We start from the raw sequence: 56,585 nt of genomic DNA, 5'->3' as shown, positions 1-56,585 counted from the left end.
GAGCTGGTGGCCTTCCGTGCGCAGACCGCACCGGCCATGGCCCGCATCCAGGGCATGGAGAAGATGATCTACGCCAAGGCCAGCCCGGCCCCGAGCAGCCGCGAAGACGCCGCCCCGACCGAGGTGGCCAGCGCCAAGGCCAAGCCGGCCAACGGCCACAAGCGCGGCTGACCGGCCCTGCGTTGACGAAGAAGGACGCGGCAGCCCAAGCTTGCCGCGTCCTTTTTTTATGCCCGCCATGAACACGACTGCCGACGCCGATGCCCCGCTCTACCTTGGCCTGATGTCCGGCACCAGCGCCGACGGCATCGATGCCGCGCTGGTGCAGTTCCCCGCCAGCGGCGGCTGCCGCTTCGTGCGCGGCCTGACCGCCCGCTGGGAGCCGGTGCTGCGCGCGCGGTTGGTGGCGCTGGGCGAAGGCGGGCCGCTGGAGTCGCTGGAGGAGCTGGGCGAGCTGGATGCACGCATCGCGATCAACTTCGCGGCGGCTGCCAACCAGCTGCTGGACGAGGCCGGCGTGGACCGCCGCCAGGTGCGGGCGATCGGCTCGCACGGGCAGACCGTGCGCCACCGGCCGCTGGCCGACCCGGCCTTCACCGTGCAGCTGGGCGATGGCAACCGCATCGCCGAGCTGACCGGGATCACCACCGTGGCGGACTTCCGCCGCCGCGACGTGGCAGCGGGCGGCCATGGCGCGCCGCTGATGCCGGCCTTCCACCTGGCGATGCTGGGCACGGCCGGCGAAGACCGCGCGGTGCTCAACCTGGGCGGCATCGGCAACCTGACCCTGATCCCGCGCGACGGCATGCCGCGCGGCTTCGACACCGGCCCGGCCAACGCGCTGATGGACGCCTGGTGCCAGCGCCATACCGGCCGCACCTTCGACGCCGATGGCGCCTATGCGGCCAGTGGTGCGGTGGACACGGCGCTGCTGGCCGGCTGGCGCGCGGACCCGTGGTTCGACCTGCCGCCACCCAAGAGCACCGGCCGCGAGCAGTTCCACCTGGCCTGGGCGGAGGCGCGCATGGGCGAAGGCGAGTACGCGGCCGCCGATGTGCAGGCCACCCTGCTGGAGCTGACCGCGGTGACCGTGGCCGATGCGCTGCGGGCCCAGCAACCGGAGACCCGCCGGGTGCTGGTCTGCGGCGGCGGCGTGCACAACCGGCAGCTGATGCGCCGGCTGGCCGGGCTGCTGCCGGGCGTGGCGGTGGAATCCAGCGCCGTGCATGGGCTGGACCCGGAGTACATGGAGGCGATGGGTTTTGCCTGGCTGGCCCAGCGGACGATGGACGGGCTGGCCGGCAACCTGCCGAGCGTGACCGGGGCATCGGGGCCGCGGATTCTCGGGGCGATCCATCTGGCGTGAGGTGGCGCCATCCACGCATGGCGTGGATCTACCAGGACGCGCGGTAGCGCCGCGACGCGGTATCAGATCAATCGAACCCCTGCCCCGCCGGCATCGCCTGCAGGGCGGCGATCGCCGCTGACAGGGCGTCCACTTCGGGATCGCCGAAGCCGGAGCGGACCTCCAGCTCGCTGCTCAGCAGGCCCTGTTCAAGCAGCACCGAACAGGCCTGCTCGTGCGTCCAGCCGCGCGCCACGGCCACCCTTCGGATACGTTCAAACATCAGCGGGTCCACGTCCCGCAGCACTACATCGGCCATGCTCACTCCCCCGTTCGCAAGGCACCGCCCCCTCGGCGCGTCTGCGGCGATCATCCCGCAGGTTGCGCAGTCAGGCAATCAGGGGGCGGAGGCGCTGCGGTCGTGGATGCGCGGCCACAGCCAGGCCAGCAGCAGCAGGGTCGGCACCACGGTGACCGCGCTGAGCATGAAGAAGGTGCTGTAGGAGGTGGCCTCGACGATGTAGCCGGACACGCCGCCGACGAACTTGCCCGGCAGGTTGGCCAGCGACACCAGCAGGGCGTACTGGGTGGCGGTGAAGTTGCGGTCGGTCAGCGACGACATGAAGGCCACCAGCACGGTGCCGGCGAAGCCCTGGAACAGGTTGTCGGCACTGAGCGCGGCGTAGAACGCCCACAGCTGGCCCGGGTTGTGCGCCATCAACAGGAAGGCGAGGTTGGACAGGGCCACGCCCAGCGCCGCCACCAGTAGCATGCGGCGGAAGCCGAAGGCGGCCACGGCGATGCCGCCGAGGAAGGCGCCGCCGATGCCCATCCAGACGCCGAACAGCTTGGAGACGGTGGCGATGTCGGCCTTGTCGAAGCCCGAATCGAGGTAGAACGGGCCGGCCATCACGCCGATGACCTGGTCGGGGAACTTGAACAGGCCGACGAAGGCCAGCAGGCCCAGCGCCAAGGCGATGCCGTTGCGGGTGAAGAAGCTGGTGATCGGCTGCACGAAGGCTTCGGCCACATCGATGCGGCGCTGCACGGCCTGCGCGGGGCGGTCGGGCTCACGGCACAGCAGGGTGGTGATGATCGGCAGCAGCATCAGCCCGGCCATGGCCAGGTAGGCGATGATCCAGCCTTCGAACTGGGCCAGGTAGAGCGCGCCGGCACCGGCGAGGATCAGGCCGATGCGGTAGCCCAGGGTGTAGGTGGCGGCCAGCGCGGCCTGCGCGGTTTCCGGGGCGATTTCGATGCGGTAGGCATCGACCACCGAATCCTGGGTGGCACCGGCGAAGGACGCCACCAGCACCCAGGCCACCAGCGGCCAGACGCCCTGTTCGGGGCGGACGAAGGCCAGCGCGACCAGGCCGATCAGCACGGCCACCTGTGACAGCAGCAGCCAAGAGCGGCGGCGCCCCATGAAGGCCAGCAGCGGGAAGGCATAGCGGTCCAGCAGCGGCGCCCAGACGAACTTCAGCAGGTAGAAGAAGCTGGCCAGGCTGATCAGGCCGATGCTGCCCAGGTCCAGGCCGACATCACGCAGGCGGGTGGACAGGGTCTGCGAGGCGATCAGCAGGAACGGCAGGCCGCTGCCGAAGCCCAGCAGGGCCATGGTCAGGGCCGAGGGCGTGCCGAAGGCGCGCTTGATCCCGGCCCAGCCCTTGTAGCTGGGCTTGGCAGCGGCTTCGCTCACAGGTCGTAGTCCACGGTGAACGGGGCGTGGTCGGAGAAGCGCTCGTCGCGGTAGATCGAGCAGCTGCGCAGGCGGTCACGCAGGCCGGGGGTGATGAACTGGTAATCGATGCGCCAACCGACGTTGTTGGCGCGGGCCGCGCCGCGGTTGCTCCACCAGGTGTAGTCCTCGCCGGTGGGGTGCAGCAGGCGGTAGGCATCGGCCCAGCCGCGGCCGGTGGCCACGTCGGTGGCCTGGCCGTGGTCGGCGCACAGGCCGTTGAGCCAGTCGCGCTCCTCGGGCAGGCAGCCGGAGTTCTTCTGGTTGGACTTCCAGTTCTTGATGTCCAGCGCCGAGCGGACGATGTTCCAGTCGCCGCACAGGACATAGTCGCGGCCGCTGCGCGCCCACTCTTCCAGGATCGGCCGCAGCCATTCCATCACTTCGAACTTGAAGCCCTGGCGCAAATCGCCCGAGCTGCCGGACGGGATATAGAAGGAGACCACGCTGAGATTGCCGAAGCGGGCCTCGATGTAGCGGCCTTCGTCATCGAACGGGGCCCAGCCCAGCGAGGTGATGACCTGGTCCGGCTCGCGCTTGCTGTAGATCGCCACGCCGCTGTAGCCCTTCTTGGTGATGGCGTCGCGATAGAAGCAGTGATGGCCGTCGGGGCGGAACATCGGATCGGTGAGCTGGTCCTCCTGCGCCTTGGTTTCCTGGATGCACAGAACGTCGGCGTCCTGGGCCCGGAACCAGTCGAGGAAGCCCTTGGTGGCGGCCGAGCGGATGCCATTGGCGTTGAAACTGATGATGCGCATGCGGAAGAACCTACGGCGGGAAACCGGGCAAGCATACCGGTTGCCCGGCGGCCCGCGCAGCCCGCCAGATGGGCCCGGCCGGACCTTCACACGGGGCCGGACGAGCGCGGAAAGCCCAGCTGGATTAGGATTTGTGCTCCAAATGAAGATGAATCGAGTTTTGATGAGCGACCACCGCCACCGTTTCCTGCAGCTGGCCTTGACCGCCGACGCCCTGCGCTTCGGCCAGTTCACCCTCAAGTCCGGCCGGCTGAGCCCCTATTTCTTCAACGCCGGCCGTTTCGACTCCGGCTCGCTGCTGTCCCAGCTGGGCGCCTGCTATTCGGACGCCATCGACGCCAGCGGCATCAAGTACGACGTGGTCTTCGGCCCGGCTTACAAGGGCATCCCGCTGGCCACCGCGATGGCCTGCGAGCTGGCCCAGCGTGGCCGCGACCTGCCGCTGTCGTTCAACCGCAAGGAAGTAAAGGACCACGGTGAGGGCGGCCAGCTGATCGGCGCCGACCTGACCGGCAAGCGCGTGCTGATCGTCGACGACGTGATCACCGCCGGCACCGCCATCCGCGAAGCCCTGGCCATCATCCGCGCTGCCGGCGGCATCCCGGCCGGCATCGTGGTGGCGCTGGACCGCCAGGAGATCGCCTCGGAAGCCGACCACCGCTCGGCGGCGCAGGCCGTGGCCGAGGAAGCCGGCATCCCGGTGATCGCCGTCGCAACTCTAGCCGATCTGCTTGATTTCGCCTCCGGAAACCCGGAACTTGTGGGCTACCGGCAGCCGCTGGAGGCCTATCGCGCCCAGTACGGCGTCCGTTCCGCACGCTGACCCAGGGGAAGGTCGCATGTTCCGAGTTCCTGCCATCGTTGCCGCCAGCCTGCTGCTGGCGCTGCCAGCCAGCCTGCTGGCCAAGCCGGATACGGCCGACAAGAAGCTGTACTGCTGGAACGAGGGCAACGAGCGGATCTGCAGCGATGCGTTGCCGGCCGATGCGGTCAACAATGCCCGTGAGGAGTTCAACGCCAACAGCGGCGTGCGCAATGCGCAGGTGCAGCGCGCGTTGACCGACGAGGAACGCGCCGCCGCGGCCACCGTGGCGGCGCAGGCCAAGCTGGACCTGATGGCGGCGCAGACCAAGCAGCGCACCGAGCAGGCCATGTTGTCGACCTATGGCAGCGAGGATGCACTGCGCAAGGTGTTCAACGAGCGCCAGGAGGTGCTCGACAACAATCTGAACACCGCCCGCTACAATGTCGCCAGCCTGCGCGATTCGCTGGTGACCCTGCTGGGGACGGCCGGTGATCGCGAGCTGGCCGGCGGCAAGGTGGCCGACAAGCAGGTCGAGGCGATCCGCCAGCGCCACGCCCAGCTGCAGGCGCAGCAACGCCTGCAGGCCAGCTTCGAGCAGCAGCAGGTCACGCTGAAGGCCGAGATCGAGGCCAGCCTGCAACGCTACCGCGAGTTGAAGGGCATGGCCCCGGGCGGTTGAGGCCCCGGCAACAACGGAATTTATGCACTCTTTACGCGCCGGCCCCGTCCGGCGCGTAGTGCGTTTATGGGGGGCAGGACGACGATGGCGGCCTGAGGTGGAGGGGTTCCACCAGGACGCAATCCCATGTCCCCCTGGCTGTCGTTGTTCTGTGGCGTGCTGGTGCTGGTTGCCGCCGCCTATCTTCTTTATGTCGTGCTGCGGCCCGAGTCGTTCTGAGCGGAGCCTGCCATGACTGAGATGCTTGTGATTCTTGCCGCCAGCCTGCTGCTGGCCTGGCCGCTGGGCCTGTACGTGGCGCGCGTGATGCGTGGCACGCCGATGAAGGTCGACGTGCTGTTCCACTGGATCGAGAAACCGCTGTACCGGCTGTTCGGCGTGGATGCCGCGCGCTCGATGTCCTGGCGCGGCTACGTGCTGGCCTTCGTGCTGAGCAATGTGGTGGTGGCAGTGCTGACCCAGGCGGTGTTCATGACCCAGGCCTGGCTGCCGTTGAACCCGGACCAGATCCCGAACATGCGCTGGGACACCGCGCTGCACACGATGATCTCGTTCCTGACCAACACCAACCAGCAGCACTATTCGGGCCAGGCGCAGCTGTCCTACCTCTCGCAGATGACCGGCATCACCGGCCTGCAGGTGGTGACGCCAATGATGGGCCTGGCGCTGGCGGTGGCCACGCTGCGGGCGCTGTTCGCGCGTGCACCCCAGACCTCGGCCAGTGACGACCGCCAGGTGCCGGTGGGCAACTACTACGTGGACGTGGTGCGCCTGTGCGTGCGCTTCCTGCTGCCGCTGTGCCTGGTCTGGACCCTGCTGCTGACCAGCCAGGGCGTGCCCTCGACGATGGCCGGCGGACCGCAGGCCACGCCGATCGACGCCAGCGCCGGCATGGCCCAGCAGAAGCTGCCGCTGGGCCCGGTGGCGGCGATGGTCGCGGCCAAGCAGCTCGGCGCAAACGGTGGCGGCTGGTACGGCCCGAACAGCAGTTTCCCGCTGGAGAACCCGACCCCGGTGTCGAACATGCTGGAGGTGGTGGGCATCCTGCTGATCCCGCTGGCGGTGATCTTCATGATCGGTGCGTTCACCGGGCGACGCCGCTTCGGCGTCCTGGTGTTCAGCTGCATGCTGGGCATGTCGCTGCTCTCCACCGGCGCGATGATGTGGAGCGAGGGCCACAGCGCCAGCGCCGCCACGCCGCTGCTGATGGAAGGCAAGGAAGCGCGCTTCGGCGCGGATGGCACGGCGCTGTGGGCGGCGGTGACCACCCAGGTGTCGAACGGCTCGGTGAACGGCATGCACGACTCGCTGGCGCCGCTGAGCGGTGGCATCGCGATGGTCAACATGCTGGTCAGCGCGATCTGGGGCGGCATCGGCTGCGGCCTGCAGCAGTTCATCGTCTACCTGCTGCTGGGCGTGTTCCTGGCCGGGCTGATGACCGGGCGTACGCCTGAGCTGTTCGGCCGCAAGCTGGAAACGCCGCAGGTGCGCCTGCTGGCCCTGCTGGTGCTGCTGCAGCCGATCACCCTGCTGCTGTTCACTGCGATCACGCTGGCCGTGCCCGGCCTGGCCGGCACCTCCAACCCGGGCTTCCACGGCATCAGCCAGGTGTTCTACGAGTACGTCTCGGCCTATGCCAACAACGGCTCGGGCTTCGAGGGCCTGGGCGATGCCACCGTGTGGTGGAACCTGAGCTGTTCGCTGGTGCTGCTGCTGGGCCGCTTCCCGCTGCTGATCATTCCGCTGGTGGTGGCCGCACAGCTGGCTGCCAAGCGCCAGGCGCCGGAATCGGCCGGCAGCCTGCAGATCGAAACCCCGACCTTCGCCCTGACCCTGGTCTCGGTGATCGTCATCCTGACCGTGCTGCAGTTCATGCCGGCCCTGGTCCTCGGCCCCGTCGCCGACCACCTAAGCATGGGACTGCACTAAGGACACCCTGATGAGTACCCACGCAAGTTCTTCCCGCAGTTCCCTTGCCCCGCGCCCAGCCCTGCTTGATGCCGCCGGCCTGCGCCGTGCGCTGGTCGAGGCGGTGCGCAAGCTCTCGCCGATGCACCTGGTGCGCAGCCCGGTGATGGCGGTGGTGATGGCCGGCACGCTGGTTGCTGCCATCGTCACCCTGACCGGCAACGCGCCGCTGGGCTTCGGCCTGGCGGTGACCGCGATCCTGCTGGTGACCGTGTTGTTCGGCAACTTCGCCGAAGCGGTGGCCGAGGCCCGCGGCCGCGGCCAGGCCGCCTCGCTGCGCCGCGCCCGCCAGGACCTGGTCGCACGTCGGCTGGCCGCCCCGCAGCCGGGTGCGGCCGAAACCCAGGTGGCCGCTGCCGAGCTGCGCCCGGGCGACCATGTGATCGTCAGTGCCGGCGAGCTGGTACCGGCCGATGGCGAGATCGTGCAGGGCCTGGCCACCATCAACGAAGCGGCGGTGACCGGTGAGTCGGCGCCGGTGCTGCGCGAGGCCGGCACCGACCGCTCCGGCGTGATCGGCGGCACCAAGGTGCTGTCCGACCAGATCATCGTGCGGGTGACCGCCGAGCCGGGCCACAGCTTCCTGGACCGGATGATCGCGCTGGTGGAAGGTGCCAACCGGCAGAAGACCCCCAACGAGATCGCGCTGACCCTGCTGCTGGCGGCGATGACGCTGACCTTCCTGGTGGTGGTGGCGACCCTGCCGGCGATCGGCGCCTACGTCGGCGTCAAGGTCGATCCGCTGCTGCTGATCGCGCTGCTGGTGTGCCTGATCCCGACCACCATCGGCGGCCTGCTGCCGGCGATTGGCATTGCCGGCATGAACCGTGCGCTGGCCGCCAACGTGCTGGCCAAGTCAGGCAAAGCAGTGGAAGTGGCCGGCGACGTCGACGTGCTGCTGCTGGACAAGACCGGCACCATCACCTACGGCGACCGCCAGGCCAGCCACTTCCACCCGCTGGCCGGCATCGATGCCAGCCAGCTGCGCGAAGCGGCGCTGCTGTCCTCGCTGGCCGACCCGACCCCGGAAGGCAAATCCATCGTGCGCCTGGCGCGCGAGCAGGGCTGCAGCACCGCCGAACCGGAGCAGGCCGAGTACCTGGCCTTCAGTGCACAGACCCGCATGTCCGGCGTCGACCTCGAGCATGGCCGGCAGATCCGCAAGGGCGCGCTGGATGCGATCCGCAACCATGTGCAGGGGCTGGGCGGCACGGTGCCGGCCGAGCTGGCCGGGCGCGTTGAGCAGGTGGCGCGCAACGGTGCCACCCCGCTGGTGGTGGCCGAGGGCCGCCATGTGCTGGGCGTGATCGAGCTGTCCGACGTGGTCAAGCACGGCATGCGCGAGAAGTTCGCGCAGCTGCGGGCGATGGGCATCCGCACGGTGATGATCACCGGTGACAACCCGCTGACCGCGGCCGCGATTGCCGCCGAAGCCGGCGTCGACGACTACATCGCCGAGGCACGCCCGGAAGACAAGCTGGCGCGCATCCGCCAGGAACAGGCCGGTGGCCGCCTGGTGGCGATGGTCGGCGATGGCACCAACGATGCCCCGGCGCTGGCCCAAGCCGACATCGGCCTGGCGATGAACTCCGGCACGCAGGCGGCGAAGGAGGCCGGCAACATGGTCGACCTGGATTCGGACCCGGCCAAGCTGCTGGCGGTGGTGGAAGTGGGCAAGCAGCAGCTGATCACCCGCGGCGCGCTGACCACCTTCTCGCTGGCCAACGACGTGTCCAAGTACTTCGCGATCCTGCCGGCGCTGTTTGCCGCTGCGGTCCCGGCCATGGCCGCGTTGAACGTGATGCAGCTGTCGAGCCCGCGCAACGCGGTGCTGGCGGCGCTGATCTTCAACGCCCTGGTGATTCCCGCCCTGATCCCGCTCGCCCTGCGTGGCGTGCGCTTCCGCCCGGCCACGGCAACCGCGCTGCTGCGCCGGAACATGCTGGTGTACGGCCTCGGCGGCGTACTGCTGCCGTTCGCGGCGATCAAGCTGATCGACCTCCTTCTTGTCCTGGTATTCGGCGCATGAACCGTTCTGTCTCCACTTCTTCTTCCCTGCCCCGCGAACATCCGGCCGAAGCCCGCGTGGCGCGCCTGCAGGACGATGCCAGCTGGCGCCCGGCGATCGGCCTGGGCCTGGCCACCCTGCTGCTGGCCGGTGCGGTCTACGCCGGTATTGCCACTGGCTTTGCCGGCCTGAGCTACCCGACCCAGGCCGAAGGCAGCCTGCTGCGCGACGGCAGCGGCCAGGTGCGCGGCTCGGCGTGGCTGGCGCAGCCGTTTGCTGGCGATGGCTACTTCCAGGCGCGGCCGTCGGCGGCCAACTACGACCCGATGGCCGCGGCCGGTTCCAACCTGGCACGCAGCAACCCCGCGCTGGCCGAGCGCGTGGCCGCCAGCACCGCCGCGGTGGCCGCGCGCGAAGGCGTGAGCCCGGCGCAGGTGCCGGCCGATCTGGTCACCCAGTCCGGCGGCGGCCTGGACCCGCAGCTGTCACCGGCTGCCGCGCAGGTGCAGGTGGCACGCGTGGCGCGTGCGCGTGGCCTGCCGGTGGAACGCGTGCAGGCGCTGTTGCAGGCGCATACCGAAGGCCGCCAGTGGGGCGTGTTCGGGCAGCCGCGGGTGAACGTGGTGACCTTGAACTTCGCCCTCGACCAGGCGGCGAAGGCACCGTGATGCCGGCCTGCACCGGCGGCGCGCACAATGGCGGCCATGACAGCAGCGGCGATGAATGATGCGCGTACCCGCCAGGCCGATGCGCTGGTGGAAGGCCTGCAGCGCGAGGCCGGCGGCAAGCTGACCGTGTTCCTCGGCGCGGCGCCGGGCGTGGGCAAGACCTACACCATGCTGACCCGCGCGCAGGAACAGCTGCGCCGTGGCGTGGACCTGGTGGTGGGGCTGGTCGAGACGCACGGCCGCGTGGATACCCAGGCCCTGCTGGAAGGCCTGCCGCAGCTGCCGCTGAAGGATGTGGCCTACCACGGCCACGCCCTGCAGGAGATGGACCTGGATGCGGTGCTGGAGCGCCATCCCGCGCTGGTGCTGGTGGACGAACTGGCCCATCGCAACGCACCCGGCAGCCGCCACGAACGGCGCTGGCAGGACGTGATGGAGCTGCTGGACGCCGGCATCGACGTCTGGACCACGGTCAACATCCAGCACCTGGAAAGCCTCAACGACGTGGTGATGCGCATCACCGGCGTGCGGGTGAGCGAGACCGTGCCCGACGGCGTGCTCGACCGCCTGCACGACATCGTGCTGGTGGACCTGCCGCCACGCGAGCTGATCGCGCGCCTGCAGCAGGGCAAGGTGTACGTGCCCGAGCAGGCCACGCAGGCACTGCAGGCGTTCTTCTCGCCGGCCAACCTGACCGCGCTGCGCGAGCTGGCGATGCAGGAAGCGGCCGACCGGGTCGACAGCAGCCTGCGCGAGACCCGCGCCGCCCGCGGCGAAGGCAACCTGCCGCTGCGCCGCGGCGTGCTGGTGGCCATCGATGGCGGTGGCCAGAGCGAATATCTGGTGCGGGTGGCGCGGCGCATCGCCGAACGCCGTGATGCACCGTGGACGGTGGTGACCGTGCAGGGCCGGCGCCAGGACGAGGCCACACGGCGCGAGATCGACGCGGCCTTCGCGCTGGCCCGGCGGCTGGGCGGCGATGCCGAACTGCTGCATGGCTCGAGCATCGCCGATGCCCTGCTCGACCATGCCGCGCACAACGGTGTGTCGACCCTGGTGCTGGGCCGCACCCGCGAGCGGCCGCTGGCGCGGATGTTCAACCGCACGCTGACCCAGCAGCTGATCCAGCGCGGCGCGCACTACGAGATCACCATCATCAGCACGCCGCAGGCACGCGCACGCGCGCGCCGCGAAGGCCTGCTGCCACCGATGCGCGGGATCAGCCACGAGCCGCTGCAGGCGCTGGTCGCCACCGCACTGGCCTGCGCGGTGGCGTGGCTGGGCGAACGCTGGGTGGGCATGGCCGACCTGTCGATGGTGTTCATCGTGGCGGTGGTGCTGGTGGCGGCACGCACCCGCGCCAGTGTGGCGGTAATGGCGGCCATCCTGTGCTTCCTGGCCTACAACTTCCTGTTCATCGCGCCGCGCTTCACCTTCGCCATCGGTGCACGGCAGGGCGTGATCACCGTGTTCCTGTTCCTCGCGGCGGCGCTCGTGGCCGGGCGCCTGGCCTCGCGCCTGCGCATGCAGGTGATTGCCCTGCGCGCGGCCAACCGCCATGCGCGTGCGCGCCAGCAGCTGGGCCGGCAGCTGGCCAGCGCGGCCGGCAACGGCGAGGTCGCGCAGGCCGGCAGGCAGGCGCTGGAACAGGCGATGGACGTGCCGGCGTGGCTGCGGATCGGCGCAGACACCGCCACCGGCGGCCGCGCCCAGCCCGGCGATACCGACCTGGCCGCCGCCGACTGGGCCCTGCGCCACGGCCAGCCCAGCGGCCGCTTCACCGACACGCTGGCCGGCGCGCAGTGGTGGTTCCTGCCGCTACTGGATGGCGAGGACCGCGCCGTGGGCGTGGCCGGCCTGTACCTGCCCGGTGCGCAGGCGCGCCTGCTGCCCGAGCAGCGCCAGCTGGCCGAAGCGATGGTCGATGACATCGCCCAGGCCGCGCTGCGCACGCGGCTGGTGGCCGAGCTGGAGCAGGCGCATGTGAGCAACGAGACCGAGCGGCTGCGCTCGGCCCTGCTGTCTTCGGTATCGCACGACCTGCGTTCGCCGCTGGCGGCGATGATCGGTTCGGCCGACAGCCTGGCCAGCTACGGCAGCGCGATGGACGTGGCCGACCGGCGTGCGCTGCTGGACACCATCCTGGTCGAAGGCGAGCGCCTGGACCGCTACATCCAGAACCTGCTGGACATGACCCGGCTCGGCCACGAAGGGCTGACCATCAACCGCGACTGGATCGGCGTGGACGAGCTGATCGGCTCGGCCGCGCGCCGCCTGCAGCGCTACCAGCCCAAGGTGCGGCTGGAACTGGATATTCCTTCCACGCTGGCGCCGATCTGGGTGCACCCGGCGCTGGTGGAACAGGCGGTGTTCAACGTGATGGAGAACGCCGCCAAGTTCTCGCCGCCCGATGCACCGGTGCAGGTGCAGGCACGCGAACGGGACGGGCAGCTGCGCATCGACGTGATCGATGCCGGCCCCGGCATTCCCGATGACGAGCGCGCGCGCATCTTCGACATGTTCTACAGCGTCGAGCGTGGCGACCGCGGCCGCCACGGCACCGGCCTGGGCCTGACCATCTGCCAGGGCATGATCGGCGCCCACGGCGGCAGCGTGCAGGCGCTGCCCGGACGCGACGGTCGCGGTACCCTGATCCGCATCACCCTGCCCCTGCTCAAGCCAGCCGCCCACGATGAGCCCGACTCCGATTGATGCCAGCGTGCCGGCCGCGCGCGTGCTGGTGATCGACGATGAAACCCAGATCCGCCGGTTCCTGGACATCAGCCTGCGCGCGCAGGGCTACCAGGTGCGCCAGGCCGCCACCGGCCAGGAAGGCCTGGAAATGGCCGCCAGCGAGGACATGGACCTGGTGATCCTGGATATCGGCCTGCCGGACATGGAAGGCCATGAGGTGCTGGCGCAGCTGCGGCAGTGGAGCCAGGTGCCGGTGATCATGCTGACCGTGCGCGCTGGCGAAGACGAGAAGGTGCGGGCGCTGGATACCGGCGCCAATGACTACGTGACCAAGCCGTTCGGCACGCAGGAGCTGATGGCCCGGGTGCGGGCCCTGCTGCGCACCCGCAGCGTGCCGAGCGACGGCACCCCGCCGGTGTTCGATGATGGCCACCTGCACGTGGACCTGGTGCGCCGCGAAGTGGCGATCGATGGCGAGCCGGTGGCCCTGACCCGCAAGGAGTACGCGCTGCTGTCGCTGCTGCTGCGCAATGCCGGGCGGGTGGTGACCCAGCCGCAGATCCTGCAGGAGATCTGGGGGCCGACGCACCAGCACGACACCCACTACCTGCGCATCCTGGTCGGAAAGCTGCGGCACAAGCTGGGCGATTCGGCGCTGGATTCGCGCTATCTGTTCACCGAACCGGGCGTGGGGTTGCGGTTCAAGGGGTGAGGCGTGCCGACCAACGGTCGGCACCTACCGTAGATCCACGCCGTGCGTGGATGCCGTCGATCCGACCCCGTGCCGACCAACGGTCGGCACCCACCAGAGCGGATCGCGGTGCCGGGCGCAGCCCGGCCCCACCACGACCGATCAGAAGCCCAGCGCGGTGTCGCCCAGCAGGCCCTGCAGCTGGCTGCGGAACAGCGCCTGGATGCGCTGCAGTGCAGCCTCGTCGTTGCCTTCAAAGCGCAGCACCAGCACCGGGGTGGTGTTGGAGGCGCGCACCAGGCCCCAGCCATCGGGGTAGTCCACGCGCAGGCCATCGATGGTCGACAGGCGACCGCCCACGTAAGGGTTGTCCGGCGATTGCGCCGCCGCCACCAGCATCGCCACCAGCGCATGCGGCGTCCCGGACGCCACCGGCACCTTCAGTTCCGGCGTGGACACCATGTCCGGCAGCTCCTCCAGCACCTGGTGCGGGGTCTCTTCGCGCTGGGCGAGGATTTCCAGCAGGCGGGCGGCGGCGTACAGGCCATCATCAAAACCGAACCAGCGTTCCTTGAAGAAGAAGTGGCCGCTCATCTCGCCGGCCAGTTCGGCATCGGTCTCGCGCATCTTCGCCTTCATCAGCGAATGCCCGGTCTTCCACATCAGCGGGCTGCCACCGTTGCGCAGCACATGATCGGAGAGTTTGCCGGTGCACTTCACGTCGTAGATCACCATCGCGCCGGGGTTGCGCATCAGCACGTCGGCGGCGAACAGCATCAGCAACCGGTCGGCATAGATGATCCTGCCCTCGCCGGTGACCACGCCCAGGCGGTCGCCGTCGCCATCGAAGGCCACGCCGAGGTCGGCGCCGAAGCGCTTGACCGTCTGCACTAGGTCTTCGAGGTTGGCCGGTTCGCTGGGATCGGGGTGATGGTTGGGGAAGGTACCGTCGACATCGCAGTACAGCGGGATGACCTCGGCGCCGATGGCTTCCAGCAGCTGAGGGGCGAACGCACCGGCCACGCCGTTGCCGGCGTCGGCCACCACCTTCAGCGGGCGGTCCAGCTGCACGTCGTCGGCAATGCGCTGGATGTAATCGGCGGCGACCTCGCGCTGCTGGAAGTCGCCCGGCTCGGCGGCCTGGGCCAGGCGGCCTTCGCTGATGCGCTGGTACAGATCGGTGATTGCATCGCCGGACAGCGTTTCGCCGCCGATGACCACCTTGAAGCCGTTGTACTCGGGCGGATTGTGGCTGCCGGTCACCGCCACGCAGGTGCCCGTGCGCAGGTGGAAGGCAGCGAAATAGACCAGCGGCGTCGGCGCCAGGCCGATGTCGATGACCGAACAGCCGGCACGACGCAGGCCTTCGGCCAGGCTGGCCGACAGCTCCGGGCCGGACAGGCGGCCATCGCGGCCGATCACCACCTCGCGCAGCCCCTGCTCGAGGGCGACGGTGCCGATAGCCTGGCCGATCAGCGCGGCGTTGCGCGGGTTCAACTCGGTGCCCACCACGCCGCGGATGTCATAGGCGCGGAAGATGTCGGCCGGCAGGTCCACCGGCGGCGGCGGCGGTACCGCGGGCGGCCCTCCCGCGGTGGCGGTGGCCGCATCGGTGGCCGGCACGACCGGCGCGGCCATCTGCAGGCTTTCGCGCAGGGTCGGACCCTGGTCGGCCTCGACCGCAGCACCCCGACGGATCGGCATCGGCATCGGCAGCGACTTCGGCAGTCGGCCACGACCTACCACCAGCAGCACGGCAATGAAGGCCAGCAGCAGCGCCACGATGGCACTGGGCAGGGCGCCCAGGCCCAGCGGGCCCGGTTCGATGTTCGGTACGCTGGCGGTCAGCCGCAGCGGGGTGCCCTTGATCGGCCGCGCCATCGCTTCGGCACTGTCGGCCAGGCGGGCATCACCGTGCGCGACGATGTCGTGCGCGCCCTGACGCAGGGACAGGAAGCCACTGGACGGCGCGCGCACCTGGTCCAGCGGGCCGGTCAGGCGCAGCAGGGGCTGCCGCACATAGACGACGGCCGGGCCCAGCGCGCCCAGCTGCACCGGCGCCGCCAGGCCAAGGCGGTTGCCCCCGCCATCGCGGACCACGCGCAGCCCCGGCTTGCCGTCGGCCAGCACCGATTCCAGCAGCGCCAGGCGGCCGTAACCGAAGGTCGCGCCATCGGCGTAGGCATCTGCCAGTCCGGCCGTCAGCACGTCCACCTGCTCGACCCCGGACCAGCTCTCACGCAGGGCCTGCGCGGCCCCGGCGGCGTCGCCGGCCTGCAGCGACTGCTGCACGCGATCGCCCTTGAGGTGCTGCTGCAGCTGCTGCAGCTGGCCGGTTGCGGCCTGCTGCACGCCCTGCACCGCCTCATCGCGGGCCTGCGCCAGCGTGTCCCCGTTGGCCTGCTGCCGCCACTGCTGCACGGCGCTCCAGCCGAACCAGCCGGCCAGCAACAACAGCGCCACACCCAGCAACGGCGCATTGCGCCCCATTGACTGCTTCTGCCGTCCTTCCCCGCTGCCGCTCATCAGTCTCCCCTGTCAACGCACCCCGGTATGGCCGAATCCACCCGTTCCCCGCACGCTGTCGGTGAAAGTATCCACCACCTGCAGGCTGACACGGGCAATCGGTACGACAACCAGCTGGGCGATGCGGTCGCCCGGCTCGATGGTGAAGGCTTCGCGGCCGCGATTCCAGACGCTGATCAGCAGCGGGCCCTGGTAATCGGCATCGATCAGGCCGGTGCCGTTGCCCAGCACGATGCCATGGCGGTGGCCCAGGCCCGAGCGCGGCAGGATCACCGCGCACAGGTTCGGGTCGCCGATGTGGATGGCCAGGCCGCTGGGAACCAGCGCGGTATCGCCCGGCTGCAGGGTCAGCGCCGTTTCCAGCGCCGCGCGCAGGTCCATGCCCGCGCTGGCTTCGGTGGCATAGGCCGGCAGCGGCCAGCTGTCGCCGAAGCGCGGGTCGAGCAGCTTCACCTGCAATGCCTGCAGAGGGGCCACCGGAGTGGATGTTGCCTGGGTCATGCCTGAAGCCTCCGCGCGATCAGCGCCAGCAGTTGTTCGGCCAGCTCGCGCTTGGAAGTAGCCGGGAATACCTGTTCGCCGTCCTGCCAGAAGGCGGTGGCGGCATTGTTGTCGCTCTCGAAACCGCCGCCGCTGATGCCCACCTGGTTGGCGATCACCAGGTCCAGGCGCTTGTCGATCAGCTTGCCACGCGCGTATTTCTCCACGTCGTGGGTTTCGGCGGCGAAGCCGACCACCAGCTTCAGCGACTGGGTCTGTGCGGCGACCTCGGCCAGGATGTCCGGCGTGCGCACCAGCTCGATCACCAGCGACTGGCTGTCGGCGGTCTTCTTCAGCTTCTGCGCGGCCACCTGGCGAGGGGTGTAGTCGGACACGGCGGCGGCGCCGATATAGATGTCGGCCGGCAGCGCCTTCAGCACGGCATCGCGCATCTGCGCGGCCGAACGTACGTCCACGCGGTGCACGCCGGGCGGCGTCGGCAGCTGCACCGGGCCGCTGACCAGCACCACCTCGGCGCCGAGGGCGGCGGCGGCACCGGCCAGGGCGAAGCCCATCTTGCCGCTGCTGCGGTTGCCCACGTAGCGCACCGGGTCGATGTCTTCATAGGTCGGGCCGGCACTGATCAGCAGGCGCAGGCCCTGCAGCGCGCGGGTTTCCGGCGCGGCGGCGGCGGCCGGGACGCGGCCGCACAGGCTGGCCAGCGCGGCGACGATGTCGCCCGGCTCGGCCAGCCGGCCGGGACCGGATTCGCCCTCGGCCAGCGGCCCGTCGACCGGGCCGATGACCTGCGCGCCACGCTGGCGCAGCAGGCTGATGTTGACCTGGGTAGCCGGGTGCAGCCACATGCGGTGGTTCATCGCCGGGCACACGGTGAGCGGCGCGGTGCTGGCCAGGCACAGGGTGCTGACCAGGTCATCGGCGTGGCCCTGGGCCAGGCGCGCCAGCAGATCGGCGGTACCCGGCGCGACCACGATGCGGTCGGCCCAGCGCGCCAGTTCGATGTGGCCCATGGCCTGTTCGGCGGCGCTGTCCCACAGGGTCGTGCGGGTGGGCTGGCCGGACAGGGCCTGGAAGCTGAGGGGGGTGACGAACTGCTGGGCTCCGGCGGTCATCGCCACCTGGACCAGCGCGCCGGCATCACGCAGGCGGCGGACCAGTTCCAGTGCCTTGTAGGCCGCGATCCCGCCGCCGACGCACAACAGGAGTTTCTGGCCTTCCAGCGCGCGGGCCGGCGCGGGGAGGGCGTTGGGAGAATCAGCCACCTGGAAATCCTGTGCAAACGAGGGCGCTAGCTTACCCGATGGCCGGTAACGTCCCGGTACACAGCGCACATAGCGCGCAGCTATCAGCAGATGGAACTCCGGCTACATCGTTTTCCGGGTTGCCCCCCCCTTCGATTCGGAACTTTCCTATACCTCAGCTGGCCGCCGCTTCCTCAGAATCACAGTTGGCCCCCTCGGGTGCGCCATCTGGTTTTCCGAGGAGTGCACCGTGCATCCGCGCATCATCATCGCCGACGACCATCCGGTCGTACTGCACGGCATCCGCATCGTGCTCGAACGCCACCGCATGTGCGTGGCCGGCGCGGCTGCCGATGGCGCCGGCCTGCTGGACCTGGTCGGGCAGCAGCCCTGCCACGCAGTCCTGACCGACCTTTCCATGCCCGGCACCGGGCCCGATGGCCCCGAGCTGCTGGAGGCGCTGCGCCAGCAGCACCCCGCGTTGCCGGTGGTGGTGCTGACCGGCGCGCGCCACCCGGGGCTGCTGGATGGGCTGCTGCGCGATGGCGTGCAGGGGCTGGTGGACAAGAGCGCTGACTTCGCCGAACTGCCCCAGGCCCTGCGCGCAGTGATGGCCGGCAAGGTGTTCGTGTCCCACCAGCTGCGGCGCCTGCTGCAGTCGCGCGATCTGCTGTTCCCGAGACCGCAGGCGACGCTTTCGGCCCGGGAACAGCAGGTCGTGCAGCTGCTGGGCGAGGGCCTGAACGTCAATGCCATCGCCGAGCACGTCGGCCGCAGCGCCAAGACCATCAGCCGGCAGAAGGCCGAGGCCATGCGCAAGCTGGGCCTGGACAACAACCAGGAGTTGTACGACTACCTGCAGGCCCAGCGCGGCTGAGGGATCGACCGACCATCGCGGGCGGCAAATGCCGATGGCTGGCGGGCGCCGCGGCAGCGACCATGCAGCCATGCCCATCCACGACTGGCCACCCGAGGAACGCCCCCGCGAGAAGCTGCTGACGCGCGGGCCCACCGCCCTGTCCGATGCCGAACTGCTGGCCCTGTTCCTGGGCTCCGGCTTCGGCGGCCGCGATGCGGTGCAGACCGCGCGTGATCTGCTCGGCAGCCACGGTCCGCTGCGGGTGCTGCTGGACCGCCCAGCGGCCAAGCTGGCCCGCCTGCCCGGGTTGGGGCCGGCGCGCAGCTGCACGCTGGCGGCCGGGCTGGAGCTGGCCCACCGCTATCTGGCTGCCGAACTGACCCACGGCGAGAGCGTGGGCGACAACCCGCTGGCCGTCGGCCGCTACCTGCAGCACCGTCTGCGCGGCCAGGCGCGCGAACTGTTCCTGGTGCTGTTCCTGGACAACCGGCACCGCCTGATCGCCTGCGAGGAGCTGTTCGCCGGCACCATCAATACCGCCCCGGTCTACCCCCGCGAGGTGGTGCGGCGGGCCCTGCTGCACAACGCTGCGGCGGTGATCCTCAGCCACAACCATCCCTCGGGCGATCCCGAGCCGTCCGGGGCCGATGCGCGGATCACCGAGGAACTGCAGCAGGCCCTGGCCCTGGTCGACATCCGCCTGCTGGACCACTTCGTCATTGGCGAGGGACGGCCGGTTTCATTTGCTGAACGGGGTCTGCTGCCGCAGCACCAGCCGCGCCTGTTCGGCTGAGCCCACTGGCCCGGCATCCCCGGCCGCTGACGGGTACGGGCGTTCACATGGGCAGGCCTCGGTCAGCGTACGCGCCGGCATCTGCGCTAAAATGGGCGATTCCGCCGCTCATTCTCACAGCAGGCCTCGTGAAAAATCTCCTCCGCGCCCTGATCAGCCAAGGCATCGAAGCCTTGCGCGCCAATGGCACCCTGCCCGCCGACTCCCTGCCGCCGGACTTCGTGGTCGAGCGCCCGAAGACCCGCGACCACGGCGACTTCGCCACCAATGCCGCCATGCTGCTGGCCAAGGCCGCGCGCAGCAACCCGCGCGCACTGGCCCAGGCGCTGGTTGAAGCGCTGCCGCGCAGCGAGGACGTCAGCAAGGTCGAGATCGCCGGCCCTGGCTTCATCAACTTCCACTTGGCCCCGGCCGCGTACCAGCGCGAAGCCGCCTCGGTCATCAAGGAAGCCCACGACTACGGCCGCAACCTGTCCGGCAATGGCCGCACGGTGGGCGTGGAGTACGTGTCGGCCAACCCGACCGGTCCGCTGCATGTCGGCCATGGCCGCGCGGCGGCGATCGGCGACTGCGTGGCGCGCGTGCTCGATGCCAACGGCTGGAACGCCAAGCGCGAGTTCTACTACAACGATGCCGGCGTGCAGATCGAGAACCTGGCGCTGTCGGTGCAGGCGCGCATCAAGGGCATCGCCCCGGACCAGGACGGCTGGCCGGAAGGCGGCTACCGCGGTGAGTACATCGCCGACGTGGCCCGCGCCTACCTGGCCGGCGCCAGCGTCGACCTGGAAGGCACCATGGTGGTCGGCGCCAAGGATCCGGACGACATGACCGCGATCCGCCGCTTCGCCGTGGCCTACCTGCGCAACGAGCAGAACCTGGACCTGGCCGCGTTCGGCGTCGACTTCGACATCTACTTCCTGGAAAGCTCGCTGTATGCCGATGGCAAGGTGGCCGAAGCGGTCGCCAAGCTGCAGGCCTCGGGCCACACCTACGAGGAAGGCGGCGCACTGTGGCTGCGCAGCACCGACTTCGGTGACGACAAGGACCGCGTGATGCGCAAGTCCGACGGCACCTTCACCTACTTCGTGCCGGACGTGGCCTACCACCTGTCCAAGTGGCAGCGCGGCTACGAGCGCGCGATCACCGAGCTGGGCGCCGACCACCACGGTTCGCTGGCCCGCGTGCGCGCCGGCCTGCAGGCGATGGAAGTGGGCATCCCGCAGGGCTGGCCGGAATACGTGCTGCACCAGATGGTCACCGTCATGCGTGGCGGCGAGGAAGTGAAGCTGTCCAAGCGTGCCGGCAGCTACTTCACCCTGCGCGACCTGATCGAAGAAGCCGGCCGCGATGCCACCCGCTGGTTCCTGATCGCGCGCAAGCCCGATTCGCAGCTGACCTTCGACATCGACCTGGCCCGCCAGCAGAGCAACGACAACCCGGTGTTCTACGTGCAGTACGCGCACGCCCGCGTCTGCAGCCTGCTGCGCCAGGCGCAGGAGAAGGGCCTGGTGTACGACCAGGGCAACGGCCTGGGCAACCTCGGCCGCCTGGCCGACGACGCCTCGCTGCTGCTGATGAACGAAATCTCGCGGTACCCGGAAGTGGTCGAAGCGGCTGGCGTGGCGCTGGAACCGCACCTGGTGGCGCAGTACCTGCGTGAATTGGCGCACGCCTTCCACACGTGGTATCACGGGACGCCGGTGCTGGTGGACGACGCCACCGACCGCAATGCCAAGCTGACCCTGGCCTGCGCCGCGCGCCAGGTACTGGCCAATGGCCTCGACCTCCTGGGCGTCAGCGCCCCGGAAAAAATGTAAGTCTCAGGAGACGCAGTACACATGGCAGCACGACGCGGCAAAAGCCAGGCACGACGCAACAGCAGCAGCCAGGGCACCCCGGGATGGGTGTGGCTGGTCGCTGGTGTGGCCATTGCCGCAGTGGTGTTCCTGGCGGCGCCGAACCTGTTCAAGGGCGAAGGCGATGGCTTCCTGCGCGCCGGCCCGCAGCCGAACCCGAACGCGCAGCCGGCCCCGGTTGCCGATGCCGACAGCGATGTCGGCAGCCAGCCGACGGAAGCACCGGCCACGCCGAAGCCAGCTGAACCGGCCAAGCCGGCGGCCACCCAGTACGACTTCTACACCCTGCTGCCGGGCAAGGAAGTCGAGATGTCCGACGCCGAACTGGCCGCCAGCACGCGTGCCGAGGAACTGCGCCGGGCCAAGGCCGAGGCGCAGCGCGCGCAGGCGGCCCTGGAAGGCAAGCCGGTTCCGGCGGCTGCTGCTGCAGCACCGGCAGCGACCACCAGCGTGGCCAGCACCACCCCGGCCACCAGCACGGCACGCCCGCTGCCAGCACCGCTGAGCGAACGCCCGGCGGCAGCCACGCCGTCGGCTTCGACGGCGGCACCGGCGGCCACCAGCACGGCGGCGACCACGCCGGCCGCGCGTGCGGAGGCTGCGCAGGCGGCTGCCGCGGCACCGGCCGCAGCGCCCGACAACACCCGCTACATCCTGCAGGCCGGCGCCTTCGGTGCGTCCGGCGATGCCGAGGCGACCAAGGCCAAGCTGGCGATGATGGGCCTGGCCGCGCGGGTGGAATCGGCGCAGATCAACGGCAAGACCGTGTACCGCGTACGCATGGGGCCCTACGGCAGTGCCGGCGAATTGTCCGAAGCCAAGCAGAAGCTGGATGGCACCGGGCTGCAGGCGATGGCGATCAAGGCGCAGTAAGTTGTTGCGGATGTGAATGAAAAAAGCCGGGCATTGCCCGGCTTTTTTGTGCTTCGTAGAGTCGAGCTTGCTCGACTGCCATTCGCAAGCCAGTCGAGCAAGCTCGACTCTACAAAAGCGATGCGACCCCGGTCAGCCTTCGCGGGCGACCTGGAAACCGGCGAACGACTGGCTGACCGGCATCAATTCGAGGCGATTGATGTTCAGGTGCGGCGGCAGCGTGGCCACCCAGAAGATCTGCTCGGCGATGTCTTCGGCGGTCATCGGGTTGGCGCCGGTGTAGAGCTTGTCCGAGGCGGCCTGGTCGCCGTGGGTGCGGACCACGGTGAATTCGGTTTCGGCCATGCCCGGCTCGATCGTGGTCACGCGCACGCCGGTGCCGTGCAGGTCCGAGCGCAGGCCCAGCGAGAACTGGCTGACGAAGGCCTTGGTGCCGCCATAGGCGTTGCCGCCCGGGTACGGGTACACGCCGGCCACCGAGGAGATGTTGATGATCGCGCCCTTGCGCTCGACCAGCAGCGGCAGCAGGCGATGGGTCAGGGTCACCAGGGCGGTGATGTTGGTGTCGATCATGGTGGTCCAGTCCGACAGCTTGGCGCTCTGCGCCGGCGCGGTGCCCTGGGCCAGGCCGGCGTTGTTCACCAGCAGGTCGATGTCACCGAAGGCCGGCGGCAGCGCCAGCAGCGCGGCTTCCATCGCCACCGGGTCGCGCACGTCGAACACGGCGGCGTGCACCACGTCCTTGCCATAGCGGTCGACCAGCGGCTGCAGGCGTTCGCCACGACGGCCGGTGGCGATCACTTTCCACCCGGCCTGGGCGAAGCGATGGACGGCGGCGGCGCCGAAGCCGGAGGTGGCGCCGGTAATCAGGACGGTGCGGGTCATGCAGACAACTCCGTGGGGAACCAGACCCCCATTCTGGCACCGTCGGCCGGTGCCTGCGTTGCCCGATCAGGCCGCGATGGCCGGGCTGGGGGCCTTGCTGGGGTCAGAGCCCTTTGCCTGCGGCAAAGGGATCCGACCCCGGCGCGGGCCCCGGCAGGGTTCAGCGCAGGCGGAACACCCGTGCCTTGGGCAGGTCTTCGTCCACCTGCAGGAACCAGCGCCCGGCGATGCCCGGAATCACTTCGATCTGCGGCGCCTGCAGGGTCTTGCGCAGCTTCATCTGGCCCTTCATCACCTGCCACTGCTGGCCATTGTCGAGGGTGAAGACGGTGCCCGGCTCCCAGCCGGCGACATCGCCCACCACCCGAGCCGTGACCGGGCCTTCTTCCAGGCCCAGGTGCATGGCGGCCGGGGCCGGAACATTGGCGGGCACAGGTGCCGCCGGCTGGGCTGCCACGGCTGCCGGCGCCGGCGCCGCGCTTTCCGCCTCGCGCAGCACCCGGTTCAGTGCCTGCAGCTGTGCCGGGCTCAGCCCCACTTCGGCCAGCTGGGCCGCGTTGAGGCGCTGTTCGACCGGCACGAAGCGGTCCTGGGCGGTGGCGGCGAAGCTGCTGGCGACCAGCAGGGTGGACAGAAGGAACCGGCGCATCGGCGAAGTCTCAGCGGAAGTGCGCACACTTTGCTACGGCGGGATGACAGTCCGGTGACACGCGCTGGGCCGGTACAATGGGCCATGATCAACAACGATGTACTGCGCAGCGTGCGCTACGCGCTGGACCTGGGCGACCACCACGTGGTGACCCTGTGCCAGATGGCCGACCCCGCCTTCGTGGTCGATACCGGGCAGGTCAAGGCCTGGCTGCGGCGCGACGACGAGGCCGGCTTCGAAGCGATGAACGACGGCGCACTGGCGCACTTCCTGGATGGGCTGATCGTGCACCTGCGGGGTCGCGACGAAAGCCAGCCGCTGCGCGCGGTGGAAACCCGCATCGACAACAACCTGGTGCTGAAGAAGCTGCGCGTGGCCTTCCAGCTGCGCGACGTGGACCTGATGGAGATCTTCGCCAGCGTCGGCTTCAAGGTGTCCAAGTCCGAGCTCGGCGCGCTGTTCCGCCAGCCCGGCCACACCAATTACCGGCGCTGCCTGGACCAGATGCTGCGCAACTTCCTCAAGGGCCTGAGCCTGCGCGTGCGCGGCTGAGCACGGCCTCGACGAAGGCCCGCGCCGCCGGCGTGGGCAGGCGTTGCCAGGCCAGGTGCACGCGCCGGGTCGGGGTGGGCTGCAGCGGTATCCGCACCACCCCCTCGAAGCCCTGCGCGATCAGCACCGGCACGATGCCCACCGCCAGGCCATGGCGGACGAAGCGCTCGATCAGCTCCATCTGGTTGACCTCGAAACGCACCTGATGCGGCAGGCCCGCCGCGGCGAATGCATCGTCGGTCTGCCGGCGCGCGCCAGTGCCGCGCGCGAAATCCACCAGCGCCTCGTCCTGCAGCAGGGCCAGCGGCAACCGCGCCTGCCCGGCCAGCCGATGCGTCGGCGCCACCACCGCCACCAGATCCTCTTCCTGCAGCATCTGGTGGCAGACGCCATCCAGGCTGGCCGACGGTGCCAGCCCGACCAGGGCGACATCCAGTTCACGCGCCTGCACCTGCGCGATCAGGGTTTCACTCTTGTCCACGCGCAGCTGGAATTCCACCTGCGGGTAGGCCTGGCGGAAGGTGGCGAGGATGGCCACCACGTCGATGTCGGTGAGCGAGGAGATCTGTCCGATCGCCAGCGTGCCGCGCACCTCGCCGGTCACCGCCGCCACGTCGGCACGCAGGTGGCGCAGGCTGGCCAGTACCTGCCGTGCATGCACCAGCAGCGCCTCGCCGGCCGGCGTGATCCGCACCTGCCGCGGCAGGCGTTCGAACAGCGGCGTACCCAGTTCTGCTTCCAAGTGTGCGATCTGGTGGCTCAGCGCCGACTGCACCACATGGCAGCGTGCGGCGGCACGGGTGAAGTTGCCCTCTTCGGCCAGGGCCACGGCAAATTCGAGCTGCTTGAGGTTCATGCGGCCTGCCCTTGGCGTCCATCTGAATTTCAGATACCAAGGATGATGATGATTCATTTCCATCATCAATGCAGCAGGAGGACACTGTGCTCCCCACGTTCTGGAATGCCCCGTGAGCCCGTCCCTCCCTCCCCTGCACCGCTGGCAGGTGCTGCTGATGTCGGTTGCCACCGGCGTGGCGGTGGCCAGCAACTACTACGCGCAGCCGCTGCTACACACCATCGCCGATGCCTTCGGTGTGCCGTTCGGCCAGATCGGGATGGTGGTGACCGCTGCCCAGCTGAGCTACGCCGCCGGCCTGATCCTGCTGGTGCCGCTGGGTGACCTGTTCGAACGCCGCCGCCTGATCGTGGTGATGAGCCTGCTCTCGGCCAGCGGGCTGGTCATCAGCGCGTGTGCGCCCTCGCTGACCTGGCTGCTGGTGGGCACGGCCATCACCGGCCTGTTCTCGGTCGTGGCGCAGGTGCTGGTGCCATTCGCCGCAACCCTGGCCGCGCCGGAGCATCGCGGCCGCGTGGTCGGCACGCTGATGAGCGGGCTGCTGCTGGGCATCCTGCTGGCACGTACCGTGGCCGGCCTGCTGTCCAGCCTGGGCGACTGGCGCCTGGTCTATGCCATCGCCGCCGCCGTGCTGGTGCTGACCGCACTGGCCCTGCAGCGCGGGCTGCCGCGCTTCCACCACACCGCCGGCCTGGGCTATTTCGCCCTGCTTCGGTCGATCGGCACGCTGTTCGTGCAGGAGCCGGTGCTGCGCCAGCGCACCCTGCTGGGCGCGTGCAGCTTCGCCATGTTCGCCATCTTCTGGACCCCGCTGGCCTTCCTGCTGGCACAGCCGCCGTACGAGTACAGCGACGCCACCATCGGCCTGTTCGGCCTGGTTGGTGCCGCCGGCACCCTGGCGGCGGGGCTGGCCGGGCGCATGTCCGACCGTGGCCAGACCGGCCGCGCGACCGCCATCGCGCTGGTGATGCTGCTGCTGTCCTGGCTGCCGCTGGGCCTGTCGGCGCACTCGCTGCTGGCGCTGCTGGTGGGCGTGGTGGTGCTGGACCTGGCCGCACAGCTGCTGCACGTGAGCAACCAGAACCTGATCTATGCGCTGCAGCCGGCGGCACGCAACCGCCTCAACGCCGGCTACATGACCGGCTACTTCATCGGCGGCTCGCTGGGGTCGTTGCTGTCGGCGCAGGTCTACCAGCACTTCGGCTGGACCGGGGTGTGCGTGGCCGGCGCCGCGGTGGGCGTGTTGGCCCTGCTGCTGTGGCTGCCCGGCGCGTGGCGTGCGCGCCAGGCGGCCATCGCCCGCTAGAAGCTGCCCTGCAGGGCCAGCTCCCAGCGCCCGCCGGCATTGCCGGGGAATAACCGGCGTGCGGCATTGTCGGTGTCGTGCACGGTCGCACGCAGTTCCCACGCCGGTGCCAGGGTGGCGATGGCGCTGAGCTGGCCATGCAGGTAGTCCGGGCCCTGGGCGTCGGCCAGCCAGTAGTGGCCGACCGCCGCTTCCAGGCGGAAACGCTCGTTCAAGGGCAGGCGGCCGCCCAGCTGCGCGTAGGTGCCGCGATGGCCACCGGCCAGGGCATCGCTGGAATGGGCCAGCTGCAGCCACGCCCGCTGCTTCCAGCTGAGGGTGGCACCCAGTTCGGTCCAGTCCAGCGCGCGGCCGGTGCCCGGGTACAGGTAGCGGGTGACGTTGGCGTCCAGGCTCCAGTCCTGCGCCACGGCACCGGACCAGCCGGCCACCAGATCGAATTCACTGCGCGCACCGATGTCCGGGGTGAACGATACGTTCGACCCCCACACGCTGGCATACAGGCCCGATGGCAGCGCCAGCTTCGCCCCGGCCTGCACCGCCGGGTCGCCACCGGTCTGCGAGCTGCCGCGCCACACGTAATCGCTGGTCACCGCCATGTTGCCGCTGGCCTGCACCTGCGCCTGCGCGCTGCCGATGCCGAGCAGGCCGGCCACCAGTGCGGCCACGGCCGCGCTCATCCCCTTGCTGTCCACTGCGTGGTATTCCTCGTCGAAGGCGGTCGTGCCGCCGGGACGGCAGTGTCGGCGCCGGGACCGTAACGGATCGATGGCGCAGCGCCAGGGTTCGCGCAAATTCGACGTAAAGCGCACGGGCTCGACGAAAGCGAAGGGGCTCGACGGTTGCCGGGGTATCATGGCGCCCTGTTAAAAGGAGCCCTGCGTGGACGCCATCCTGACCCCGGTATCGATCGGCGAGCTGATCGACAAGATCACCATCCTCGAGATCAAGGCCGAGCGCATCGACGATGCCGCCAAGCTGGCCAACGTACGCACCGAACTGGACGGCCTGCTGCCGTTGCTGCAGCAGCAGCTGCAGGCGCAGCCGGCGCTTGGCGCGCTGCGCACCCAGCTCAAGGCCATCAACGAACGCATGTGGGACATCCAGGACCAGCTGCGCGACAAGGAAGCAGCCCAGGTCTTCGATGATGCGTTCATCCAGCTGGCGCGCGGCGTCTACGGCACCAATGGCGAGCGCATCGTGGTGAAGAACGAGATCAACCGCGTGGCCGGCTCGGCGCTGGTGGAAGAGAAGCAGTACCAGGGCGAGTAAACCCCTGCGTCACCCGCACTCAAGCAGATGGCGGATGCGGAACAGCTCGCCATCGCTGTGGATGCCCAGCTTCTGGTAGGCGGCTTTCTTCTGCGTGCTGATGGTGCTCGCCGAGCGCTGGAAGCGGCGCGCCACTTCACCGGTGCTGCAGCCCTGCAGCACCAGCCGCAGGACTTCGCGTTCACGCCGGCTGAGCGGCGTCAGCGCCAGCGCCGGGGTGCGCCGCGTGCGCGAACGGTTGAGCTGCGTGCGCAGTTCCGGCGGCACGAAGCGGCCACCGCGGGACACCGTATCCAGCGCGCGCAGCAGCATGTCCGGCGACGTCGCCTTGGACAGGAAGCCGCGCGCACCGGCCTGCATCGCTGTGGCTACCGTACTGGCATTGCAGTGGGCCGACAGCACCAGCACCGGCAGGCGCGGCCAGCGCTGCGTCAGTTCGCGCAGCAGGGCCAGGCCGTCGCCAAGATCACCCAGCGGCAACGCATCGATCACCAGCAGATCCACCGCGTGCGGGTCTTGCTGCAGCAGCACGAGCAGGGGCGCTTCGTCGGCGAAGCTGGCACAGACCTGCACGCCGCTGTGCTGGTTCAAGAGCACTTCCAGGCCCAACCGCAGGACCGGATGCGGATCCAGCAACGCCAGCCGGCGCGGCCGATCGGGAAGCAGGGGAGAAAGCGCAGGTGGCATCTCGACAAGCCCTGTTGGACAGGACTGTCATCCTGGGACTGCTCTGGCAGCAGCGGAATCCAATTTATTGCAATGCAGCAAACGACATCCTGCGCAGTCACCCTGCGTTCCGGTTTGTCAGAACGCAACAGGCCCGGCAATGCCGGGCCTGTCGATGCACATGCAGCGCGCGGACGCGCTGCGCTGTGGTTTACCAGCTGAAGCGCGGGCCGACGGTGTATTCCTTGTCGCCGTGGCGGTTCATCTTCAGCTCGCCGTTCAGGCCCCAGTTCTGGTTGAGCTTGACCTGGCCACCCAGGCGGCCGTACCACTGGCCGTCCAGATCCACGCCGTGCTTCTTCGAATAATCTTCGTAACCGACCAGGCCGTAGACTTCGGCGTGCGGACCGAAGGCGGTGCGGATACCGGCTTCAGCGCTGTAGCCGTTGAGATCCAGGCCGTGCTTCTGGTCGAACTTCTGGTAAGCGACGCGGGCAACGAAGTCGCTCGACGGTGCGATTTCGACGTTGTAGCCGGCACCGACCTTCCACTGGTCGACCTTGATGTTGGTGTGGTCGACTTCCTGGCGGCTGTACTCACCGAAGGCATGGAAGTTCGGCAGGAAGCCGTAGGAACCCTTGACGCCCCAACCGTCGGCCTTGACGCCATCAACGTCGGTCTTGGCGTAGTCGGCTTCAGCGTAGTTGTAGGACAGGTTCTCGGCGGCCGAGGCAGTGAACGGCAGGGCAGCGGCCAGCGCCAGGGCAATCAGCGAATTCTTCATGGGGGTACACCTTTACTTTCTTATGTTGTGCAGCAGCGCCAGGGCGCCATCGCATCGGGAATGTAAATTCTCCGTTATTCGCCACAACCTTCCCTGAAAACAGCGACCTTCGCATTGCTGAATTTTTTGGCTTGATTCAGGCACTTTCAGGCATACGCGCGCGGTGCGCGTGCCTATGGATACCGACACCATCTGCAACAGGAGGTTGCCTTGCACATCACCCGTACCCTGGCTTCGGGCATGCATGCCGCTGTGCTCGCATGCGCAGCATGCTTCCCGCCCGCATCGGCACAGTCGTTGGAGGCCGCTGACTATCAGCGCGCCGAACGCGTGCATGACAGCCATCTGCGCAAGGCACTGCGCAACGCCACGATCGTGCCGAACTGGCTGGCCGATGGCCGCCTCTGGTACGAACGCGAGGATGCACACGGCCGGCGTCAGGTGGTACTGGTCGACCCGGAACGGGGTACGCGGGACATCATGTTCGAACCGGCCACGCTGGATCGTGCACTGGAACCCCTGGGTACCAGCGGCCCGCAGCTGCGCGTGGTTGGCATACAGGCGGAGGCGGAAGGGCTGCGCCTGCAACTACGCAGCAACGATGCGGCCATCACCTGCCAGTGGCCACGGTGGCAGTGCGCGCGAATGGAAGAAGCAGGGGCACCGCCTGATGCCCTCCCCTCGCCGGCAGGCGATGCCTGGCTGCAGGTGCGCGACAACAACCTGTGGCTGCAGCGTCGTGGTTCGGCTGCACGCGCATTGACCCAGGGGGGAGTGGCCAGTCATGGCTACGGTGTGCTGCCCGATTTCAGCCTGCGTGGCATTCCACGCCGGCACGGTTCGCTTCCTGCGCGACCGTTCGCCACCAGCTGGTCAGCGGATGGGCGATACATCGCCGGTATCCGCTACGACGAACGCGCGCTGCTGGATTACCCGTATCTGGAAAGCACGCCGGTCGACAGCGCGCGGCCACGCGTGCACACAGTGAAGCTGGGCCTGCTGGCGGATGCGCAGCAGGTGCGCGACAGCCTGTACGTGGTCGATACCCACCGCGGGACGCAGCATGACATCGCGCTGCCCGACGGCTGGAATACTTTGGGCGAAGCCGGCGTGCTTGGCTGGGACGGCGACCGGCTGTATGCCGCGATCGTGCACGCCGGTGTGCCACGCAGGCTGCGGCTGGTGGAAATCAATGCCGCAACTGGCGCGCTGCGTACGGTGCTCGAGGAAGCCAGCGATACCCGCTTGCAGCTCAATGTGTACGCGTACAACCGGGCCGCCGTAGCAATCCTGCCCGGCCAGGACGCCGCGGTATGGTTCTCACAGCGCGATGGCCAGGGCCACCTGTACCGGGTACGGCTCTCCGATGGCAAAGTGATGCGCCAGCTGACGCGCGGCCCTTGGGTCGTGCGTGATCTGCTGGGCGTGGACACCCGCGGTGGATGGGCCTACTTCAGCGCGGGAGGCGTCGAATCCGGCGATCCCTACGTTCGTAGCCTCTACCGCGCATCACTGCGGGACGGTGTGATCCAGCCCGTGGCCGCCGATGGGATGGACCATCAAGCCGACGCCGGAACCGGCGCACTGTTTGGGGGGCGCCCTCCACAGGCACTGTCACCACGCGGCGACTATCTGGTCGATACCGTTTCCAGCCTTGGACAACCGCCACGCACGGTGCTGCGCGCCAGTGATGGCGGCCGCGAAGTGATGGTGCTGGAAGAAGCCGATACCCGGGCCGTCGTCGCAGCGGGCTGGCGCCCGCCCCGCCGCGAACGGCTGCTGGCCGCCGATGGCCGCACGCCGGTATTCGCCACGGTTTACCTGCCGCCTGGCTACCGCGATGACGGACGTTTCCCGGTGATCGATGCGATGTACGGCGGCTCCTTCATCAGCAATGCACCTGTGACCTACGCCGAGGCAGTATCGGCAGCGAATCCGGTCTCCCGCGCAAGCCTGGCCGAGCTCGGGTTTGTTGTAGTCAGCATCGATGCCCGCGGCACGGGAGGCCGTGACAAGGCCTTCCATGACAGCAGCTTCCTGAATGGCGCCGACGTGCAGCTGGACGACCACGTGGCCGCACTTCAGCAACTGGGCCAACGTTACCGGGGCATGGACTTGCAGCGGGTGGGCATCTACGGGCATTCATTCGGGGGTTACAGCGCGGCGCGCGCCCTGCTGCGCTACCCCGCGTTCTACAAGGTAGGCGTGGCTTCGGCAGGCAGCCACCGTTTCCAGGGCATGTATGGCGGCGCCATTCATGGCATGGACCGGTTGTTCGGTGGCGTGCTGCCGCCTGCCACCCTCGACGATGGGCTGCCGGCCCCCTTTGCCGGGCTCGACAATGCAGCGCTGGCCGGCAACCTGCGCGGCCACCTGCTGCTGGTGTATGGCGAGCTGGACGAGAACGCGCCACCCGCGCTGACCCTGCAGCTGGCAGCGGCATTGAACCAGGCCCAGCGGGACTACGACCTGCTGTACCTGGCGCGCCAGGACCACGAACTGTTCCGCAATGACGCCACGTACACGCACCGCATGTGGGACTACTTCGTGCGCCACCTGATGGGTCAGCAGCCGCCGGACACAATGCTGAGCCCACTGCCCGGTGGCCCACGCTGAACGGGTACGGTCCCGTTGTCGATTTCCCCCACGCCGGTTCGTCGGGTCATTGAAGGCCGTGCATGTGGCACGGCCCACTTCGGAGGCAAGCGATGAGTTACATCGATGGTTTCGTCCTGGCGGTGCCCACTGCCAACAAGGAAAAATTCCTCGCCCACGCGCGCAGCGGCGACGTGGTGTTCATCGAATACGGCGCCCTGCGCGTGGTCGAGTGCTGGGGTGATGACGTGCCGCACGGCAAGACCACCGACTTCTTCGGTGCGGTGAAGGCCACGCCGGATGAAACGGTTGTGTTCTCGTGGATCGAGTGGCCGGACAAGGCCACCCGCGATGCCGGCATGAAGAAGATGATGGAAGACCCGCGGCTGGACCCGGCGCAGAATCCGATGCCGTTCGACGGTGCGCGGATGATCTACGGCGGCTTCGTTCCGATCTACGAACTGACCGCCTGAGTACCGATGGCCCGGGCCGGGCGCGCGCGCTCAGCGCGCGTCCGTGTCCTCACTGCCCACTGCATGGCCGGCGCCCAGCGCGGCGCCGGCACCCAGGCCCAGGCCGCCCATGCCGCCGCCCATGCCCCCTCCACCACCGCCGCCGCGGCCGCCCTTGGCATCGCCGTCGTTGCGTGCCTTGCCGCTGCCACCACCGCTGCCACCGGGCCGGGTCGGCCCCTGCGGCGGAATGCGCAGATCGCTTGGGATGGGTGCGAGGTCGAGGGCTTCGCGCACGAAGTCACGCAGCGACACCACCAGTTCGTGGGTGTGCACCGGTCGGCCCTGTGCCAGTTCTTCGGCCGCGCGCGCCGCCAGGCGCACCTGTTGGTCGGTGCCCAGCAGGAGGATGTCCGACAGGGCCGCTTCCACGGCATCGCGGATGCGCCGGGCGCGGTCCGAGCCGGGCTCGACGATGCCGTGTTCGGCTTCGCGCTGGCGCAGGTCACGGCGATGGGTGGGGTCCACGCCCAGCTCACCGGTGAACGAACCGCCCAGGGTCTTGTAGGCCGCCATCAGCGTGCGCAGGCGTTCGTTGATCTGCCGGTTCTCGCGCTCGCGGCGCTGCTGCAGGGTCTGCATCACCAGCAGGCGGATGCCCACGCCCAGCAGGGTGATGAGGACCAGGCCGGCCAGGGTGGAGAGCACGCCCTGCCAGGAACTGAAATCGATACCGCGCATGCCCGGGGCTCCAGCGGGAGGAACCTGCATCTTGCCGCAAAGCGTGCCCCTGAAATGCGAAAGGCCCTCCCGCCCGGGGGGCGGAAGGGCCTTCTGTCACCGCGCGATTACTTGCGCTTGGCGACCTTGCGCACGGCCTTGGCCGGAGCCTTCTTGGCAGCGGCCTTCTTGGCGACGACCTTCTTGGCCGGGGCCTTCTTGGCGGCAACCTTCTTCAGCGGCGCAGCCTTCTTGGCCACGGCCTTCTTGGCGACGGCGACCTTCTTGCCGACAACCTTCTTGGCAGCAGCGGTCTTCTTGGTGGCAACCTTCTTGGTGGCTGCAACCTTCTTGCCGACGACCTTCTTGGCAGCGGCGGTCTTCTTGGTGGCGACCTTCTTGGTGGCGGCAACCTTCTTGCCGACAACCTTCTTCGCAGCCACGGCCTTCTTGCCGGCGACCTTCTTGGCGGCGACGGTCTTCTTGGCCACGGCCTTCTTGGCGGTGGCGACCTTCTTGCCGACAACCTTCTTGGCGGCCGCGGTCTTCTTGGCAACGGTCTTCTTGGCGACGGCAGCCTTCTTGGTGGCGGCCTTCTTCACGGTGGCGACCTTCTTGCCGGCAGCCTTGGTGGCGGCCTTGGTGGTCTTCTTGGCCGCAGCGGCCTTCTTGGTCACGGCCTTGCCGGCAGCAGCCTTCTTCTTGGCCACTTCCTTCTTCAGGGCAGCGGCTTCGGCCTTGGCGTTCTTCTTGGCTGCTTCCAGCTTCTGCTTCGCCTTGGCGACGGTCTTGCCGACCGACTTGGCAGCCTTGTCGGCCTTCTTGGCAACGGTCTTCTCGACCTTGGCCACGGCCTTCTTGGCCTTGGCAACGCGGGTACCGGCAGCCTTGGTGGCGCGCTTGACGGTCTTCTTGACCGACTTCACGGCGTCTTCGGCGGCGTGGGCGATGGTCTCGCCAACGTTGGCGGCGGTTTCTTTAACGTTCTCGACGGCGTCGGTCACGACCGACACACCATTACCGTTGCTCATGTTGCCCTCCTGGGGGCCTGGATTGTCAAAACGGGGCGATGCTATACCGACATTGTCCATCGTGGAACGGGGCGCACATATTCAATCGCACCGGATGCGACGGACCTGGTGTAGGCGAACACCAGCGCCGGACCGAGCTGCATTCAGAAAACCCCTTTTTTTAAGTGCTACGCGATGAGGGGCGTGCGTTCGCGCTCCGCCTGCGGGCCTCTGCGCATCGCAGACCAACAAGCTGCGTGCCGGGCACCATCGCAACGTCAGGATGCGCCCAACTGCGCAAGTATCGGAACGCGTCGGCACGCGGCGGAGGCACGCCTGCAGGGTCGACATGCGCATCGCGAGCCGGCTTTTTTTCATGGGCCATTTATCCGGACCGCGACACACTCATTCAGCTTGTTCTACCGTATAGGCCTACGGCCCCACTCACCGCCAGCGAACCAACTCCCATGCGACCGCTTCCCACCCTGCTCACGCTCGCAATCGCTGCTGCCTTTGGCGGCTTCGTCGCCACCGGCATCAACGCCCATCTGGACAACCGCGCCGATGCGGCGCCGCTGCCCGCCGCGCTGCCGACCAGTGCCGCGTTGCCGGCGGCAGTGGCCGGGCAAGCCGTGCCGTCGCTGGCACCGATGCTGGAAAAGGCCATGCCGGCCGTGGTCAGCGTCAACACCAAGCAGGTGGTGCGGGTCCGCAATCCGTTCTTCAACGACCCGTTCTTCCGCCGCCTGTTCCCCGATGTGCCGCAGGAACGCATCAATGAATCGCTCGGTTCGGGCGTCATCATCGACGCCAGCGAAGGCCTGGTGCTGACCAACCACCACGTCATCGACAACGCCGACGACGTGCAGGTGACCCTGGCCGACGGGCGCACGGTGAAGGCCGAGTTCCTCGGTTCGGACCGCGATACCGACATCGCCCTGATCCGCATCCCGGCGCAGAACCTCACCGACATCAAGCTCGGCAACAGTGACCAGCTGCGGGTGGGCGACTTCGTCGTGGCCATCGGCAACCCGTTCGGTTTCAGCCAGACGGTGACCTCGGGCATCGTCTCGGCGGTGGGCCGCACCGGCATCCGCGGCCTCGGCTACCAGAACTTCATCCAGACCGATGCGTCGATCAACCCGGGCAATTCCGGCGGCGCGCTGGTCAACCTGCAGGGCCAGCTGGTCGGCATCAATACCGCCAGCTTCAATCCGCAGGGCAGCATGGCCGGCAACATCGGTCTGGGCCTGGCCATCCCTTCCAACCTGGCGCGCAGCGTGGTCGACCAGCTGGTCAAGCATGGCGTGGTGGTGCGCGGCACGCTGGGCGTGGAAGCGCAGAACCTGAGCGCACAGATCGCCCAGGGTCTGGGCCTGGGTGAAACGCGCGGTGCGCTGATCACCCGCGTGCTGGCCGGTTCGGCCGCCGCTGCCGCCGGGCTGAAGCCGGGCGACGTGGTGGTGTCGGCCAACGGCCAGCGCGTGGACAGCGCCGAAGCCCTGCACAACGTCGAAGGCCTGGCGGCGGTCGGCAGCGTGCTGGCGCTGGATGTGCGCCGCGAAGGCAAGGCGGTGCAGGTCAAGGCCACGCTGAAGGAACAGGCACGCTCGGTGACCGGCGACAGCCTGGACCCGCGCCTGACCGGCGCCACCTTCACCGACCTGCCCGAGTCGCTGCGCCAGTCCGGCGTGGGCGGCGTGCTGGTCAGCGAGGTCAAGCGCGGCAGCCGCGCGGCCAGCAACGGCCTGCAGCAGGGCGACATCATCAGCGAGGCCACGGTGGGCGAATTCGCCGACCTGGCCAGCTGGCGTGCCAACTTCCAGCAGCGCCCGGCCAACCTGGTGCTGCGCATCCTGCGCAACAATGGCCAGCAGCAGGGCCAGCTGGTGATGCGCTGATCGCCCCGCCGTAACACCCCCTATACCCGGCCGATGCTATTGCTGTACGCCCCATCGGCCGAACCCTTCGTTCGTCCCCCCATCGCAACAGGAGTGATTCGATGAGCCCCACCAATACCGAGAACCTGAAGGAACACCTGGGTGAAGCCGGTTCCCACCTGAAGCAGGCCGCCAGTGCTGCCGGCGGTGCGATCAAGGGCGCCTCCGGCGCTGCGACCGACGAACTGCGCATCGGCAAGGCCAACGTCAAGGCCGAACTGTCCGACAGCGCGCTGTCCGGCCTGGCCGCCGCCGAATTCGGTGGTGCCGCTGCCAAGGAGCAGGTCGATGCACTGATGGACAAGGGCAAGGACCTGGTCGACAGCGCCGCCGAGCTGATCCGTGAGCGTCCGCTGGCGTCGTTCGGCGTGGCCTTCGCCGCCGGCTGGCTGATCGCCAAGCTGGCCAGCAGCAGCGACAAGTAAGCTGCGGCGTGAGCGAAGAGACCACGCAAGCACCCGATCCGGCGGCCACCCCGCCGCTGGACGAGAGCATCCGCCAGGTCGGCGCGGCGGGTAAGGCCGCCGCCGATTCGGCGAAGAATTCGCTGCGTACGCTGCGGCGGTTGGCTTCGGCCGACTTCGCCCTGGCCCGCAGCGCATTCGGCCGCGCCCTGGCCTGGGCCGGGGTCGGCATCGTGTTCGGTGCCTCGGCCTGGCTGCTGATGGCCGCCACCCTCATCGCCCTGCTGCAGAGCTGGGGCCTGAGCTGGCTGCAGGCCCTGCTGATCACCTCGCTGCTCAGCCTGGCCGTCACCGGCTACGCCATCTGGCGGGTGTCCTACTTCTTCCACCACACCGGCATGCACGCCACGCGGCGCCAGTTGTCGAAATTGGGCCTGTTCGACGAGCCCAACGAAGACGACCCCGATGCCGAGGTGCAGATTCCGGAGGGCAAACCATGAAGTTCGGCGCGCTGCAGCGGCGGGTCAAGCGCTGCGAACAGGTGATGGCCGTACGCATGGCCGAAACCGAGGACAACTGGACCGTGCTCAGCCGGGTCTGGCGGCAGGGCTGGTCGCCGCTGCGCATCATCACCGTCGGCCTGGCCGGCGGTTTTCTTGCCGGCAAGCTGGAAGTACCGGGCAAGGTCAACGGCGCACGCTGGCTGCAGATGATCGGTTCGGTATCCAACCTGTTTGCCAGCGGCCAGGCGGCATTTGCCGCGGCGATGGCCGCGCATGCGGCCGATACGGCGGATGAAGCTGCCGACCAGGCCGATGAAGCCGCCGAGCAGATGGCCCCGCAGGCCGCTGCCCCCCCGGCCCCGCGACCGGCAGCCGCCCCCGAGCCGGAACTGCGCGAACCGCAGCCGGCCGAAGCGGCTACCGACGTCTCCGAACGTTGACTCGACACACCCGCCGCGTTGATCGCGGCGGGCGGATAATGAGCCTCCCTTCCCGGTCGGTGCGTCGATGAGCGAGTCCCTGCTGTCCCCTGTGGCCCCCGAACCGGAAAGCAAGGCGCCCCTGCCGCCGCCCTCGCGCCCGCGCGGGCCGATGTCGCTGGTGGTGCTGGCCACCCTGGCCGTTGCCTTCACCCTGTGGGCCGCGCAGGACATCATCCTGCCGGTGCTGCTGGCGATGTTCTTCGCCCTGGTCGGCAACCCGATCCTGCGCTTCCTGCGCCGGCTGTGGATCCCGCGCGCGATCGGTGCGCTGCTGATCCTCGGCACCGGCCTGGGGGTGACCGCCTCGCTCGGCGTGCAGCTGATCGGCCCGGCGATGGACTGGGCGCAGGAAGCCCCCCAGCAGCTGCGCAAGGTCGCCCGCCAGGTGCAGGACCTGACCAAGCCGGTGCAGCAGGCCAACCAGGCGGCGGAAAACTTCGCGCGCGTCGCCGGTGGCGAGAGCAGCCGCAGGATCCAGGTCATCCGCACGCAGCTGGACGACCCTTATCGTGTACTGACCCGGGCACCGAAGCTGGCCGCCTCGGTGCTGGCGGTGGTGCTGCTCACCCTGTTCTTCATGATCTATGGCGAGAGCCTGCAGCGCGCGGCCATCGCCCTGTTCCCCAACCGCCAGCAGCAGCGCTTCACCACCGACATCCTGCGTTCGATCGAACGCGAGGTCTCCCGTTACGTGCTCACCATCAGCGTCATCAACACGCTGGTGGGGCTGGTGTTTGCCGGCGTGCTGATGCTGCTCGGCATCGGCCTGCAGGAGGCGCTGCTGTGGGGTACGGTGGCCGCGCTGCTGAATTTCGCGCCGTACGTGGGCCCGCTGATCGGCGTGGCGACGATGCTGCTGATGGGCTTCGTCGAGTTCCGCGATCCGCTGCAGGCCCTGCTGCCGGCCGCCGCCTACCTGGGCCTGCATACGCTGGAAGGGCAGCTGGTGACCCCGATCGTGCTGGGCCGGCAGATGAAGCTGTCGCCGCTGGTACTGATCCTGGCCCTGATGGTGTTCGGCTGGGCGTGGGGCATGGTCGGCCTGCTGCTGTCGGTGCCGCTGCTGGTCTGCATCAAGCTGGTGCTGGCGCGCCTGGAGGGCATGCAGGGCTGGGCGCGGCTGCTGGAATGAAAGCCCCGGCGGGCAGGCGTAGAATGGCCGGGTGAAATTTCCAGTCCAAGCCATCACCCTCGACCTCGACGACACGCTGTGGCCGTTCGCGCCGATCGGCGCCCGCATCGACGTGGTCCTGCACGAATGGATGTGCGAGCACAGCCCCGCCACCGCTGCCATGTACCCGGTGGCGGCGATGCGCGAACTGCGCGAGCGCTCCTTCCGCGACAACCCGCAGCTGCACTTCGACCTGAGCGCGCTGCGCCGGCTGACGATCCAGGAGGCGCTGCAGAACAGCGGCGCCAGCCTGGACCTGCTGGAGCCGGCCTACGAAGTGTTCTATGCCGCGCGCAACCAGGTCGAGTACTACCCCGACGCACTGGAGGCCCTGGCGCGCATCGCCGCGCGGGTACCGGTGGCGGCGCTGAGCAACGGCAACGCCGACCTGGAACGGATCGGCCTGTCGCATCTTTTCGCCTTCCAGCTGGGCGCGCGCGAACATGGCGCGGCCAAGCCGGAGCCCAGCATCTTCCATGCCGCCTGCGACCGCCTGGGCGTGGCGCCGGCGCAGGTGCTGCACGTGGGCGACCATATCGAGATGGACGTGGCCGGGGCGATCACCGCCGGCCTGCGCGGCTGCTGGATCAACCGCGACGCTGCCACCTGGACCCATCCGCAGCTGCAGCCGGACCTGCAGTTCGACACCCTTACCGGCCTGGCCGACTGGTTGGACGCCAACCTCGATGCCGCCGACGAACACCGGAGTAACTGACGCATGAGCGAGATCACCGGCTTCACCGCCACCGCCACCGCCGCACTGCCGCTGCACGTGCTGGATCGCGAGCAGTACGCCAGCTGGAAGGCCGCGCAGCCGGCCGCCCAGCAGGCATGGCTGGACGCACAGGGCTTCACCGCCGCCGGCCACAGCGTGGCCCTGCTGCCGGGCGCGGACGGCCTGGCCGGTGCGGTGATCGGGGTCGGCGACCGTGCCGATGCGTACGCCTATGCGCATGCCCCGCACGCCCTGCCCGAAGGCAGCGTGTGGCAGCTGGCCACCGAGCTGCCGGCCGCCGAACAGGCGCTGCTGCAGCTGGGCTGGGGCCTGGGCAGCTACCGCTTCGACCGTTACCGCAAGCGCAACCGTGCACCGGCACAGCTGCTGGCCAGCCCGCCGGCGGAAGTTGCCGACCTGATCGCCGCCAGCCTGCGCGTGCGCGACTGGGTCAACACCCCGACCGAAGACATGGGCCCGCAGCAGCTGGAAGACGTTGCGCGTGCGCTGGCTGACGCCCACGGTGCGCAGGTCGAAGCGATCACCGGCGACGAATTGCTGAAGCAGAACTTCCCGGCCATCCACGCGGTGGGCCGTGCCTCGCACCGTGCACCGCGCCTGATCGTGTTGCGCTGGGGCAAGGACAGCGACCCGGCGCTGGCGCTGGTCGGCAAGGGCGTGTGCTTCGATACCGGCGGCCTGGACATCAAGCCGGCCGACGGCATGCGCAACATGAAGAAGGACATGGGCGGTGCCGCCCATGCGCTGGCCCTGGCCGGGCTGGTGATGGCCCAGCAGCTGCCGGTGCGCCTGACCCTGCTGATTTCGGCGGTGGAAAATGCAATCGGCCCCGATGCCTTCCGCCCGGGCGAGATCATCGCCACGCGCAAGGGACTGAGCGTCGAGATCGACAACACCGACGCCGAAGGCCGCCTGGTCCTGTGCGACGCGCTGACCTTCGCCGGCGAGCAGAAGCCCGACCTGGTGCTGGACTTCGCCACCCTGACCGGTGCCGCCCGCATTGCGCTGGGCCCGGACCTGCCGGCCCTGTTCAGCAACGACGACACCGTGGCCCAGCAGTGGCTGCAGGCCGGCGATGAAACCCGCGACCCGGTGTGGCGCATGCCGCTGTGGCGCCCGTACCTGCGTTACCTGAGCAGCGGCGTGGCCGACCTGGCCAATGCCGGCTCGCGCATGGCCGGCTCGGTGACCGCCGCGCTGTACCTGGAGCGTTTCCTGGAGAACGACCAGCGCTGGGCGCACCTGGACGTGTACGCCTGGAACGACGGCGAGCGCCCGGGCCGTCCGGCCGGTGGCGAGGCCCTGGCCCTGCGTTCGGCCTGGGCGATGCTGAAGGCGCGTTACGCCTGAGCCTGCGCGCTCCACGGTAGAGTCGACTGTCAGTCGACTATCGCGCGCAGCGCGGGATTCTCCACGGCCGATCGGAGAGCAGTCGACCAACGGTCGACTCTACCGCTGCCCCCGACGGGGCTGGCAAATCTGACGAAAAATTGAATTTCGGCCCCGGCCGGGTTCTGCGAGGATGTGCGGGTCGACCACCCACACGATCCGTGAAGGCAGGAACCCGACCATGTCGCTCTTCCGCTACACCCGCGCCGGCCAGACGCCCGGCGCACCGCGCACGCATTCCCCGTTGCCCTGGATCGCCCTGATCGCCCTGATCCTGGGCGGCGCGGCGCTGGCCTTCGCCTGGCTGGCCGGCTGGATCGGCAACCGCCTCACCGCGCAGCGCTTCACCGACACCATCGAAGCCACCGGCCCGGCCCATCCAGGCTTCCGCCGTGCGCACAGCAAGGGCATCTGCGTGGCCGGCTGGTTCGAGCCCAGCGCGCAGGCGCCCACCCTGTCCAGCGCGCGGGTGTTCTCGCAGGCGCGCGTGCCGGTGATGGGCCGCCTGTCGATCGGTGGCGGCGACCCGTACGGCGCCGACAACACCGCGCGCGTACGCAGCATGGCGGTGCAGATGGTCAGCGACGATGGCCAGGAATGGCGCATGGCGATGAACAGCTTCCCGTTCTTCGCCGTGCCCGACGCCAAGGCCTTCTACGAGCAGACCCGCGCCTCCATTCCCGACCCGGCCACCGGCAAGCCCGACCCGCAGAAGATGGCTGCCGTGCTGGCCAAGTACCCCAGCGCGCAGGCCTTCCAGCAATGGGCGAAGACCGCGCCGTGGACCAGCAGCTGGGCCGATACCACCTACAACAGCGTCAACAGTTTCTGGTTCACCAACGCGCAGGGACAGAAGCGCGCGGTGCGCTGGCGCTGGCAGCCGCTGGCGCCGGTGGTGGAGATGGATGCGGAGACGCGCAAGCAGGCCAGCGTCGATTTCCTCAGCCAGGAACTGCAGCAGCGCCTGGCCAAGGGCCCGGTGCAGTGGAACCTGGTGGTCAGCACCGCCGCGCCCGGCGATGCCATCGACGATCCGTCGACGCCGTGGCCCGACTCGCGCGAGCAGGTGGTGGCCGGCGTGCTCAGCCTGGACCGCATGCAGTCGCAGGAGGAAGGCGCCTGCGGCCAGGTCAACTTCGACCCGTTGATCCTGCCCAGCGGCGTGCGCGGCAGTGACGACCCGATCCTGGCCGCACGCTCGGCCGTGTACTCGCAGTCCTTCAACCGCCGCGAACGCGAACGCGCCGCCGGCAACGTCGAACAACCGAAGAAGGAGGCCGCACGATGAGTACCGGCAACGGCCACTTCAACCTGCTCGCGCGCATCCTGCACTGGACCATGGCGGTGATGATCCTGGCCATGCTGTTCGTCGGCGTGACCATGGTCGCCTCGCTGCACCTGCGGCCGATGCTGATCGACCTGCACCGCCCGCTGGGCATCGCCATCCTCGTGCTGGTGCTGCTGCGGCTGTATAACCGCCTGCGGCATCGTCCGCCACCGCTGCCGGCCGACCTGCCGGCGTGGCAGGTGCTGGCGGCGAAGGCATCGCACTGGATGCTGTACGGGCTGATGCTGGCGATGCCGCTGATCGGCTGGGCGATGCTGTCGGCCGGCGGCTACCCGATCACCCTGTGGGGCGGCCTGCACCTGCCGCCGATCGTGCCGCACACCCCGGCGCTGTATGCCGCCCTGCGCAACGCGCACAGCCTGCTGGCGTATGTGCTGTTCGCCACGGTGCTGATGCACGTGGGCGCGGCGCTGTTCCACCTGTGGGTGCGCCGCGATGGCGTGTTCCAGGCGATGGCGCGCGGGAAGGATTGAGCAGGGCCTCGGATCGGTAGCGCCGGGCCACGCCCGGCGGATCGTTTCGTCGCACGTGCAGGCAAAGGTCAAAGGCGGCCGCTTCGCTCGCCGGGCATGGCCCGGCGCTACAACCAACCCTTCTGCCGCGCCAGCCGGTACGCCTCGATGCGGTTGGCCACGCCCAGCTTGCCGATGCACTCGGACAGGTAATTGCGCACCGTGCCGTGCGACAGCCCCAGCTGCTCGGCGATCTCGCTGGCCGTGCGGCCCTCGCCTGCCAGGCGCAGCACGCGGCGCTCGCGATCGGTCAGTGGATCGGCCTGCGACCACGCGTCCATCGCCAGCTGCGGGTCGATCGCGCGGATGCCCTGCTGCACCTTGCGCAGCGCTTCGGCCAGGTTCTCCGCCGGCGCATCCTTCAACAGATAACCCAGCACCCCCGCTTCCAGCGCGCGGCGCAGGAAACCGGCGCGGGCGAAGGTGGTGACGATGACCACCTTGATCGGCAGTTCGTGGCGGGCGATGCGCTGGGCCAGCTCCAGGCCGGTCAGGCCGGGCATCTCGATGTCGGTCACCAGGATGTCCGGCTGCAGCTGCTGCAGCATGCGCCAGGCAGCCTCGCCGTCGGCAGCGCTGCCCAGCACGTCGATATCCGGCTCCAGACCCAGCAGCGCCGACAGCGCGCCGCGCACCATGGCCTGGTCCTCGGCCAGCAGGATGCGGATCATGCCGCACCGTCCTGTGCCAGCGAGGCCGGCGGGACCGGAGTGGTGGCCGCTGCCAGCGGCACGCGCACGCTCAACACGGTGCCCTCGCCCCTGGCCGACTGCACCTGCAGCTGGCCGCCCAGCGCGGCCACGCGCTCGCGCATGCCGCACAGGCCATTGCCTTCGGCCTGCAGGCCGCCCCGTCCATCATCGCGTATCTGCATCACCAGCTGCCGTCCTTCCTGCATGAATTCCACCCGCGCCTGGGTCGCCTGCGCATGGCGCACGATATTGGTGGCCGCCTCGCGCAGCACCAGAGCCAGGCCGCGCTCTACCTCCACCGGCATCGGTGGCGGCACCGTGTAATGCAGGTGCACCTGCTGGCATTCCAGCAGCAGCCGCGCCGAGGCCAGCTCGCCGGCCAGATCGCTGGCACGGATGCCGGTGACCGCACTGCGCACCTGCGCCAGTGCCTCGCGGGCAATGGCCTCGGCCTCGCCGATCTCCTGCCGCGCACGCGCGTCATCGCGGTCGTACAGCTTGCGCGCCAGTTCCAGCTTCAACGTGATCAGCGACAGCGTGTGGCCGAGCAGATCGTGCAGGTCACGGCCGATGCGCTCGCGCTCGGCGGTGGTCGCCAGCCGCCGCACTTCCTCCTGCGACAGCTGCAGGGCCACATCGCGCTGCTGGCTCAACGCCTCCACGTTCACCACCAGGCCGACGATGAAGGACACCGCCGGCATCCACACCAGCGCCTGCCATGGGTAGCCGAAGTACAGCGCGGCCGAGCAGAACACGATGTTCAACCCGGTCAGCTGCAGCAGGTACATCCACCAGCCGCTGCGCCCGCTCATGCGCATCAGCACGCAGCCGAACACGAAGTAGCTCAGGCCGGACGGGTACCAGGGCAGCAGCACCAGCGACAGCGCGACCATCGCCAGCGCATAGCGCGGGCCGTGGTGGCGCGGCGCCAGCATCACCCGTGCATACAGGAACAGGAACAGCGGATAGCTGGCCAGGGTGAGGAACAACCAGCGCAGGGTGAAGCCATTGCCCAGCGCGGGCGTCAGGAAGATCCACACCGACCACAGCAGGTGGATCGCACCGCTCCACGGCGATTTGCCCCGACGCAACAGGTCGGCCACGGCCGAATCCGGCGCAGGGCGCAGCAGGGAGGCAAGCCAGCTCGACGACACGGGCGGATCCAGGCGGGGACGTTCGCTGCCGATCATGCCAGTTCAGCCGACCCGACGCAGGCGGCGGCGCGCCAGCAGCAGCGCCACCACGGTCACGCCCAGCAGCACCAGCAGATGCCCGGCGAGGCTGCCTGCCGCGGGCAGCCCGACCACCGTCAGCGCCAGCTGCGCCAGGTGCCAGGTCGGCCACAGCGGCGCCATCGTCGAGAACAGCTTGGGCAGAGCCGACAGCGGCAGCCACAGGCCCGAGAGCAGGGCCAGCGGCAGGTACACCAGGTTGACCATCGCCGGTGCCGCGCTGGCACTGACATGGCTGCCGATCAGCAGGCCGATGGCGCCCAGCGGCAGGGCCGCCAGCGCAGCCACGGCCAGCAGCTGCAGGATCTGCTGCACCTGCAGATGCACGCCGCCCAGAGTGCTGGCTGCGGTGACCAGCAGGCCGGCCACCAGCAGCGCGAACATCACCGCCATCGCCAGCCGTGCCAGCAATGGCGCCGCCGCCGGCATCGGCAGCGCGCGCTTCAGGGTCAGCAGGCCACCTTCGCGGTCCAGTGCCAGCTGCACGCCGAAGCCGAACAGGGCCGGTGCCATCGCGCCGAACACGCTGTAGGTAGCCAGCAGGTACAGCGGCGCGTGGCCACGCCCCAGCAGCACGCCGAACAACAGGTAGAACAGCACCGGGAACAGCAGCGACGGCACCGCGAAGGCCGGCGTGCGCCAGGCCCGGCGCAGCTCGGCCTGCAGCTCGGCGATGTAGGGACGCAGGGCGGCACGCACGGACGCGCGCGGCGCAGCGAGGGTGTGGGTCACGGTGTTCATGCGGCCTCCCGGGTCATGTCGAGGAAGGCGTCGGCCAATGCCGCGCCCTGTACTTCCAGCTCCTGCAGTCGTGCATCGGCAGCCAGCAGGCGCGCCACCACCGGTTCGGCCGGGCTGGCCAGCAGCTGCAGGTGCGCACCGTCGCGCTGCACCTGCTGCACGCCAGGCCAGTGCTGCACGTCTTCCACCGCCAGGCCGCTGCGGCAGCGGATGCGCCGCGGCCGGTCGGCCAGGCGCAGCTCGGCCAGCGGCGCATCGGCCAGCACGCGGCCCTGTTCCAGCACCACCACCTGCTGCGCCAGCGCTTCGGCTTCCTCCAGGTAGTGGGTGGTCAGCAGCACGCCGCAGCCTTCGGCCACCAGGTGCCGGATCGCCTGCCACATCACCTGCCGCGCCTGGATGTCCAGGCCGGTGGTGGGCTCATCCAGGAACAGCACGCGCGGGCGCCCGCACAGCGCGATGGCGAACTGCACCGTGCGCTGCTGGCCACCGGACAGCTGCCCATAGCGGCGGCGGGCCAGCTCCTGCAGGCCGGCGCGCTGCAGGACCTCGGCCAGCGGCATCGGATCGGGATAGCAGGCGCTGGCCTGCGCCACCAGTTCATCCACCTGCAGCATCGGCGGCAGGCTGGTGCTCTGCAGCATCACGCCCAGCCCCACGCGGCTGGCGCGCTGCTGCGGATCACCACCAAGCAGTTCGACCTGCCCGGCATCGGCGCGGCGCAGGCCCAGCAGCACGCTGATCGCGGTACTCTTGCCAGCACCGTTGCGGCCCAGCAGGGCCAGGACCTGGCCGGCACGCACCTGCAGGTCGATGCCCTGCAGGGCGGCATGGCCGGCGTAATGCACCTGCACCTGGTGCAGGCGGGCCAGCGGGGCCGTAGTGGGAGCTGCGGTCGGATCCATGGGTGCGGTACCGGTAGCGGGGACGTTGCCATCCTGTGCCGCCCCGGTCACGTTTCGCAGTGGCCGCCGTCAGCTACATCGGGTGACAGCTGTCACTGCCATCCCGCCCCGTGCCACCTGCATGCTGTGCCACACGCTTTGCCACCGGAACCGCTGCTGTCGCCCTTCCGGCCACTCCGCCCGAACGCCTGTGATGGAACGCAATGAACGCTTCTGCCGAGCTGTTGAAGGAACTCCGTATCGACCGCAAGAGCCCGCCGCCGTCCTCCGGGGATGGCCCGGGCGGCCGCCGCTGGCTGTGGATCGCGCTCATGGTGATCGTGCTGCTGTTGGCCGGCGGTGCCTTCTTCCTGTTCGGCCGCGAGCCGACGGTGGAGGTGGAAACCGCACCGGCAGTAGCGATCCAGCAGGGCAATGCCAGCAGCTCGGTACTCGATGCCAGCGGCTACGTGGTGGCCCGGCGCATGGCCACGGTGTCGGCCAAGATCACCGGCAAGGTGCGCGAAGTGATGATCGAGGAAGGCATGCGGGTGGAGGCCGGCCAGGTCATGGCCACGCTGGACCCGATCGATGCCGATGCACAGCGCAGCCTCTCCGCCTCGCAGGTGCAGGCCGCACGTGCACAGGTGGCCGGCCTGCAGGCGCAGCAGCGCCAGGCCGCCGCCGAAGCCAGCCGCCTGCAGGCGCTGGTCGGCCAGCAGCTGGTCTCGCGTTCGCAGTACGACCAGGCCGTGGCCCAGCGTGACAGCCTCCGCGCACAGCTCGATACCGCCCAGCGCAATGTCAAGGTGGCCAGCGACCAGCTCGCCATCGCCGACCTCGGCGTGGACAACAACATCGTGCGCGCGCCGTTCTCTGGAGTAGTCACCGCCAAGGCCGCGCAGCCGGGCGAGATCGTCTCGCCGCTGTCGGCCGGTGGCGGCTTCACCCGTACCGGCATCGGCACCATCGTCGACATGGATTCGCTGGAGATCGAGGTGGAAGTGGGCGAAGCCTTCATCGGCCGCGTGCAGCCGAAGATGCCGGTGGAAGCCACGCTCAACGCCTACCCGGACTGGAAGATCCCCGGCGAGGTGATCGCCATCATCCCCACCGCCGACCGCGGCAAGGCCACGGTGAAGGTGCGCGTGGCGCTGAAGGTGAAGGACCCGCGCATCGTGCCGGAGATGGGCGTGCGGGTCAGTTTCCTGGAACAGGCGCAGCCGCAGGCCACCGCCAGCAAGCCGCAGGGCGTGCGCGTGCCGGCCACGGCGGTGGTCGAGCGCGACGGTGCCAGCGTGGCCTTCGTGCTGGGCGATGCCGACCGCGTGCAGCAGCGCGCCGTGCAGGCCGGCCAGGCGATGGGCAAGGATCGCCAGCTGCTGAAGGGCGTGAGTGCGGGTGAAAGCGTGGTGGTCAGCCCACCGGACACCCTGCGCGATGGCGCCAGGGTTCGACTGAAACAAGCGCAGTAACGGCCTGGCGCCCGCGTGGCGCCGCCGGCAGCACCGTTCGATGCATGCCCTCCGGCCCGTGGCCGGCGCGCGTTCCCGTGTCCCACCCTTCGTGGAGAACCCCGATGTCGACCCTGGTTTCACTGCGCAACATCACCAAGACCTACCAACGCGGCCCGGAAAAAGTGCAGGTGCTGCACGGCATCGACCTGGACATCGCCAGCGGCGACTTCGTCGCGCTGATGGGCCCGTCCGGTTCGGGCAAGACCACCCTGCTCAACCTGATCGGCGGCCTGGACAACCCCAGTGGCGGCGAGATCAGCATCGAAGGCGAGCGCATCGACCAGATGAGCGGCGGCCAGCTCTCGACCTGGCGCAGCCACCACGTCGGCTTCGTGTTCCAGTTCTACAACCTGATGCCGATGCTGACCGCGCAGAAGAACGTGGAGCTGCCGCTGCTGCTGACCCACCTCAGCGCCGCACAGCGCAGGCGCAATGCCGAGATCGCGCTGACCCTGGTCGGCCTGGCCGACCGCCGCAGCCACCGCCCCAACGAACTGTCCGGCGGCCAGCAGCAGCGCGTGGCGATTGCCCGCGCCATCGTCTCCGACCCGACCTTCCTGATCTGCGACGAACCGACCGGCGATCTCGACCGGCAATCGGCCGAGGAGATCCTGGGCCTGCTGCAGCAGCTCAACCGCGAACACGGCAAGACCATCATCATGGTCACCCATGACCCGAAGGCCGCCGAGTACGCCACCCACACGGTGCACCTGGACAAGGGCGAGCTGGCCGACGCCCCGCTGGCCCACTGACGGAGGCCCCGGCGATGAAATACTTTTCCCTGGTCTGGGCCCAGCTGTTCCGCAGCCGCACCCGGACCCTGCTGACCCTGCTTTCGGTGGTCGCGGCATTCCTGCTGTTCGGCATGCTCGATTCGGTGCGCGTGGCATTCAATTCCGGCGGCAGCGTGGAAGGTGCCAACCGCCTGGTCACGGCTTCGCGGCTGTCGATCACCCAATCGCTGCCGATCCGCCTGGAGACGCAGATCCGCCAGGTCGATGGCGTGCGCGACGTGGCCTATGGCATGTGGTTCGGCGGCATCTACCAGGACCCGAAGAACTTCTTCCCGAACTTCTCGGTGTCGCCCAACTACTTCGACGTCTACCGCGAACTGCAGATCGACCCGGCACAGCTGGAAGACTGGAAGCAGACCCGCACCGGCGCCATCGTCGGCGAGACCCTGGCCAACCAGTTCGGCTGGAAGATCGGCGACACCATTCCGCTGCAGGCGACCATCTTCCCGCGCGGCGGCAGCAATGACTGGCCGCTGGAGCTGAAGGGCATCTTCCGCTCGAAGGACCGCGCGCAGGCGGGCAACGAAGAACGCCAGCTGATGATGAACTGGAAGTACTTCGACGAGTCCAACGACTACATCAAGAACCAGGTGAGCTGGTACACGATCACCCTGGACAACCCCGACCATGCCTCGCGGGTCGCGCAGGCCATCGATGCGATCTCGGCCAACTCCGACCACGAGACCAAGACCCAGACCGAATCGGCGTTCCAGCAGGCCTTCGTCAAGCAGTTCGCGGATATCGGCATGATCGTCACCTCGATCATGGGCGCGGTGTTCTTCACCCTGCTGCTGCTGACCGGCAACACCATGGCGCAGGCCGTGCGCGAGCGCATTCCCGAGCTGGCCACGCTGAAGACGCTGGGCTTCAAGGACAGCACCGTGCTGACGCTGGTGATGGTCGAGTCGGTGCTGCTGATCGGCCTCGGCGGCCTGATCGGCATGGGCCTGGCCGCACTGGTGCTGCCGGCGATCGCGCCGAAGAGCCTGGGCATGCTGCCACCGCACGTACCCACCCCCACCTGGCTGGTGGGCATCGGCCTGATCGTGGTGATCGGCGTCGTGGTCGGGCTGCTGCCCGCGCTGCGCGCCAAGCGCCTGAAGATCGTCGATGCGCTGGCCGGCCGCTGAGGAGGATTCCCGATGAACAGGATCAAGAAGTGGTTGGGCAATGCACTGACCGTGCTGCTGCTGGCGGTGGGCCTGGTGCTGTGGATCGGCCTGCCGTGGGTCGGTGTGCTGGCCGTGGCGGTGCTGGTGGCGCTGTGGCTGCTGCTGACCCGCAGCGGGCGACTGGCGCTGGCGGCCACCCGTATCGGCATCGCCAGCCTGCCGCAGCGCTGGGGTGCCTCCTCGGTGATCGTGGTGGGCATTGCCGGCGTGGTCGGCGTGCTGGTGGCGATGCTGGCCATGGGCGAGGGCTTCCAGGCCACGCTCAACAACACCGGCGATGACACCACCGCCATCGTGCTGCGCGGCGGTTCGCAGGCCGAGACCAATTCGGTCATCACCCGCGAGCAGGTGCCAATGCTGTCCACCCTGCCCGGCATCAGCCGCGATAGCGAAGGCCGGCCGCTGCTGTCACCGGAGCTGTCACAGGTGGTGAACCTCGTGTCCAAGGCCGACGGTACCGACGTCAACGCGCAGTTCCGCGGCGTCGGCCCACAGGCGTGGGCGGTGCATGACAAGGTGAAGATCGTGCAGGGGCGCAAGTTCGGCACCGGCCTGCGCGAGATCGTGGTCGGCCAGGGCGCGCAGGGACAGTTCCGCGATCTGGACGTCGGCAAGACACTGACCCTGGGCAACCAGGCTTGGACCGTGGTCGGTGTGTTCGCCTCGGGGGATGCGCACGATTCGGAAATGTGGACCGATGCCGATACGCTGGCCACCACCTACCAGCGCAGTGCGTGGCAGTCGATCAGCGTGCGCACCGATGGCAAGCCTGGCTTCGAACAGTTCAAGGCGGCCGTGGCGGCCGATCCGCGCCTGAAGCTGGACGTCGAAACTACGCGCGCGTACTACAGCAAGCAGGGCGGTGGCCTGACCAAGCTGATCGACATCCTTGGAAAGGTGATCGGCACGATCATGGCGGTGGGCGCGGTGTTCGGTGCGCTCAACACGATGTACGCCGCAGTCGCGACGCGTGCACGCGAGATCGCCACCATGCGCGCGATCGGGTTCCGCGGCCTGCCGGTGGTGACCGCAGTGATGCTGGAAACCATGCTGCTGGCCTTGCTGGGCGGATTGCTGGGCTGTGCGGTGGCCTGGCTGCTGTTCAACGGTTACAGCGTGTCCACCATCGGCAGCAATTTCAGCGCGGTGGTGTTCAAGTTCCACGTGTCGCCGGAGCTGCTGTGGAATGGCCTGAAGTGGGCGCTGGGCATCGGCCTGGTCGGTGGCCTGTTCCCGGCACTGCGCGCGGCGCGCCTGCCGATCACCACGGCGTTGCGCGAGACCTGACCAACGCGCCGGTGTGTGGAGTGATGGATCTGGAGGGCGAAGCGAAGGCTTCGCCCTTTTTTGTGGGCGCGTCATCCACGCATGGCGTGGATCTACTGGTGTGGCGTCATCCACGCGTGGCGTGGATCTACTGGGCCTCATCCACGCGAGGCGCGGATTTGCCGGATTCATTGTGTATCGCACGGGTGTCCGCGTTGCAGTAGATCCACGCCATGCGTGGATGAACGTTCGCACACTCCGTGCATTACAGATCGCGCGACTGCCGCCGTTATCGGTGCCTCTGCGCATCGAAAACACCTCGCGCGTGACGCTGCGCACAGCACCCCTGTGGATTGTTGGTTGCGATTCATGTTCGGCGCGATGTAACACGCAGGGACAAACAGTTACGAATGAAAACACTCTAGAATCCCGCCCCCCACGTTGGTTTGCAGTACCCCACGCGCCCATAGAACGGGCGCATGTTTTTTTCTGAAACACGAGATTTCACGGATGTCCCTGAAGACCACCCCGCTGCGCAACGCGATCGTCATCGCGCTGGCCGCCAGCTGCACCACCCCCGCCTTCGCACAGGATGCGGGCGACAACACCACCAACCTCGACCGCATCGAAATCACCGGCTCGCGCATCCGCCAGGCCAGTGTCGAGACCGCCCAGCCGGTGGTCGCGCTCAACCGCGCCGAGATCGAGAAGAAGGGCTACGTCAACGTCGCCGACATCCTGCAGGACGTGACCGCTGCCGGTTCGCCGAGCATGAGCCGCGCTTCGTCGCTGACCTCCTCGCGCGACTTCGGTGGCATGTATGTCAGCCTGCGCAACCTGGGCCCGGAACGCAGCCTGGTGCTGATCGACGGCCGCCGCATGGGCGTCAGCGCCGGTGGTTATTCCGACCTGGCCTCGATTCCCTCGGCCATCGTCGAGCGCGTGGAAGTGCTGACCGACGGTGCGTCGGCGCTGTACGGCTCGGACGCCATCGCCGGTGTGGTCAACATCATCACCCGCAAGAATTTCGACGGTGGCGAAGCCAGCGTCTACGTCGGCCAGTACGGCGAAGGTGACGGCCAGAAGCGCTCCTACAGCGCCACCTTCGGCAAGACCTTCGACCGCGGCTGGTTCAGCGTGGGTGCCGAGCGCACCAAGGAAGACGAAGTGATGGGCGGCGCGCGTGAGTTCACCCGCTACGTCAACGGCCCGCGTCATCCGAACGATGGCCTCAACGGCACCACGCCGTGGGGCAGCGTCACCGTCGGCGGCAAGCCGGTGACTGTCGGCCCGGGCGGCGACCCGACCGATGCAGCCAACTTCCACACGCTGAACCCGGCCGATGGTGCCAACACCAAGACCAACATGAGCCTGCTGACCGGCCTGGAGCGCACTTCGGTGTTCGCCAACGGTGGCTTCTCGATCACCGACAACCTGCGTCTGGTTGCCGATGCGCTGTACAGCAAGCGCGAATCGAGCAAGCACCTGGCCGGTTACCCGTACTCGGTGACTGCCGCACAGGCGCGCAGCGGCACCCGCGCCGCCCTGTCCAAGGACAGCGCATTCAATCTGTGGGGCCAGGACGTGCTGTTCTCGCACCGCACCGAAGAAATGCTGCGTGGCACCGAAAACAACATGGAGACCAAGCGCGGCAGCCTGGGTCTGGAAGGCAGCTTCGACACCGGTTCGCGCTACTGGGACTGGAACGTCAACTACACCTACAACCGCAATGAAGGCGAGCGCATCGGCACGGGCAGCATGTACCAGCCCAACGTCAACCAGGCCGTCGGCCCATCCTTCATCAAGGATGGCGTGGCGTACTGCGGCACGCCGGATGCGGTGATTGCCGGCTGCGTGCCGTGGAATCCGGCCGCGCCGATGGGCTACACCGGCCCGGGCTCGCTGAGCAACCAGGACGTGCAGGACTACCTGTTCGCCCGCTTCGTGGACAAGAGCCAGACCACCACCAAGGTGGCCAGCGCCAACATCTCCGGCTCGCTGTTCACCCTGCCGGCCGGCGACGTGCTGACCGCGATGGGCTTCGAGCACCGTACCGAAGAAGCACGCTACACCCCGGACCTGATGGTGCAGAACGGCCAGATCGCCGGCACCAGCGGCAAGCCGACCCAGGGCGACTACTCGCTGAGCGAGGTCTACCTGGAACTGCAGGTGCCGCTGCTGGCCGACATGGCCTTTGCCCGTGAGCTGTCGCTGGACGTGGCCGGTCGTTACTCGGATTACAACAACTTCGGTTCGACCACCAACAGCAAGTTCGGCGTGAAGTGGAAGCCGATCGACAGCCTGCTGGTGCGCGCCACCTACGGCACCGGCTTCCGTGCGCCGACCGTGGACGATCTGTACGGCGGCACCGTCAGCAGCCGTGACTCGTTCACCGACCCGTGCGACACCTCGTTCGGCACCGCCGCCACCAGCGCCGCGGTTGCCGCACGCTGCAAGGCCCTGAACGTGCCGGCCAACTTCCGCCAGCTCAACAGCGACGGCAGCGTGGCCAGCAAGCCGGGCCAGCAGGCCACCACCGATTTCAACTCGGGTTCCAACCCGGAGCTGAAGCCGGAAACCGCCAAGACCTGGACCGTCGGCCTGGTCTACAGCCCGGACTTCGTGCAGGGCCTGGACGTCAGCCTGGACTGGTGGAAGATCCGCATCAACAACGCCATCGTCGGCGAGTCGGCCACCAGCATCCTGGAACAGTGCTACGTGCAGGGTTCGGACGCGGCCTGCGGTCGCTTCACCCGCGGCAGCAACGGCCAGGTCAACGCGCTGGACCGCTCGCTGGTCAACGCCGGCTACCGCGAGACCGCCGGCTATGACATCAGCGCGCGCTACCGCCTGCCGGAAACCACGTTCGGCAAGTTCGCCGTCACCTGGAACACCACCTACACCGACTACCTGGAACAGCGTAACGACAACGCCGTCACCACGCCGGTGGAACAGCTGACCAGCTGGGGCGGCAACTTCCGCGTGCGCTCGACCTTCAACCTGGACTGGCAGTACGGCAACCTGGGCATCGGCTGGACCGCGCGTTACTACTCCAGCATGAAGGAGAAGTGCTCCTACATGGACGAGTGCAACCTGCCGGACTTCAGCTCGGCCTACACCGATGCCTCGCCGACCAACAAGGTGGGCTCGAACACCTTCCACGACCTGCAGGTGCGTTACAGCCTGCCGTGGAATGGCACCGTGTCGCTGGGCCTGAACAACGTGTTCGACCACCAGGGTCCGGTGATGTACAGCCAGCCGAACAGCAGCTTCGTCTACTACGGCGGCTTCGACATCGGTCGTTTCATGTACATGAAGTACCAGCAGCGCTTCTAAGCCTGCACCCGCGTTCCCGTTCCGGCCAACTCTCTCCTGGCCGGAGATGGAAGCAGAACGGCGCCCCTCGGGGCGCCGTTCTTTTTTGCCGGAACCGAGGTCGGATCCCTTCGCAACGCGAAGGGCTCTGACCCCTTTCCCAGCTCAGCCCGGAGGTCAGAGCCCACCGCGTTGCGGAGGGATCCGACCCCTCGCCGCCCGCATCGCCCGCACGTTCTCGCCGACGAACAACACCAGCCCGGCCCAGATCACCGCAAAGCCAATCGCCTTGCCGGTGTCGAACGCCTCGTGGAAGAAGAACACGCCCAGCAGCAGCTGCAGGCTCGGTGCGATGTACTGCAGGATGCCGACCAGCGACAGCGGAATGCGCTTCACCCCGTAGGCGAAGCCGATCAGCGGCACTGCAGTGACCACGCCACCGAACACCAGCAGCAGATCGTTGCGCCAGCCCCAGCCGTGGAAGAACGCGCCGCCATGACCGTTCTCTGCCCACACCGCAAACGCAAGCGCGGGCAGGAACAGGTACAGGCTCTCCACGCCCAGCCCGGCCACCGGATCGACCGACACCAGCTTGCGCAGCAGCCCGTACAGGCCGAACGAACACGCCAGGCCCAGCGCGATCCACGGCGGCGTGCCAGCATCGATGGTCAGCCAGGCCACGCCCACCGCGGCCATTGCCACCGCGATCCACTGCACGCGGCGCAGGCGCTCCTTCAGTACCAGCACGCCCAGCAACACATTCACCAGCGGATTGATGAAGTAGCCCAGGCTGGTTTCGATCACGTGCCCGGCGTTGACCGCCCAGATGTACAGGCCCCAGTTGAAGGCAATGGTCAGGCTGGATACCGCCAGGATCGGCAGCGCGCGCGGCTGCGCGGCGATCTTCCGCCACCAGCCCAGGCGCGCGGTCAGCAGCAGCCACGCCACCACCAGCACCGTGGACCAGATGATGCGGTGGGCAATGATCTGGAACGACGGCACCTCGTTGAGCAGATGCCAGTACACCGGCACCAGCCCCCACAGCACGAAGGTGGACGCGGTGACCCATAGACCGCGGCGTTGTTCCTTCTCGTCCATGCTCACTTCTTCCAGGTCCTTGCCATGGTCAGCACCACCACGCCCAGCAGGATGACCGCCATCGCGAGGAAATCGCGCCAGCCGAACTGCTCGCCATTCAGTGCCGCGCCCAGCAGCACCGCGATGACCGGATTGACGTAGGCGTAGCTGCCGGCCAGCGCCGGGCGCACGTTGTGCAGCAGCCAGACATAGGCGGTGAACGCCACGATGGAACCGAACACGCACAGGTAGGCCATGGCCAGCAGGCCGCCCGTGTCGGGCAGCGTAGTCGGGCGCTCGCCCACCGCCAGGCCGATCAGCACCAGCAGCACGCCACCGCAGATCATCTGCCCGGCAGCGGTCATGAACGGACCGGGCAGATCCAGGCCGCGCGCCCACACCGAACCGAATGCCCAGCCGACCGGTGCGATCAGGAGCAGCACCAGCCCGGTGGGCGACGCCGTGAGGCTGCTGCCGGCATTGAGCCAGACCACGCCGATGAAACCGACCGCGATGCCCAGCCATTCGCCGCGGCTGGCGTGCTGGCCGCGAAACGCGGAGAACAGCGCCATCCACAACGGCACCGAGGCCACTGCTGTTGCGGCCAGGCCGGAAGACACTTCACGCTCGGCCAGCACCACCATGCCATTGCCCAGCACCAGCATGGTCACGCCCATGATGACCAGGTTGCGCCACTGCCGCAGGCTCGGCCGCGGCATCTTCCAGAACAGGCGCAGGGCCAGGTACATCAGGCCGCCGGCGATGATGAAGCGGCTGCCGGAGACCATGGTGAGCGGCAGCGCGCCGCCGTGCAGGGCCTTGGCGATGCCCAGGTAGGTCGAGCCCCAGACCACGTAGACCAGCAGCAAGGCCAGCGCGACAAGGCCACCCCGGGGGGCAGCCGCAGAAGGAACAGGGGAAGCCGACATGACGCACCAGCAGGCAGGGGAAAAGGGATTCTAGAAGGTTCGGGTGACGGAGCAACCCCGCTTCCGGCAGTCGCGCAGGCCTTGCAGGACTTTACTGAACGCGCAGCGCACGACATCGCGTACGACGATCTAGCTATGGTCCCCCCTGCGGGCCGCTGTCACCCTGTGCGGTCCCCATGCCTTGCCCGCCCCTCCGGCACCCGGCGTTGACGTGGGATGCAGTACCTAGGAGGCTGGCTGGCAGCGCCCCACGCGCGCCCCTGGCACCGATCTTTCCCGCATGGAAGCACCGCATCGAGGATCCTCACCCAGATGAGCACCACGTCCCAACCTGCTGTCCCCAGCACCGACGGCGCCGCGCTGCGCCGCTCGATCTCCAATACCCTCAAAGGCTCCGCCGGCAACTTGGTGGAGTGGTATGACGTCTACGTGTACTCGGTGTTCGCCGTGTACTTCGAATCGCAGTTCTTCTCGCCCGAAGACAAGAACTCCACCATGTACGTGTGGGCGATCTTCGCCGCCACGTTCCTGATGCGCCCGATCGGCGCCTGGTTCTTCGGCCGCTTCGCGGACCGCCACGGCCGTCGCCTGGCACTCACCGTGTCGGTCACCCTGATGGCCGTCTGCTCCTTCCTCATCGCGATCACGCCCACGGCGGCCAGCATCGGCATCTGGGCGGCGATCATCCTGCTGTTCGCACGCCTGCTGCAGGGCTTCGCCACCGGCGGCGA

Annotated in this window: 54 protein-coding genes (2 of these 54 only partly in view); 34 read left to right on the top strand and 20 right to left on the bottom strand. The window is 68.6% G+C overall.

What is annotated here, in order from left to right; translation table 11 throughout:
* Both C1925_RS02065 and C1925_RS02060 read left to right on the top strand, forming a co-directional pair.
* Positions 1–171: the end of a peptidoglycan DD-metalloendopeptidase family protein gene (locus C1925_RS02065; protein WP_108767482.1), read on the top strand. It extends 1,305 nt beyond the left edge of the window; 171 of the gene's 1,476 nt are visible here — the last part of the coding sequence; its start codon lies off the left edge, out of view; its stop codon occupies positions 169–171.
* A gap of 67 nt (positions 172–238) precedes the next feature.
* Positions 239–1,366, top strand: a complete 1,128-nt coding sequence (locus C1925_RS02060; RefSeq protein WP_108770588.1) for an anhydro-N-acetylmuramic acid kinase — start codon at positions 239–241, stop codon at positions 1,364–1,366.
* A 67-nt stretch (positions 1,367–1,433) separates the two neighbouring features.
* Here C1925_RS02060 and C1925_RS02055 read toward each other — a convergent pair whose 3' ends face one another.
* The 3 genes from C1925_RS02055 to C1925_RS02045 form a co-directional block, all read right to left on the bottom strand.
* Entirely contained in the window at positions 1,434–1,664 is a 231-nt protein-coding gene (locus C1925_RS02055; protein WP_108770587.1) for a hypothetical protein, read from the bottom strand.
* A gap of 78 nt (positions 1,665–1,742) precedes the next feature.
* On the bottom strand, positions 1,743–3,044 hold the full coding sequence (locus tag C1925_RS02050) for an MFS transporter (protein WP_108767481.1): 1,302 nt from the start codon (positions 3,042–3,044) through the stop codon (positions 1,743–1,745).
* Positions 3,041–3,841, bottom strand: a complete 801-nt coding sequence (locus C1925_RS02045) for an exodeoxyribonuclease III (RefSeq protein ID WP_108758432.1) — start codon at positions 3,839–3,841, stop codon at positions 3,041–3,043. The genes C1925_RS02050 and C1925_RS02045 overlap by 4 nt, the downstream gene beginning before the upstream one ends.
* A 163-nt stretch (positions 3,842–4,004) precedes the next feature.
* Here C1925_RS02045 and pyrE point away from each other — a divergent pair, with 163 nt between their 5' ends.
* The 8 genes from pyrE (at position 4,005) to C1925_RS02005 (ending at position 13,375) form a co-directional block, all read left to right on the top strand.
* A complete protein-coding gene (pyrE, locus tag C1925_RS02040) occupies positions 4,005–4,664 on the top strand; it encodes an orotate phosphoribosyltransferase (RefSeq protein WP_108767480.1) in 660 nt (219 codons plus the stop codon).
* Positions 4,665–4,680: 16 nt separating this feature from the next.
* Positions 4,681–5,325 carry a hypothetical protein gene (locus C1925_RS02035; protein WP_108767479.1) on the top strand — a complete coding sequence of 215 codons (645 nt, stop codon included), beginning with the start codon at positions 4,681–4,683 and terminating at the stop codon, positions 5,323–5,325.
* A 126-nt stretch (positions 5,326–5,451) separates the two neighbouring features.
* A complete protein-coding gene (locus tag C1925_RS02030) occupies positions 5,452–5,544 on the top strand; it encodes a potassium-transporting ATPase subunit F (protein ID WP_079225483.1) in 93 nt (30 codons plus the stop codon).
* Positions 5,545–5,556: 12 nt separating this feature from the next.
* Complete coding sequence (gene kdpA, locus C1925_RS02025) at positions 5,557–7,254, top strand: potassium-transporting ATPase subunit KdpA (protein WP_108767478.1); 1,698 nt, start codon at positions 5,557–5,559, stop codon at positions 7,252–7,254.
* 10 nt (positions 7,255–7,264) lie between these two features.
* The gene (gene kdpB, locus C1925_RS02020; protein WP_108767477.1) at positions 7,265–9,322 is read left to right on the top strand and encodes a potassium-transporting ATPase subunit KdpB; all 2,058 of its coding nucleotides are present in this window, start codon (positions 7,265–7,267) and stop codon (positions 9,320–9,322) included.
* On the top strand, positions 9,319–9,969 hold the full coding sequence (gene kdpC, locus C1925_RS02015) for a potassium-transporting ATPase subunit KdpC (protein WP_108767476.1): 651 nt from the start codon (positions 9,319–9,321) through the stop codon (positions 9,967–9,969). Before kdpB ends, kdpC begins: the two co-directional genes overlap by 4 nt.
* 51 nt (positions 9,970–10,020) lie before the next feature.
* Complete coding sequence (locus C1925_RS02010; protein ID WP_108767475.1) at positions 10,021–12,681, top strand: sensor histidine kinase KdpD; 2,661 nt, start codon at positions 10,021–10,023, stop codon at positions 12,679–12,681.
* Positions 12,662–13,375 (top strand): response regulator transcription factor, encoded by a 714-nt coding sequence (locus C1925_RS02005; protein WP_108767474.1) that lies wholly within the window; start codon positions 12,662–12,664, stop codon positions 13,373–13,375. Before C1925_RS02010 ends, C1925_RS02005 begins: the two co-directional genes overlap by 20 nt.
* A gap of 141 nt (positions 13,376–13,516) precedes the next feature.
* On the opposite strand, the gene C1925_RS02000 is transcribed toward C1925_RS02005, so the two are convergent.
* Genes C1925_RS02000 through coaBC form a run of 3 tightly spaced genes read right to left on the bottom strand, consistent with a single transcriptional unit; the run spans position 13,517 to position 17,643 of the window.
* The gene (locus C1925_RS02000) at positions 13,517–15,880 is read right to left on the bottom strand and encodes a phosphomannomutase/phosphoglucomutase (protein WP_108767473.1); all 2,364 of its coding nucleotides are present in this window, start codon (positions 15,878–15,880) and stop codon (positions 13,517–13,519) included.
* Between the two features lie 12 nt (positions 15,881–15,892).
* The gene (gene dut / locus C1925_RS01995) at positions 15,893–16,381 is read right to left on the bottom strand and encodes a dUTP diphosphatase (RefSeq protein WP_079224983.1); all 489 of its coding nucleotides are present in this window, start codon (positions 16,379–16,381) and stop codon (positions 15,893–15,895) included.
* Positions 16,378–17,643, bottom strand: a complete 1,266-nt coding sequence (coaBC, locus tag C1925_RS01990; RefSeq protein ID WP_108767472.1) for a bifunctional phosphopantothenoylcysteine decarboxylase/phosphopantothenate--cysteine ligase CoaBC — start codon at positions 17,641–17,643, stop codon at positions 16,378–16,380. Before coaBC ends, dut begins: the two co-directional genes overlap by 4 nt.
* 229 nt (positions 17,644–17,872) lie before the next feature.
* Between coaBC and C1925_RS01985 the strand changes: the two genes are divergently transcribed.
* The 4 genes from C1925_RS01985 (at position 17,873) to C1925_RS01970 (ending at position 22,003) form a co-directional block, all read left to right on the top strand.
* Positions 17,873–18,499, top strand: coding sequence for a response regulator transcription factor (locus tag C1925_RS01985; RefSeq protein ID WP_108767471.1), 627 nt, complete (start codon positions 17,873–17,875; stop codon positions 18,497–18,499).
* Positions 18,500–18,569: 70 nt separating this feature from the next.
* Positions 18,570–19,274: a DNA repair protein RadC gene (radC, locus tag C1925_RS01980; protein WP_108770586.1), complete on the top strand. Its 705-nt coding sequence runs from the start codon at positions 18,570–18,572 to the stop codon at positions 19,272–19,274.
* 128 nt (positions 19,275–19,402) lie between these two features.
* Positions 19,403–21,091 (top strand): arginine--tRNA ligase, encoded by a 1,689-nt coding sequence (gene argS / locus C1925_RS01975; RefSeq protein ID WP_079224978.1) that lies wholly within the window; start codon positions 19,403–19,405, stop codon positions 21,089–21,091.
* A gap of 21 nt (positions 21,092–21,112) precedes the next feature.
* Positions 21,113–22,003, top strand: coding sequence for an SPOR domain-containing protein (locus C1925_RS01970; RefSeq protein ID WP_108767470.1), 891 nt, complete (start codon positions 21,113–21,115; stop codon positions 22,001–22,003).
* 132 nt (positions 22,004–22,135) lie between these two features.
* Here C1925_RS01970 and C1925_RS01965 read toward each other — a convergent pair whose 3' ends face one another.
* Both C1925_RS01965 and C1925_RS01960 read right to left on the bottom strand, forming a co-directional pair.
* A complete protein-coding gene (locus tag C1925_RS01965) occupies positions 22,136–22,888 on the bottom strand; it encodes an SDR family NAD(P)-dependent oxidoreductase (protein WP_108767469.1) in 753 nt (250 codons plus the stop codon).
* 160 nt (positions 22,889–23,048) lie between these two features.
* A complete protein-coding gene (locus C1925_RS01960; RefSeq protein ID WP_108767468.1) occupies positions 23,049–23,537 on the bottom strand; it encodes a hypothetical protein in 489 nt (162 codons plus the stop codon).
* 84 nt (positions 23,538–23,621) lie between these two features.
* On the opposite strand from C1925_RS01960, the gene C1925_RS01955 reads away from it, so the two are divergent.
* A complete protein-coding gene (locus C1925_RS01955) occupies positions 23,622–24,089 on the top strand; it encodes a DUF1456 family protein (RefSeq protein WP_108767467.1) in 468 nt (155 codons plus the stop codon).
* Here the strand turns inward: C1925_RS01955 and C1925_RS01950 are convergent.
* Entirely contained in the window at positions 24,058–24,945 is an 888-nt protein-coding gene (locus tag C1925_RS01950; protein ID WP_108767466.1) for a LysR family transcriptional regulator, read from the bottom strand. The two genes, C1925_RS01955 and C1925_RS01950, sit on opposite strands and share 32 nt — an antisense overlap.
* A gap of 112 nt (positions 24,946–25,057) precedes the next feature.
* On the opposite strand from C1925_RS01950, the gene C1925_RS01945 reads away from it, so the two are divergent.
* Positions 25,058–26,251, top strand: a complete 1,194-nt coding sequence (locus C1925_RS01945) for an MFS transporter (protein ID WP_108767465.1) — start codon at positions 25,058–25,060, stop codon at positions 26,249–26,251.
* On the opposite strand, the gene C1925_RS01940 is transcribed toward C1925_RS01945, so the two are convergent.
* Entirely contained in the window at positions 26,248–26,946 is a 699-nt protein-coding gene (locus tag C1925_RS01940) for a TorF family putative porin (RefSeq protein ID WP_108767464.1), read from the bottom strand. The genes C1925_RS01945 and C1925_RS01940 overlap by 4 nt on opposite strands.
* Positions 26,947–27,133: 187 nt before the next feature.
* Between C1925_RS01940 and C1925_RS01935 the strand changes: the two genes are divergently transcribed.
* Positions 27,134–27,523, top strand: coding sequence for a DUF6165 family protein (locus C1925_RS01935; protein WP_079224964.1), 390 nt, complete (start codon positions 27,134–27,136; stop codon positions 27,521–27,523).
* A 9-nt stretch (positions 27,524–27,532) separates the two neighbouring features.
* Here C1925_RS01935 and C1925_RS01930 read toward each other — a convergent pair whose 3' ends face one another.
* A complete protein-coding gene (locus C1925_RS01930; RefSeq protein WP_108767463.1) occupies positions 27,533–28,210 on the bottom strand; it encodes a response regulator transcription factor in 678 nt (225 codons plus the stop codon).
* 190 nt (positions 28,211–28,400) lie between these two features.
* Positions 28,401–28,973: an Ax21 family protein gene (locus C1925_RS01925; protein ID WP_108767462.1), complete on the bottom strand. Its 573-nt coding sequence runs from the start codon at positions 28,971–28,973 to the stop codon at positions 28,401–28,403.
* A 240-nt stretch (positions 28,974–29,213) separates the two neighbouring features.
* Between C1925_RS01925 and C1925_RS01920 the strand changes: the two genes are divergently transcribed.
* Both C1925_RS01920 and C1925_RS01915 read left to right on the top strand, forming a co-directional pair.
* Positions 29,214–31,589, top strand: a complete 2,376-nt coding sequence (locus C1925_RS01920; protein ID WP_108770585.1) for a prolyl oligopeptidase family serine peptidase — start codon at positions 29,214–29,216, stop codon at positions 31,587–31,589.
* A 92-nt stretch (positions 31,590–31,681) separates the two neighbouring features.
* On the top strand, positions 31,682–32,041 hold the full coding sequence (locus tag C1925_RS01915) for a DUF1428 domain-containing protein (protein WP_108767461.1): 360 nt from the start codon (positions 31,682–31,684) through the stop codon (positions 32,039–32,041).
* Positions 32,042–32,071: 30 nt separating this feature from the next.
* On the opposite strand, the gene C1925_RS01910 is transcribed toward C1925_RS01915, so the two are convergent.
* Together C1925_RS01910 and C1925_RS21185 are read right to left on the bottom strand one after the other, a co-directional pair.
* On the bottom strand, positions 32,072–32,761 hold the full coding sequence (locus C1925_RS01910; protein WP_108767460.1) for a hypothetical protein: 690 nt from the start codon (positions 32,759–32,761) through the stop codon (positions 32,072–32,074).
* A gap of 107 nt (positions 32,762–32,868) precedes the next feature.
* The gene (locus tag C1925_RS21185) at positions 32,869–33,771 is read right to left on the bottom strand and encodes a histone (protein ID WP_108767459.1); all 903 of its coding nucleotides are present in this window, start codon (positions 33,769–33,771) and stop codon (positions 32,869–32,871) included.
* A 446-nt stretch (positions 33,772–34,217) separates the two neighbouring features.
* Between C1925_RS21185 and C1925_RS01900 the strand changes: the two genes are divergently transcribed.
* From C1925_RS01900 to C1925_RS01860, 9 genes are all read left to right on the top strand, one after another.
* Positions 34,218–35,651, top strand: coding sequence for a Do family serine endopeptidase (locus tag C1925_RS01900; protein ID WP_108767458.1), 1,434 nt, complete (start codon positions 34,218–34,220; stop codon positions 35,649–35,651).
* 101 nt (positions 35,652–35,752) lie between these two features.
* On the top strand, positions 35,753–36,115 hold the full coding sequence (locus tag C1925_RS01895) for a hypothetical protein (RefSeq protein WP_108767457.1): 363 nt from the start codon (positions 35,753–35,755) through the stop codon (positions 36,113–36,115).
* Positions 36,116–36,123: 8 nt separating this feature from the next.
* The gene (locus tag C1925_RS01890) at positions 36,124–36,594 is read left to right on the top strand and encodes a phage holin family protein (protein WP_108767456.1); all 471 of its coding nucleotides are present in this window, start codon (positions 36,124–36,126) and stop codon (positions 36,592–36,594) included.
* Entirely contained in the window at positions 36,591–37,037 is a 447-nt protein-coding gene (locus tag C1925_RS01885; protein WP_108767455.1) for a protein sip-5, read from the top strand. The genes C1925_RS01890 and C1925_RS01885 overlap by 4 nt, the downstream gene beginning before the upstream one ends.
* A 67-nt stretch (positions 37,038–37,104) precedes the next feature.
* The gene (locus C1925_RS01880) at positions 37,105–38,211 is read left to right on the top strand and encodes an AI-2E family transporter (RefSeq protein WP_108767454.1); all 1,107 of its coding nucleotides are present in this window, start codon (positions 37,105–37,107) and stop codon (positions 38,209–38,211) included.
* 31 nt (positions 38,212–38,242) lie between these two features.
* Entirely contained in the window at positions 38,243–38,965 is a 723-nt protein-coding gene (locus C1925_RS01875; RefSeq protein ID WP_108767453.1) for an HAD family hydrolase, read from the top strand.
* A 3-nt stretch (positions 38,966–38,968) separates the two neighbouring features.
* On the top strand, positions 38,969–40,336 hold the full coding sequence (locus tag C1925_RS01870; protein ID WP_108767452.1) for a M17 family metallopeptidase: 1,368 nt from the start codon (positions 38,969–38,971) through the stop codon (positions 40,334–40,336).
* Between the two features lie 220 nt (positions 40,337–40,556).
* A complete protein-coding gene (locus C1925_RS01865) occupies positions 40,557–41,663 on the top strand; it encodes a catalase family peroxidase (protein ID WP_108767451.1) in 1,107 nt (368 codons plus the stop codon).
* Positions 41,660–42,196 carry a cytochrome b gene (locus C1925_RS01860; protein WP_108767450.1) on the top strand — a complete coding sequence of 179 codons (537 nt, stop codon included), beginning with the start codon at positions 41,660–41,662 and terminating at the stop codon, positions 42,194–42,196. The genes C1925_RS01865 and C1925_RS01860 overlap by 4 nt, the downstream gene beginning before the upstream one ends.
* Before the next feature lie 107 nt (positions 42,197–42,303).
* Here the strand turns inward: C1925_RS01860 and C1925_RS01855 are convergent, their stop codons facing one another.
* Genes C1925_RS01855 through C1925_RS01840 form a run of 4 tightly spaced genes read right to left on the bottom strand, consistent with a single transcriptional unit; the run spans position 42,304 to position 45,805 of the window.
* Positions 42,304–42,906: a response regulator transcription factor gene (locus C1925_RS01855; RefSeq protein ID WP_108767449.1), complete on the bottom strand. Its 603-nt coding sequence runs from the start codon at positions 42,904–42,906 to the stop codon at positions 42,304–42,306.
* Complete coding sequence (locus tag C1925_RS01850; RefSeq protein WP_108767448.1) at positions 42,903–44,117, bottom strand: sensor histidine kinase; 1,215 nt, start codon at positions 44,115–44,117, stop codon at positions 42,903–42,905. Before C1925_RS01850 ends, C1925_RS01855 begins: the two co-directional genes overlap by 4 nt.
* A 6-nt stretch (positions 44,118–44,123) precedes the next feature.
* Positions 44,124–44,900, bottom strand: coding sequence for an ABC transporter permease (locus C1925_RS01845; protein WP_108767447.1), 777 nt, complete (start codon positions 44,898–44,900; stop codon positions 44,124–44,126).
* A complete protein-coding gene (locus C1925_RS01840; RefSeq protein ID WP_108767446.1) occupies positions 44,897–45,805 on the bottom strand; it encodes an ABC transporter ATP-binding protein in 909 nt (302 codons plus the stop codon). The genes C1925_RS01845 and C1925_RS01840 overlap by 4 nt, the downstream gene beginning before the upstream one ends.
* A 203-nt stretch (positions 45,806–46,008) precedes the next feature.
* On the opposite strand from C1925_RS01840, the gene C1925_RS01835 reads away from it, so the two are divergent.
* The 5 genes from C1925_RS01835 to C1925_RS01815 all read left to right on the top strand — a co-directional run bounded on the left by C1925_RS01835 (position 46,009) and on the right by C1925_RS01815 (position 53,869).
* Complete coding sequence (locus tag C1925_RS01835; protein ID WP_108767445.1) at positions 46,009–47,259, top strand: efflux RND transporter periplasmic adaptor subunit; 1,251 nt, start codon at positions 46,009–46,011, stop codon at positions 47,257–47,259.
* A gap of 104 nt (positions 47,260–47,363) precedes the next feature.
* Positions 47,364–48,053 (top strand): ABC transporter ATP-binding protein, encoded by a 690-nt coding sequence (locus tag C1925_RS01830; RefSeq protein WP_049412548.1) that lies wholly within the window; start codon positions 47,364–47,366, stop codon positions 48,051–48,053.
* A 14-nt stretch (positions 48,054–48,067) separates the two neighbouring features.
* On the top strand, positions 48,068–49,225 hold the full coding sequence (locus C1925_RS01825; protein WP_108767444.1) for an FtsX-like permease family protein: 1,158 nt from the start codon (positions 48,068–48,070) through the stop codon (positions 49,223–49,225).
* A 12-nt stretch (positions 49,226–49,237) separates the two neighbouring features.
* Positions 49,238–50,554 (top strand): ABC transporter permease, encoded by a 1,317-nt coding sequence (locus tag C1925_RS01820; RefSeq protein ID WP_108767443.1) that lies wholly within the window; start codon positions 49,238–49,240, stop codon positions 50,552–50,554.
* Positions 50,555–51,043: 489 nt separating this feature from the next.
* Entirely contained in the window at positions 51,044–53,869 is a 2,826-nt protein-coding gene (locus C1925_RS01815; protein WP_108767442.1) for a TonB-dependent receptor, read from the top strand.
* A 156-nt stretch (positions 53,870–54,025) separates the two neighbouring features.
* On the opposite strand, the gene rarD is transcribed toward C1925_RS01815, so the two are convergent.
* Entirely contained in the window at positions 54,026–54,952 is a 927-nt protein-coding gene (gene rarD, locus C1925_RS01810; protein WP_108767441.1) for an EamA family transporter RarD, read from the bottom strand.
* Complete coding sequence (gene yedA, locus C1925_RS01805; protein WP_108767440.1) at positions 54,949–55,854, bottom strand: drug/metabolite exporter YedA; 906 nt, start codon at positions 55,852–55,854, stop codon at positions 54,949–54,951. The genes rarD and yedA overlap by 4 nt, the downstream gene beginning before the upstream one ends.
* A gap of 312 nt (positions 55,855–56,166) precedes the next feature.
* Here yedA and C1925_RS01800 point away from each other — a divergent pair, with 312 nt between their 5' ends.
* Positions 56,167–56,585: the 5' end (the start) of an MFS transporter gene (locus C1925_RS01800; protein WP_108767439.1), read on the top strand. The gene runs 916 nt beyond the window's last position; 419 of the gene's 1,335 nt are visible here — the first part of the coding sequence; the start codon lies at positions 56,167–56,169; its stop codon lies off the right edge, out of view.

The sequence above is a fragment of the Stenotrophomonas sp. SAU14A_NAIMI4_5 genome, from assembly GCF_003086795.1.
GTDB lineage: Bacteria > Pseudomonadota > Gammaproteobacteria > Xanthomonadales > Xanthomonadaceae > Stenotrophomonas.
This window is presented reverse-complemented; position numbering and strand designations above follow the sequence as displayed.

Excerpts from the sequence above, each read along its gene's own strand:
- C1925_RS02060 (WP_108770588.1), top strand. The coding sequence starts at position 239 with ATGAACACGACTGCCGACGCCGATGCCCCGCTCTACCTTGGCCTGATG.
- C1925_RS02055 (WP_108770587.1), bottom strand. The coding sequence starts at position 1,664 with ATGGCCGATGTAGTGCTGCGGGACGTGGACCCGCTGATGTTTGAACGT.
- C1925_RS02045 (WP_108758432.1), bottom strand. The coding sequence starts at position 3,841 with ATGCGCATCATCAGTTTCAACGCCAATGGCATCCGCTCGGCCGCCACC.
- pyrE (WP_108767480.1), top strand. The coding sequence starts at position 4,005 with ATGAGCGACCACCGCCACCGTTTCCTGCAGCTGGCCTTGACCGCCGAC.
- C1925_RS02035 (WP_108767479.1), top strand. The coding sequence starts at position 4,681 with ATGTTCCGAGTTCCTGCCATCGTTGCCGCCAGCCTGCTGCTGGCGCTG.
- C1925_RS02030 (WP_079225483.1), top strand. The coding sequence starts at position 5,452 with ATGTCCCCCTGGCTGTCGTTGTTCTGTGGCGTGCTGGTGCTGGTTGCC.
- kdpA (WP_108767478.1), top strand. The coding sequence starts at position 5,557 with ATGACTGAGATGCTTGTGATTCTTGCCGCCAGCCTGCTGCTGGCCTGG.
- kdpB (WP_108767477.1), top strand. The coding sequence starts at position 7,265 with ATGAGTACCCACGCAAGTTCTTCCCGCAGTTCCCTTGCCCCGCGCCCA.
- kdpC (WP_108767476.1), top strand. The coding sequence starts at position 9,319 with ATGAACCGTTCTGTCTCCACTTCTTCTTCCCTGCCCCGCGAACATCCG.
- C1925_RS02010 (WP_108767475.1), top strand. The coding sequence starts at position 10,021 with ATGAATGATGCGCGTACCCGCCAGGCCGATGCGCTGGTGGAAGGCCTG.
- C1925_RS02005 (WP_108767474.1), top strand. The coding sequence starts at position 12,662 with ATGAGCCCGACTCCGATTGATGCCAGCGTGCCGGCCGCGCGCGTGCTG.
- C1925_RS02000 (WP_108767473.1), bottom strand. The coding sequence starts at position 15,880 with ATGAGCGGCAGCGGGGAAGGACGGCAGAAGCAGTCAATGGGGCGCAAT.
- dut (WP_079224983.1), bottom strand. The coding sequence starts at position 16,381 with ATGACCCAGGCAACATCCACTCCGGTGGCCCCTCTGCAGGCATTGCAG.
- radC (WP_108770586.1), top strand. The coding sequence starts at position 18,570 with ATGCCCATCCACGACTGGCCACCCGAGGAACGCCCCCGCGAGAAGCTG.
- C1925_RS01970 (WP_108767470.1), top strand. The coding sequence starts at position 21,113 with ATGGCAGCACGACGCGGCAAAAGCCAGGCACGACGCAACAGCAGCAGC.
- C1925_RS01965 (WP_108767469.1), bottom strand. The coding sequence starts at position 22,888 with ATGACCCGCACCGTCCTGATTACCGGCGCCACCTCCGGCTTCGGCGCC.
- C1925_RS01960 (WP_108767468.1), bottom strand. The coding sequence starts at position 23,537 with ATGCGCCGGTTCCTTCTGTCCACCCTGCTGGTCGCCAGCAGCTTCGCC.
- C1925_RS01955 (WP_108767467.1), top strand. The coding sequence starts at position 23,622 with ATGATCAACAACGATGTACTGCGCAGCGTGCGCTACGCGCTGGACCTG.
- C1925_RS01950 (WP_108767466.1), bottom strand. The coding sequence starts at position 24,945 with ATGAACCTCAAGCAGCTCGAATTTGCCGTGGCCCTGGCCGAAGAGGGC.
- C1925_RS01930 (WP_108767463.1), bottom strand. The coding sequence starts at position 28,210 with ATGCCACCTGCGCTTTCTCCCCTGCTTCCCGATCGGCCGCGCCGGCTG.
- C1925_RS01925 (WP_108767462.1), bottom strand. The coding sequence starts at position 28,973 with ATGAAGAATTCGCTGATTGCCCTGGCGCTGGCCGCTGCCCTGCCGTTC.
- C1925_RS01920 (WP_108770585.1), top strand. The coding sequence starts at position 29,214 with ATGCATGCCGCTGTGCTCGCATGCGCAGCATGCTTCCCGCCCGCATCG.
- C1925_RS01915 (WP_108767461.1), top strand. The coding sequence starts at position 31,682 with ATGAGTTACATCGATGGTTTCGTCCTGGCGGTGCCCACTGCCAACAAG.
- C1925_RS01910 (WP_108767460.1), bottom strand. The coding sequence starts at position 32,761 with ATGCGCGGTATCGATTTCAGTTCCTGGCAGGGCGTGCTCTCCACCCTG.
- C1925_RS21185 (WP_108767459.1), bottom strand. The coding sequence starts at position 33,771 with ATGAGCAACGGTAATGGTGTGTCGGTCGTGACCGACGCCGTCGAGAAC.
- C1925_RS01900 (WP_108767458.1), top strand. The coding sequence starts at position 34,218 with ATGCGACCGCTTCCCACCCTGCTCACGCTCGCAATCGCTGCTGCCTTT.
- C1925_RS01895 (WP_108767457.1), top strand. The coding sequence starts at position 35,753 with ATGAGCCCCACCAATACCGAGAACCTGAAGGAACACCTGGGTGAAGCC.
- C1925_RS01885 (WP_108767455.1), top strand. The coding sequence starts at position 36,591 with ATGAAGTTCGGCGCGCTGCAGCGGCGGGTCAAGCGCTGCGAACAGGTG.
- C1925_RS01880 (WP_108767454.1), top strand. The coding sequence starts at position 37,105 with ATGAGCGAGTCCCTGCTGTCCCCTGTGGCCCCCGAACCGGAAAGCAAG.
- C1925_RS01870 (WP_108767452.1), top strand. The coding sequence starts at position 38,969 with ATGAGCGAGATCACCGGCTTCACCGCCACCGCCACCGCCGCACTGCCG.
- C1925_RS01865 (WP_108767451.1), top strand. The coding sequence starts at position 40,557 with ATGTCGCTCTTCCGCTACACCCGCGCCGGCCAGACGCCCGGCGCACCG.
- C1925_RS01860 (WP_108767450.1), top strand. The coding sequence starts at position 41,660 with ATGAGTACCGGCAACGGCCACTTCAACCTGCTCGCGCGCATCCTGCAC.
- C1925_RS01855 (WP_108767449.1), bottom strand. The coding sequence starts at position 42,906 with ATGATCCGCATCCTGCTGGCCGAGGACCAGGCCATGGTGCGCGGCGCG.
- C1925_RS01850 (WP_108767448.1), bottom strand. The coding sequence starts at position 44,117 with ATGATCGGCAGCGAACGTCCCCGCCTGGATCCGCCCGTGTCGTCGAGC.
- C1925_RS01845 (WP_108767447.1), bottom strand. The coding sequence starts at position 44,900 with ATGAACACCGTGACCCACACCCTCGCTGCGCCGCGCGCGTCCGTGCGT.
- C1925_RS01840 (WP_108767446.1), bottom strand. The coding sequence starts at position 45,805 with ATGGATCCGACCGCAGCTCCCACTACGGCCCCGCTGGCCCGCCTGCAC.
- C1925_RS01835 (WP_108767445.1), top strand. The coding sequence starts at position 46,009 with ATGAACGCTTCTGCCGAGCTGTTGAAGGAACTCCGTATCGACCGCAAG.
- C1925_RS01830 (WP_049412548.1), top strand. The coding sequence starts at position 47,364 with ATGTCGACCCTGGTTTCACTGCGCAACATCACCAAGACCTACCAACGC.
- C1925_RS01825 (WP_108767444.1), top strand. The coding sequence starts at position 48,068 with ATGAAATACTTTTCCCTGGTCTGGGCCCAGCTGTTCCGCAGCCGCACC.
- C1925_RS01820 (WP_108767443.1), top strand. The coding sequence starts at position 49,238 with ATGAACAGGATCAAGAAGTGGTTGGGCAATGCACTGACCGTGCTGCTG.
- C1925_RS01815 (WP_108767442.1), top strand. The coding sequence starts at position 51,044 with ATGTCCCTGAAGACCACCCCGCTGCGCAACGCGATCGTCATCGCGCTG.
- yedA (WP_108767440.1), bottom strand. The coding sequence starts at position 55,854 with ATGTCGGCTTCCCCTGTTCCTTCTGCGGCTGCCCCCCGGGGTGGCCTT.